We start from the raw sequence: 56,587 nt of genomic DNA on the forward strand, positions 1-56,587 counted from the left end.
ACCTCGACCGGCTCCAGCGGCTCACCCTCGCCGCCCCCGACGACTTCCTGTTCTTCAACGGGGCCGCCACCGCGGAGATCCAGGCCCGCGCCTACGCCGCCGTCGGCGTCCCCGCCTACTCGTCGGCCGTGCACGCCTTCGCCCCCGAGATCGCCGGCGCCTGCTTCGCCGCCCTGCGCGCGGGCGACGACGGCACGGTGAACAAGCTGCTGCGCGACTTCTACGTCCCCTTCGTCTCCCTGCGCGACCGGGTGCCCGGCTACGCGGTCTCCCTCGTCAAGGCCGCGGCCCGGCTGCGCGGTCTGCCGGTCGGCCCGGTCCGCGCGCCGCTCACCGATCCGGGGCCCGCCGACCTCGCCGGCCTGGAGCGCGTCCTCGACACCGGGCTGGCCCTGGTCGGCGCGGAACGCCGGCCCGCTTGACCGGCCTCACCCGCCTGACCCGCCTCACCCGCCTCTCCCGCCGCAGAGCCCGGTAGGAATCCCCGGCGTCTGGTGGACGCCGTCGGCCGCCCGGGGCACCGGCCGCGATCACCCTCGTACCCAAGGACTTTGATGAGCAGTCAGCAGCCGACCGTGGCCGAGTTCTCCGTCTATCCCGTCGCGGGGCGGGACTGCATGGAGCTGAATCTCTCGGGTGCCCACGGCCCCTACTTCACCCGCAACGTCCTCGTCCTCAAGGACTCCGAGGGGCGGACCGGGCTCGGCGAGGTGCCCGGCGGAGAGCGGATCACCCGGACGCTGCGCGAGGCCGCGCCCCTCGTGCTCGGCGTGAAGGTGGGCGACTTCCAGCGGGTGCTGCGCGCGATCGGGGACCGGTTCGGTGACCGGGACGCCGGTGGACGCGGCGCCCAGACCTTCGACCTGCGGACGACCGTGCACGCCGTCACCGCCGTCGAGTCGGCGCTGCTCGACCTGCTCGGACAGCATCTGGACGTACCGGTCGCGGCCCTGCTCGGCGACGGACAACAGCGCTCCTCCGTAAGGGTGTTGGGGTATCTGTTCTATGTCGGCGACGTCGGCCGCACGGATCTGGAATACGTGCGGGAAGCCGACTCCGACGTGGACTGGTACCGCCTGCGGCACGAGGAGGCGCTCACCCCGGAGGCGATCGTGCGGCGGGCCGAGGCGGCCCACGAGCTGTACGGCTTCCGGGACTTCAAGCTCAAGGGCGGTGTCCTGGAGGGTGCCGAGGAGGTGCGGGCCGTCCGCGCGCTCAAGGACCGTTTCCCCGAGGCCCGCATCACCCTCGACCCGAACGGCGCCTGGTCGCTGCGCGAGGCGGTCGAGCTGTGCGCGCCCCTGGTCGGCACGCTCGCCTACGCGGAGGACCCCTGCGGCGCCGAGAACGGCTACTCGGGGCGGGAGGTGCTGGCCGAGTTCCGCCGGGCCACCGGGCTGCCCACGGCGACGAACATGATCGCCACGGACTGGCGGCAGCTCACCCACGCCCTGGCACTCCAGTCGGTGTCCATCCCGCTGGCCGACCCGCACTTCTGGACGATGCGGGGCTCGGTCCGCGTGGCACAGCTCTGCCAGGCGATGGGTCTGACCTGGGGCTGCCACTCCAACAACCACTTCGACATCTCGCTGGCCATGGTCACCCACTGCGGCGCCGCGGCCCCCGGGCCGTACAACGCGCTCGACACGCACTGGATCTGGCAGGAGGGCCTGGAGCGGCTCACGGTCGCCCCGCCCCGGATCGTCGGCGGTGAGATCGCCGTTCCCGACGCGCCCGGGCTCGGCGTCCAGGTGGACATGGACCGGCTGCTGGAGGCGCACGAGCTGTACCGGGCCAAGGCGCTCGGCGCCCGCGACGACGCCGTGGGCATGCGGTGTCTGGTGCCCGGCTGGGAGTTCGACCCGAAGCGCCCCAGCCTGGTGCGCTGACCGGCGGCCGCCCCTCCCCACCCACTCCCGCTCCGGCCCCCACTCCCACTCCCACTCCGGCTCCGGCTCCGGCTCCGGCTCCGGCAAAAACCGCCGACGCACCCCTTGCACGCGGGCGGCACACCTGAATTACTGATCCGGAACAGCACGACCGAATGATCGGTCGTCCGGAATCGCACGGTTGTGAGGGAGCAGGGCGATGGCGGACTCCACGGACCCGAAGGGCTTGCTCGACGCGGGCGAGCGGCTCGACGCGGAAGGACTGCGGGGGCTCCAGCTGGAGCGGCTGCGCGCGTCCCTGCGCCACGCCTACGAGAACGTGCCCTTCTACCGGGAGTCCTTCGACAAGGCGGGCCTGCGCCCGGACGACTGCCGCTCGCTGGCCGACCTGTCCCGCTTCCCGTTCACGGTGAAGGCGGACCTGCGCGCGAACTATCCCCACGGGATGTTCGCCGTGCCGCAGGACCGGATCCGCCGGCTGCACGCGTCGAGCGGCACGACGGGACGGCCCACCGTGGTCGGCTACACGGAGAACGACCTGTCCATGTGGGCGGACATGGTGGCCCGTTCGATCCGCGCGGCCGGTGGACGCCCCGGCGACACCGTCCACATCGCCTACGGCTACGGCCTGTTCACCGGCGGACTCGGCGCGCACTACGGCGCCGAACGGCTCGGCTGTACGGTCATCCCCGCGTCCGGCGGCATGACGGCCCGTCAGGTCCAGCTCATCCAGGACCTGAAGCCCGGGATCATCATGGTGACGCCCACCTACATGCTGACCCTGCTGGACGAGTTCGAGCGGCAGGGCGTGGACCCGCGCGCCACCTCGCTGCGCGTGGGGATCTTCGGGGCCGAGCCGTGGACCGAGGAGATGCGGCGGGAGATCGAGGAGCGGTTCGCGATCGACGCGGTGGACATCTACGGCCTGTCCGAGGTGATCGGCCCGGGTGTGGCCCAGGAGTGCGTGGAGACCAAGGACGGCCTGCACATCTGGGAGGACCACTTCTACCCGGAGGTGGTCGACCCGGTCACCGGCGAGGTGCTTCCGGACGGCGCGGAGGGCGAGTTGGTGTTCACTTCGCTCACCAAGGAGGCCATGCCGGTGATCCGTTACCGGACGCGGGACCTGACCCGGCTGCTGCCGGGCACGGCGCGGGTGTTCCGCCGGATGGAGAAGATCACCGGCCGCAGTGACGACATGGTGATCCTGCGCGGGGTCAACCTCTTCCCGACGCAGGTCGAGGAGATCGTGCTGCGCACGCCGGGGGTCGCTCCGCACTTCCAGCTCCGGCTGACGCGCGAGGGCCGGATGGACGCGCTCACCGTGCGCGCGGAGGCCCGCTCCGGCGCGACTCCCGAACAGCGCGAGGCCGCCGCCCGGACGATCGCCCAGGGCGTCAAGGACGGCATCGGGGTCTCGGCGCGGGTGGAGATCGTCGAACCGGAGTCGCTGGAGCGGTCGTTGGGCAAACTGAAACGAATCGTGGACCTGCGCCCGCGCCCTTGACGGGGACGGCAAGAGGGGCGGGCGGGGGGGCTCCGTCCGGCGGGCGAGGCCATTCCGTGACCGGCGCTCACCAAGGAGAGCACCGCTCCGTCGTCCTCGGCCTCGACCGTCGCCGTCGGGATCCAGTCCTGGGCGGACCACCGGTCGCGGGTGTGGGAGCCGCAGTTCCCGGCCCAGTCGACCAGCGGCAGCGAGCGCGGGGCGCGGTGGCCCGCCGCGTGCACCAGGGCGTACGGCTCCTCCAGGAGCCCTCGCGCCACCAGCCCCGGCGGCAGGGGCGTGGAACCGCCCAGGGTGGCGATGGCCAGGTCGGCCTTCCCGCCGGCGACCTCACCGGCGGTACCGCGCCCCACCTCGCGGACGATCCGCACCCGTGGCTCGATCCCGGGGTGCCGGGCGCGCAGCCGTCGGGCCTCAGCGGAAGGTGTCGCAGCGGGCGACGCTGCCGGAGGTGTAGCCGGTGGAGAACCACTTCTGCCGTTGGGCGGCGGAGCCGTGGGTCCAGGTGTCGGGGGTGACCTTGCCCTGGTAGCGCTGCTGGATACGGTCGTCACCGACGGCGGCGGCCGCGTCGAGGCCGCGGTTGATGTCGTCCTGGGTCAGCTCGGTGATCAGCGGCTTCCCGCTCTTGGGGTCGGGTGTGGTGGTGGCGTGGTGGGCCCAGACCCCGGCATAGCAGTCGGCCTGGAGTTCCAGTTTCACCGAGCCGCTGTTCTCGCCCTTGCCGCTGCCCCGGGAGATCGTGCCGCTGAGGTCCTGGATGTGGTGCCCGTATTCGTGCGCGATGACGTAGGCCTCCGCGAAGGGTCCGCCCTTCGCGCCGAACTTGCCGCTCAGCTCGTCGAAGAAGCCGAGGTCGAGGTAGACCTTGTCGTCGGCGGAGCAGTAGAACGGGCCGACGTCCGAAGTGGCGCTTCCGCAGCCGGTGTTGACGCTGCCGGTGAACAGGTAGGTGGGGGCCTGCTCGTAGGACTTGCCTGCGTCCGTCTCGGTCTTCTTCCAGAAGGCCTGGACGCTGTCGACCACGGCGACGATCCGGCACTCGTCCTTACTGTTGGCGTCCGCCCCGGTCCGGCAGTCGGCCGCCAGGTCGGCGGCGGAGGCGCCCGATCCGCTGCCGGTGTCCGGCGAGGTGGTGCTGTCCGAGCCGAACAGGCCGGGGTCGACGCCGAAGATCACGGAGGCGACCAGCACCAGCAGCCCGACCACTCCCCCGCCCACGGTCTTCCCGCCGCCCGGGATTCCGCCGAGCGCTCCACCTCGGTTGTCCTGCACCTCGGACGTGTCCAGCGCAGCGTTGTCGTCGAATTGCATTCGCTGTCTTTCCCTCAGGCAGCGCGTCGGTCCGCCCCGCGTCGTGACGCTCGCGTACCCCGTGCGCGGGGGTTCACATCCTCACCGGTGTCGTGGATCGGCGAGGGGCGTGCGGTGGGTCAGGACGTCCAGCGGTCGCGCAGTTCGCGCTTGAGGATCTTCCCGCTGGCGTTGCGGGGCAGTTCGTCCACGAACAGGACCCGCTTGGGCGCCTTGAAGTGCGGGAGCTTCTCGCGGGCGTGGGCGATGAGTTCGGCCTCGGTGATCTCGCCGCGCGGCACGACGACCGCGGTGACGGCCTCGATCCAGCGCTCGTCGGGCAGGCCCACCACCGCGACCTCGGCGACCCCCTCGTGGGTGTAGAGGGCGTCCTCGACCTGGCGTGAGGCGACCAGCACGCCACCGGAGTTGATGACGTCCTTCACGCGGTCCACGACGGTGAAGTAGCCGTCGGCGTCGCGCACCGCGAGGTCGCCGGAGTGGAACCAGCCGTCGCGGAAGGCCTCGGCCGTCTCCTCGGGCTTGTCCCAGTAGCCCTCGCACAACTGCGGTGAGCGGTAGACGACTTCGCCGGGTGTCCCGTCCGGTACGTCCTTGCCGTTCTCGTCGACCACCCGCGCGTCCACGAAGAGGACCGGGCGCCCGCAGGAGTCCATCCGGCCGGTGTGCTCGTCGGGGCCGAGGACGGTGGCGAGCGGGCCGATCTCGCTCTGTCCGAAGCAGTTGTAGAAGGCCAGCTTGGGCAGCCGCTCGCGGAGCCGCTCCAGCACGGGCACCGGCATGATCGAGGCCCCGTAGTAGGCCTTGCGCAGCCCGCTCAGGTCGCGGTCGGCGAAGTCGGGGCGGTTGGACAGGGCGATCCACACGGTGGGCGGGGCGAACAGGCTGTCCGCGCGGCCCGCCTCGATCAGGTCGAAGACCCGCCCGGCGTCCGGCGCGTCGAGGATGGTGTTCGACGCGCCGATCGCGAGGTACGGCAGCAGGAACACGTGCATCTGCGCCGAGTGGTAGAGCGGCAGCGAGTGGACCGGCAGGTCCCCGGCGCTCAGGTCGAGGGCGGTGATGGCGCTGAGGTATTCGTGGACGAGGGCGCGGTGCGTCATCATCGCGCCCTTGGGCAGCGCGGTGGTGCCCGAGGTGTAGAGGAGCTGCACGAGGGTGTCGCCGCGCGGCTCGTCCCCGTCGTGCGGGAGGGCGGCCTCCAGCCGGGCGAGGAGCGAGTCGTCGGCGTCGCGCAGCGGCAGGGTCCGTACGCCCTCGGGGAGCCGTCCGGCGAGGTCGGGGTCGGTCAGCACGAGGGCGCTGCCCGACTGCCGGACGATGTAGGCGAGGTCGTCGCCGGTCAGGTTCTGGTTCACCGGCACGTGCACGAGTCCCGCGCGGGCGCAGGCGAGGAAGCCGATCAGGTAGGCGTCCGAGTTGTGGCCGTAGGCGCCGACGCGGTCGCCCGGTGAGAGCCCTTCGCCGAGCAGGACGGTGGCGGCGCGGGAGACGGCCTCGTCGAGTTCCGCGTAGGTCCAGGAGCGTTCGCGGTAGTCGACCGCGCGCCGCGCGGGGGTCCGCCGGGCACTGCGGCGCAGCACCCCGTCAACCGTACTGCCGTGTCCAGGCGTCATGACAGGTGATCCTCGATCCACCCAACGGGCAGGTCAAGTACCCCGGCGGCACCACGTGAACGCACGCCCTCCACGCCCGGCCGGCCGGCGCTCCCTCCCTCGCCGCCCGCGACTGGCCGCCCGTATCCGACTCGGCCTTGCCCCGTTCGCCCTCCCGCTCCCGCTCACACCGTCCGGGTCCGGCCCTCCCAGTACGGGTCCCGCAGGCGTCGTTTGTAGAGCTTTCCGTTGGGGTCGCGGGGCATGGCCGGGACGAAGTCGACGCTCTTGGGGCGCTTGTAGCCGGCCAGCAGGGCGGCGCAGTGGGTGAGGATCGCCTCCGCGAGGGCGGGGCCGGGTTCGTGGCCGGGGGCGGGTTCGACCACGGCCTTGACCTCCTCGCCCCACTCGTCGTGCGGGATGCCGAAGGCGGCGGCGTCGGCGACGGCGGGGTGGGTGAGCAGCGCGGACTCGATCTCGGCCGGGTAGATGTTGACGCCACCCGAGATGATCATGTCGATCTTGCGGTCGCGCAGGAAGAGATAGCCGTCCTCGTCGAGGTAGCCCAGGTCGCCGACGGTGAAGAAGTCCCCGATCCGGTTCTTGCGCGTCTTGGTCTCGTCCTTGTGGTACGAGAACCCGCCGGTGCTCATCTTCAGGTAGACGGTGCCGAGTTCACCGGGCGGCAGCCGGTTCCCGTCGTCGTCGAAGACGGCGAGTTCGCTGATGGGCCAGGCCTTGCCGACGGTGCCGGGCTTCTTCAGCCAGTCCTCGGCGGTCGCGAAGGCGCCGCCGCCCTCGCTGGCCGCGTAGTACTCCTCGACGCTGGGCCCCCACCACTCGATCATCGCCCGCTTCACATGGTCCGGGCAGGGGGCGGCGCCGTGGATGGCGTGCCGCATGGACGACACGTCGTACCGGGCCCGGACGTCCTCGGGGAGGGCCAGCAGCCGGTGGAACTGGGTCGGCACCATGTGGGTGTGGGTGCACCGGTGGGCGTCGATGAGCCGGAGCATCTCCCGCGGCGTCCACTTGTCCATCAGGACGAGCCGGTGGCCGATGTGCAGGGACGCGCCCGCGAACTGGAGCACGGCGGTGTGGTAGAGCGGCGAGCAGACGAGGTGCACGTTGTCGTCGAAGGGCCGGATGCCGAAGATGGCGAGGAACCCGCCGAGGTACGACTCCTCGGGGAGCTTGCCGGACAGCGGGCGCCGGATGCCGCGCGGCCGGCCGGTGGTGCCCGAGGTGTAGTTCATGACCCAGCCGAGGGTGCGGTCCTCGGGCGCCGACTCGGGCTGTCCGTCGAGGAGTTCGGCATACGGGCGAAAGCCGTCGATCGCGCCGACGGCGTAGCGCCCGCGTGCGGGAAGCCCGGCCTCGTCGGCGGCGTGCCGGGCCGTGTCGGCGAACCGTTCGTGGGCGATGAGGACCTTGGCGCCGGAGTCGGAGACGATCCAGGCGATCTCCGGGCCGACGAGATGGTGGTTGACGGGGACGAGGTAGAAGCCGGCCTGCGAGGCGGCGAGGTAGGCGACGAAGAACTCGACGCCGTTCGGGAGCACGACCGCGAAGGCGTCGCCCCGGGTGAGGCCCGCGGCGCGCAGTCCGTGGACGAGCTGGTTGGCGGCGCCGTGCAGGCGTCCGGCGGTCCATTCGTCGCCGGTGGGGGTGACGAGGACGACGCGGCCGGGGTCGGCGGCGGCCTGGGCCCAGAAGCCGTTCGGGGCGGTGCTCATGCGGGGTCCTTCCGGCCGGCGATGCGGTTGATGCGGTCCACGGCCCGTTCGAAGCCGCGGGTCAGGTCGTCGAAGACCTCCTGGACCGGGCGTTCGCTGTTCATCCGGCCGACGATCTGGCCGACCGGGGTGCCGAGCAGCGGCTCCACCTCGTACGTCTGGATGCGGGAGACGGCGTCGGCGACGAGCAGGCCCTGGAGCGGCATGGGCAGGGTGCCGGGGCCGTCGGGGTCGTCCCAGGCGTCGGTCCACTCGGTGCGGAGCTGTCGTGCGGGCTTGCCGGTGAGGGCGCGGGAGCGGACGGTGTCACCGGAACCGGCGGCGAGGAGCTTGCGGGTGACGGCGGGCGCGTGCAGGTCCGCTTCCGTGACCGTCAGCCAGACCGAGCCGAGCCATACGCCCTGGGCGCCGAGGCTGAACGCGGCGGCCACCTGCTGGCCGCTGCCGATGCCGCCGGCGGCGAGGACGGGCAACGGGGCGACGGCGTCCACGACTTCGGGCGTGAGGACCATCGAGGCGATCTCGCCGGTGTGGCCGCCCGCCTCGTAGCCCTGGGCGACGACGATGTCGATGCCCGCCTCGGCGTGTTTGCGGGCGTGCCGGGCACTCCCGGCGAGCGCCGCGACCAGCATCCCCTGGGCGTGGGCGCGCTCGATCACGTCGGCGGGCGGCGAGCCGAGGGCGTTGGCGAGCAGCTTGACCGGATGTTCGAAGGCGACGTCGAGCTGGCCCCGGGCGACCTCTTCCATCCAGCCGGTGATGCGCCACCCGGACACCTCGCCCTCGGGGAGTTCGGGCACTCCGTACTTGGCGAGGGTGTCCTTGACGTACTGGCGGTGAGCCTCAGGGATCATGGCCTCGACGTCGGCCTCGGTGACCCCTTCGACCTTCTTGGCGGGCATGACGACGTCGAGTCCGTAGGGTCGGCCGTCGAGGTGCGCCTCGATCCAGTCGAGGTCGCGTTCGAGGTCGTCGGGGGCGGTGTAGCGGACCGCCCCGAGCACACCGAGTCCGCCGGCCCTGCTGATGGCCGCGGCGACGGCGGGGAACGGCGTGAAGCCGAAGACGGCGTGCTCGACTCCCAGTCTGTTGCTCAGCTCCGTCTGCATGGGCGCAGGATGCCGCAGACCTCCGGACGAGGGAAGGCCTTTTCTGATGCTCCGTCAGTTTCCTTGCCGACGGCGGCTACTCCTCGGCGCCGAGGTCTTCCAGTACGGCCTGCGCGGCGTTGTGGCCCGGCACTCCGCTCACCCCGCCGCCGCGCACGGCGCCCGCCCCGCACAGCATCACGTTGGCGTGCCGGGTCTCGACGCCCCAGCGGCCGGTGCCCTCCTGGGCGTAGGGGAAGGCGAGGTCGCGGTGGAAGATGTTGCCGCCCGGCAGCCGCAGGTCGCGCTCCAGGTCCAGCGGGGTCCTCGCCTCGACGCACGGCCTGCCGTCGGCGTCGGTGGCCAGGCAGTCCGCGAGCGGCTCGGCGAGGTGCGCCTCCAACTGGGCCAGGGTCGACTTCAGCAGTTCCTCCCGTACGCCGTCGTTGTCCCGTGCGAAGAGCCGGGCGGGCGTGTGGAGTCCGAAGAGCGTGAGGGTCTGGTAGCCCTGGCCGGCGAGGTCCGGGCCGAGGATGCTCGGGTCGGTGAGCGAGTGGCAGTAGATCTCCGAGGGCGGGGCGGCGGGCAGGTCCCCGGCGGCGGCCTGGGCGTGCGCGGCGGCCAGCTGCTCGTACCCCTCGGCGATGTGGAAGGTGCCGGCGAACGCCTCGCGCGGGTCGACGGAGGTGTCGCGCAGCCGCGGCAGCCGTTTGAGGAGCATGTTCACCTTGAGCTGCGCGCCCTCTGCGGGGGCGGGCGGCTCGTCCCCGGTGAGCCGGGCGAGTTCCTGTGGCGAGGCGTTCACCAGGACGTGCCGGGCGGCGACGGTTCCCTCGCCGTCGGCCGTGCGGTAGCCGACCTCGGCGGAGGTGCCGTCGGTGTCGACGCGCAGCACCTCGTGTCCGGTGGCGATCACCGCGCCGGCGCTCCGGGCGGCGCCGGCGATCGCGTCGGTGAGGGCGCCCATGCCGCCGACGGGCACGTCCCAGGCACCGGTGCCGCCGCCGATGACGTGGTAGAGGAAGCAGCGGTTCTGGCGCAGGGACGGGTCGTGGGCGTCGGCGAAGGTGCCGATCAGCGCGTCGGTCAGGACGACGCCGCGGACGAGGTCGTCGGTGAAGTACTCCTCGACGGCCGCGCCGACGGGTTCCTCGAACAGTATCCGCCAGGCCTCCGCGTCGTCGACGCGGGCCCGCAGCTCCGCCCGGGTGGGCAGGGGTTCGGTGAGGGTGGGGAACACGTTCTTGGCGACGCGTCCGGTGAGCGCGTAGAACCGCTGCCAGGCCTCGTACTCGCGGTCCGATCCGGTCAGCCGCGCGAACGCCTCACGGGTCCGGCGCTCGCCGCCGCCGACGAGCAGCCCGGTGGGCCGGCCGTCCCGCTCGACGGGGGTGTACGAGGAGATGGTGCGACCGCGGACGCGGAAGTCGAGGCCGAGATCCCGCACGATCTTGCGGGGCAGCAGGCTCACCAGGTACGAGTAGCGCGACAGCCGTGCGTCGACCCCGGCGAACGGCCGGGTGGACACGGCGGCGCCGCCGGTGTTCCCAAGCCGCTCCAGCACCAGCACGGACCGTCCGGCCCGGGCCAGATAGGCGGCGGCGACGAGTCCGTTGTGACCCCCGCCGACGATCACCACGTCGTATCCCTCGTGTGCGGCCATGGTTCTTGGTAGCACGGGGTGATCTACGTCGGCCAGGGGGCGGGGCAGGCGGCGGGCGGCCGGATGGGCTGGGGGTCCAGATGAGGGGGCTGGATGGGCGGGGCCCAGATGGGCGAGGGTCCGCTGTTCGGCGGGGCGGGGATCCGCTGTTCGGCGGGGCGGGGGTCCGCTGTTCGGCGGGGCGGGGGTCCGCTGTTCGGCGGGACTGCGGGACCGGCGCCCGCTAGCGTCCCCCGGCCGCCCGCTGCTGTCTGAGCACCGCCACCCTCCGGTACAGGTCCACCGCCTCCTGGTGGCGCCCCAGCTGCTCCAGGCAGTGCGCCTCGTCGTTGCGGCTGGCCAGCGTGTCGGGATGGTCGGCGCCCAGCACGCGTTCGCGGGCGGTCGCGACGCGCCGGTACTCGGTGAGGGCGTCGGTCCAGCGGCCGAGCCAGCCGAGGCCGACGGCGACCTCGCGCCGGCTGACCAGGGTGTCGGGATGCTCCGCGCCGAGGACCCGCTCGCGCAGCGCGCACACCTCGCGGGACTCGGCCAGCGCCTCCTCCCAGCGGGCCATGCGGCCGAGGTTGACGCCGAGGCCGTGGCGGGCGCGCAGGGTCTCGGGGTGGTCGGGGCCGTGGACGCGGGTGCGGTCGTCGAGGAGGGCGCGGTACAGGTCGAGGGCCTGGGCGCTGCGGCCGAGCCGGCCGAGGCTGATGCCCACCTCGTAGCGGGCGGCGAGGGTGTCGGGGTGGTCGGGCCCGAGCGTCCGGGCGCGGCTGTCGGCGACCTCCTGGTAGGTCTGGAGCGCCTCGATCCAGCGGCCCAACTGGCCGAGCGCGTAGGCGACTTCGAAGCGGGTGACGAGGGTGTCGGGGTGGGCGGGGCCGAGCACCCGGGCGCGGGCGGCGGCGACCTCGTTCGCCATGCGGTACGAGTCCTCCGGGCGGCCGAGCCGGCTGAGGTTGAAGGCGAGGTTGTGGCGGCAGCGCAGGGTGTCGGGATGGTCGGCGCCCATCACGCGTTCCCGGACGGCGAGGACCGCTGTGTAGGCCTGGTGGGCCTCGAAGTGGCGGCCCAACCGGCCCATGACGTAGGCCATTTCCTGTCGTGCGGCGAGGGTGTCCGGGTGGTCGGCGCCGAGCACCCGTTCCCGGACTCGGGCGACCTGGGTGTACTCCTTCAGTGCCTCGGCGGGGTGTCCGGTGCGGCTGAGGGTGAAGCCGACCTCGTAGCGGCTGGCGAGGGTGTCGGGGTGGTCTGGCCCGAGGAGGTGTTCGCGTTCGGCGGCGACGGAACGGTGCGCCTCGCCCGCCTCGGCCCACCGGCCGAGCCGCCCGAGGTTCAGTGCCAAGTCGTGGCGGCCCGCGAGCGCGGAGACCAACTCCTTCGACGGAAGCGGCCGTTCGGGGTGCGACGGCTGCGACCGTACGGCGGTGGCGGGGCGGGCGGTCCATTCGCCGGTGAGACCGGCCGAGGGGTCCGGCGGGGTGGCCCGCGGTCCGGCGCCGGTTGCCTTGTGACCGGTCGTCATGCCCTCGGTCCAGGACGGCAGCCGGGAGGCGCGGGAGGCCGGTACCGGCCCGGACGACGGGGGCGCGGGCGTCAACGACCCCTGGGAGGAGCCGGGTTGGACCAGGGCGGGGGTGATCACCGTGGGCACGTACAGGGGCGTGACCCGTCCGGCGTCGATACGGAGGGCGACCTCCCGCGCGTCCTGGGGCCGCCGCTCGGGCTCCTTGGCGAGCAGGTCGAGGATGATCCGCTCCAGGTACTCGGGCAGTTCCGCGCGGTGCCGGCGGGGCGGTTCGGGCACGGTGTCGCGGTGGCCGACGAGGATGGACCAGGCGTCCTCCAGGTCGAACGGCGGCGCCCCGGTGGCTATCTCGTAGAGCACGCAGCCGAACGAGTAGAGGTCGCTGCGCTGGTCGACCTCCGTGCCGCCGATCTGCTCCGGTGACATGTAGTGCGGGGTGCCCATCGCGATGCCGGTGCCCGTGAGCCGTGAGGTGAACCCGATGTCGTGGCCGAGGCGGGCGATGCCGAAGTCGCAGATCTTCACGGTGCCGTCGGTCAGCCGCATGATGTTGGCGGGCTTCAGGTCGCGGTGCACGATGCCCTGCCGGTGGGTGTAGTCGAGGGCGGCGGTCACCTGCCCGGCGATGTCGATCACCTGGTCCACGGCGAGGGGGCGGCGGTCGTTCTCCTCCAGGGCCTGGCCGAGGTTGTGTCCCTCCAGCAGTTCCATCACGAGGTACAGCAGGCCGTCGGACTCGCCGAAGTCGTGGACGACGGTCACCCCGCGGTGTTGCAGGGCCGCCGCCACCCGCGCCTCGCGCCGGAACCGCTCCCGCAGGACGCCGCCGAACGACTGGTCCTGCTGCGGCCCGAGCGGTTTGAGGCACTTGACGGCGACGTGCCGCCCCAGCGACTCGTCCCGCGCCCGCCACACCTCGCCCATGCCGCCGCGCCCGATGAGATCCAGCAGCCGGTACCGGCCCTGGATCAGCCTGCTCTCCGCCATCGCGTGTGCTCGCCCCCGCCACTGCTCAGCCCCGAGCCCCCCGGCCCTGCCCCAGTATGGCGAGCCCTCCGCCGCCTGGGTACGCCGCGGGGCGCAAGCCGGGGCGGAGCCGTGACACGGCCGGGGGATGGCGCCGGGACGGAGGGTGCCGGGGCGGTGTCCCGGGGTGGCGGCGCCGCGTGGGGCCTGTGGGTCTCGGACGGGGTGCCGGCTAGCTGTCCCCGGCGCCCAGTTGGCGCAGCAGGGCGCGGTTGTCGGTGCGTACCCACTCCTCCACGAGGCGTCCTCGGTCGTCGAAGCGGAAGATGTTGAGCAGGTCGAAGACGACGTGCCCGCCGTTGGGGGGCAGCGGCCCGGCCGGTGCGTGGGTGAACTCGCGGACGAAGGTGCCCTCGATCCAGGTCTGGCAGGCCACGTGGTCGCCCTCGGCCACCACGATGCCGCGCCGGATCGACCGGTCGGCGAAGGCCTCGCGTACGGACGCGAAGTAGTCGGTGAGTCCGGCGAAGTCGGACTCGAAACCGTCCGGACCGTGGAAACGGAACTTCTCCGTGTCGAAGTACGTCGCCGCCTCGGCCGGGTCCTCGCCGGACACCTCCAGCTCACCGGCCCGTACCAGGCGCGCCACGAGTTCGTCCCGAGTGAATCGCTGTGTCATACCGCCAGCCTGCCCCCGGCCCGGCCATGCGGTCCAACGATGGTTTCGCATGAATTCCATGCTCTGCGCGCATGCTAGGTTCCGGGCCATGGCCGAGTTCACCCTCGCGGGTCTTCGCGTGATTCACCAGGTCGCCGCCTCGGGATCGTTCACCCGGGCCGCCGAGACGCTCGGCTACACGCAGTCGGCCGTGTCCCGTCAGGTCGCCGCCATGGAGGCGGCGGCCGGAGGGCCCGTCTTCGAGCGCGGGCACCGGGGGGTGGCGCTCACCCCGGCGGGCCAGGTGCTGGTCCGGCGCGCGACGGAGATTCTCGCCGACCTCGCGGCGACCGAGCTGGAACTCGCCGGCCTGCGCGACCGGCTCGCGGGGCGCCTGGCGGTCGGCTCGTACCCCACCGCCGCCATGGCGTTGGTCCCCCGGGCGATGGCACAGGTGACCTCGGGCCATCCGGGTCTCGCCGTCGTCCTGGAGGAGGCTTCGACGCCCGCCCTGCTGCGGCGGCTCCGGACGGGCCGGCTGGACGTGGCGGTCATCGGGGTCGGCCACGGCCTGCCGGACTACGACCTGGGCGAGCTGCGGCAGGCCGCTCTCCTCCGGGGCGAGCTTCTGGTGGTCGTCCCGGACACCCACCGGTTCGCGGACCAGGACCGTGTCACCGTCGCGGACCTGGCCCACGAACAGTGGATCGTCGGGGACGGCGCGGCGGGCGAGCCGCAGTTCGGAGCCTGGCCGACCCTCACGGACCCGCGTATCGCCCACACCGCGCGCGGCTGGCCGACCCGCCTCGGCCTGGTCGCGGCCGGTCTGGGCCTCACCGTCCTGCCCGACCTGGCCCTGCCGGCCCTTCCGGCGGGTGTACGGGCGGTGGCGGTCACCGACGGCCACTGGCCGGGCCGCGCGACCGTCGTCGTGACCCGGCCGCGCCCCTCCGCCCAGGCCGAGGCGATGGTGACGGCCCTGCGGGAACAGGCCGCCTCGCTCCGCACCGCCTGACTCGGGGTTGGTCACAGGCGCAGGTCGACACCGTCCCAGGCCTTCCGCCCCGCGCTGTCCGGGTCGTCCACCACGCCGGTGGTCTCGTTGAACACCATGGTCGGGCGGCCGACCGCCGTGTACAGGGGCCAGTCGGGTACGTGGCCGGTGGCGGAGGGATCACCGCTGGCGGCGAAGGAGGTCCAGGCTCCGTGCATGGCGGCGCTGACGTGGTGCGGGGTGTGCTCTCCGATGAGGGCCCGGGTGATGGGCAGGGCGAAGTCGTCGAAGACGAAGGGACCTTCGATGCCGTGACAGGCACCGACGCGTCCGCCGAAGGCGGGGCTGCGCCAGGCGAACTGGTAGACACGGGTCGATCCGCCGGCGCGCCGGTGCGCTTCCGCGATGCGCAGGGAGGGGATGCGGAAGGCCCGGTCGGAGGCCATCGAGATCTCCGGCGGGATCGGGGAGCCCTGTTCGTGCCCGCGTTCGTAGGTGCCGAGGATCCACTCCTGGAGTGCCGGGGCGGCGTCCCAGGCGCCCGGGGACATGCCCGTCTCCGCGGCGCCCATCTCCTCCAACAGCCCGTACAGGGTGCACTCGTCGCGGTTGGTGCCGATGATCAGCTCGACGTCGGCGCCCACCCCGTCGGCGATGGCGTCGAAGGGCGGGCGGGGCAGCAGGTCGCCGCTGGTCAGCGGGACGAAGGGGATGGTCATCCGGCCGCATTCGGGGTGTTCACCGCGCTGCACCTCGGACATGATCTCGCGCTGGGCTTCGAGGATGCGGTCCGGGGCGAGGGCGGGCAGCTCCGACGCGGGCACGCCGAGCTTGGCGAGCATGACGTCGGCGATCGTCTCGGCCGCCTTCGCGGGGTAGCCGAACAGGGGGGCGCCGGCGGCGCTCTGGGAGACCGCGCGCCGGAACAGGCCCTGGGCGGCGGGGCAGCCGAGCAGGGAGTCGACGAAGGTGGCGCCCGCGGAGCCGCCGAAGACGGTGATGTTGCCGGGGTCGCCGCCGAACCGGGCGATGTTGTCCCGCGTCCAGCGCAGCGCGGCGATCTGGTCGGCCAGACCATAGGCGCCGGAGGCGGTGGCGTAGGCGTCGTCGAGGTGTCCGGCGTGCAGGAAGCCGAACGCGCCGAGGCGGTAGTTGCAGCTGACGAGGATCACGCCGTCGCGGGCGAAGGAGGAGCCGTCCGTTCCCGGGTCGGCGTTGGAGCCCATCAGGAAGCCGCCGCCGTGGATCCAGAACAGGACCGGCAGCCCGGACGCTCCCTGCGGCGCCCAGACGTTGACCGTCAGACAGTCCTCGCCCGTCGCCCGGTCGGTGAACAGGCCCGAGGACGGCTGCGGGCAGCGCGGGCCGTAGTCGGCGCAGTCCCGTACGCCTTCCCAGGCACCGCGCGGGACGGGCGGCCGGAAGAGGTTTTGGCCGAAGGGCGCCTCGGCGTAGGGGATGCCCTTGAACGCGGCGACGCGACCGGTGAGCGTGCCCCGGACCGTTCCGGCCGTCGTCTTGACGTCGATGGTGTCCATGGTGGTGGTGTCGTGCTCCTGTGATCAGCCCGCGGGGCAGGCGGTGAAACCCGCGGTGTGCGTGGGGGGTGGTCAGGCGTCCGCGTCGGTCTCGGCGGCACTCGCCTGCTGGGGCTCGATCTGGGCGAGGCGCTTGCGCAGCGCGGCGGTGGCCCCCTGGTAGCAGTCGCTGCCCAGCACCAGCCGCAGCGGGGCGGGTTCCCGCGACGCGCTGTCGATGATCTTGGCGGCGACCTTGACCGGATCGCCGGGCACCGGGACGGCGATGTCCTTGAAGACGCGCACGGCAGCGGCCGGGGTGTTGTCGTAGGCGGCCAGCGGTTCGCTCAGCCGCAGGCTGCTGCCGGTGAACGAGGTGCGCGCACCACCGGGCTCGACCAGGGTCACCTCGATGCCGAACGGGGCGACCTCGTCGGCGAGCGCCTCCATGAACCCTTCGACGCCCCACTTGCCCGCGTGGTAGAGCGAGGCGCCGGGGTGGGCGGCGAGGCCCGCGACGGAGGACAGCTGGATGATCCGGCCGCGGCCCTGGGCGCGCAGGTGCGGCAGCACGGCTCGCGCGGTCTGGATCGAGCCGAGCAGGTTGGTGGTGATCTGGTGGACCACCTGCTCGTCGGTGAACTCCTCGGCGGCGCCGAAGAGGCCGTATCCCGCGTTGATCACGACGACGTCGATATGGCCCAGGTCGGCGAAGGCCGCGTCGACGACCTCCCGTACGCGGGCCAGGTCGGTGACGTCGAGGTGCCCGAGCCAGAACCGCTCCCCGTACGCGGCCCGCAGGTCGTCGACCGAACCTTCCCTGCGTACGGTCCCGGCCACGCGGTCGCCGCGCGCGAGCAGTTGCTCGGCCAGTTCCCGGCCGAACCCGCTGTTGACCCCCGTGATGAACCATGTCCGTGTCGTCATACCGTCACCTTCACCGGTGCGAAGGAGGGGTTCCAGTTCCCGCTGTTCCTGGTAGTGACAGGGACACCCGCTCCTGATTGCGGCCGCATATGCTGAAGGACGTGGACAACGCTCTCGGAGATTTTCTGCGAGCCCGGCGCGAACTCATCACCCCGGCCGAGGCGGGCCTGCCGGCCGGTCACGGGATACGCCGGGTGCCGGGGCTGCGCCGTGAGGAAGTGGCCATGCTGGCGGGCATCAGCGTCGAGTACTACCTGCGTCTGGAGCAGGGCCGCGACCGCAACCCCTCCGCCCAGGTCGTCCACGCGCTGGCCGGTGTGCTCCAGCTCGACGCCGAGGGCACGGCTTATCTGATGTCGCTGACCGGCCGCCGGACGCGCGGCCGGCCGGACCCCGGGGACGAGCGCGTCCCCGCGAACCTCCTCCTGCTGCTGGACACGCTGAACGTGCCCGCCCTGGTGTTCAACAAGTACAGCGACGTGCTGGCCGCCAACCGTCTGGCCCGCGCGCTGTCGCCGGAGCTGAAGCCCGGGACGAATCGCCTGCGGGTGCTCTTCACCGAGCGGGCGGCGCGCGAGTACCGCGACGACTGGCAGCGGTACACGGCCACCGCCGTGGCCCACCTCCGCGCCCAGATCGGCACCGAGACCGACGACGAGCGCCTGCACGCCCTGATCGGCGAACTCTCCCTCAAGAGCGAACGGTTCCGCCGTCTGTGGGCCCGCCACGACGTCCGCACCGCGCAGGAGACCACCTTCCGCATACGGCATCCACGGGTCGGCCCGCTGGAACTGCTGGTCGAGAAGTTCCAGGTGGCCGGCCCCCAGCAGTTCGAGGCCCTGCTGCTCCACGCGGCCCCGGACTCCCCGACGGCCGAGGCGCTGTCCCTGCTGGCGACGCTGGCGGCTTCGGACTGACGACGGGTACACCTGGTGCCCCCCGCTGACGGGGCGGTCGTCTCGGTGCCCCGCCCCCGGCGCGGTCAGGGCTGGATGTTTTCCAGGTCCGCAAGGAGGCTGGGATGGGTCGGCTGCCACCCGAGGGCAGCACGGGTGTGCTCGCTGGAGGCGGGCTGATCCATGGCGAAGATCGGGCCGAACGGGCCGAAGTTCTCCTCTGGCACCGCCTCGACCGGCAGGTTCAGTCGCCGGCCGATGACGGCCGCGATGTCCCGCATCGCGTCCCCCTCGTCGGCGACTGCCTGCCAGGCCGTCCCGGCCGGCGCGGACTCGAGGGCCAGGCGGAACAGGACCGCCGCGTCGCGCGCGTGCACGGCCGGCCAGCGCTGGGTTCCGTCACCGGGGTAACCGGCCACGCCGGTGCGGCGCACCTGCTCGGTCAGCAGGCCGGCGAATCCGCCCTGGCCGTTGTTGTGGACCGTGCGCGGCATGCGGACGGCCGTGCTGCGCGGCCCCTGCGACGCGAGATCAAGCAGCGCCGTGACCGAACGGCCCCGACCGCCCACCGGTCCGTCGGTCGGTACCGGGTCGGCCTCGGTGGAGGTGCGCTCCGGCACCCAGGGGTCCCGGAGACGACCCTCGCGGACCGAGCCCGTCCCGGCGGCCCCGACACCCGCCTCACGGCGGCATCCGCAGGAGTGAACGCCGGGGCCAAACCGGTGCCGCATCCGGTGCCGCATCGGCCAAGCAGAGTAAACGGACTATACCCCGTATCGCTCGATGGCTGTTAGGATCACCGCCATGAACGGGATATCGGTCAGCTGGGGACCACCTCGGCCGGAACGGGCGGACGCCGCGCGAAACCGCGCGCATCTCCTGGCAACCGCTCGTCTCATGCTGGACGAGTCCGGTCCCGATCAGCTCACGATGGACGCGCTGGCCGAGCGGTCGGGCCTGGGCAAAGGCACCGTGTTCCGGCGCTTCGGCACCCGGGCGGGAATCTTCCGTGCGCTGCTCGACGAGATCGAGCGGGATCTACAGGAGCGGGTGCTGTCCGGCCCGCCGCCACTCGGCCCCGGCGCGCCGCCGGTCGACCGCCTGATCGCCTACGGCCGGGCCCGGGTGCGCCTGCTGATCGAGAACACGGAGATCGCGAGATTCGCGCTCGACGGCCGGCAGCCCATCCCCAGCAGCGCTCAGACGCCCGGGTCCCAGATGCATATCCGGATGCTCCTGCGGCAGTTGAACCTCGACGGCGCGGACCTCGACCTGCTCGCGACCCAGCTCACCGCCGCGCTCGACGGGCCCCTTCTGCTGTACCTGTCCGCCGACACGCTGACCAATGCGGGCCCGCAGATCGAACAGAGCCTGGGCTCGGCCTGGCAGTTCCTGGTCGAACGGGTCTGCAGGCCCTGACCACCCACCACAGGCAGCACTTTCCTCAGCGGGCCGCGGGGCTTACCGCTGCCGCCGCCTGTGTCAACTCCCTTCCCGCCAGCGCCGTGCCGAGCCGCTCGATCGCCGTCGCCAGCGTTTCCGGGGATGCGGCGAACGACAGACGAACGTGTTGGCCGACAGTGGGACCGAAGGCGCTGCCCGGTGTGACCAGTACACCGGCGTGTTCCAGTAGCCAGGCACCGCACTCCCGCGCCGAGCCGAAGCCGAGCCGGGAGATGTCCGGCAGGACGTAGAAGGCTCCCTCCGGGTCGGCACATGCGATGCCGGACATCTTGTTGAGCGCGTCGACCACGTACCGTCGCCGGCCGTCGTAGCTCGCCACCATTTCCCGCACAGCGACCTGGGACTCGTCGGTGAAAGCGGCGAGCGCGCCCCGCTGGACGAAGGAGGCGGCGCAGCCGACGGTGTGTTCCTGCACTTTCACCACCTCACGCATGACGGCGGCCGGCCCCGCCACATAGCCGAGCCGCCAGCCCGTCATAGCGTGGCTCTTGGAGAAGCCGTTGACGGTGATGGTCCGGCCGGTACCGCCGGGCCATGCCGCCAGGCTGACGTGACTCCGGCCGCCGTATCGGATGTGCTCGTAGATCTCGTCCGCGAGGATGGACAGGTCGTACGCGCGGGCAACGCGGGTGACGGCGTCGGCCTCGGCGGGGCTGAGCATCCGGCCCGTCGGGTTGTTCGGCGAGTTGACCAGGATCGCCCTGGTGCGCGGGGTGACCGCGGCGGTGAGTTGTTCCTCGGTGATCGTGAATTGATCACTCGGGTCGAGCGGGACGTCGACCGGACGCCCTCCGAGCAGGGTGATCATCGGGGCGTAGCTGACCCATGCGGGAGAGGGGACCAGGACCTCGTCCCCGGGTGCGATGACCCCGGCGAGGGCGATGAACATCCCGTGCTTGGCTGAGGGGGTGACGACGATGTCCGTTTCCGGGTCCGCGGTGATGCCGTTCTCCGCGAGCAGCTTGGCCGCGATGGCATCGCGTAGTTCCGGCAGTCCTCGGCTCGGCGTGTAGTGCGTGAAGCCGGCCTCCAGCGCTTCGACGGCCGGTCGCACAATGTGAGCGGGAGTGGGGAAGTCGGGCTCACCCCCGCTCAGATTGAACACCTGGACACCGCGGGCCTTCTGCCGTTGGGCCTCGTCGAGCAGGGCGACGGTCGGTGACCGCCCGAGGGACGTCGCGATCGGAGCGGGCCGAGGCTTCATGCCGCGTCCGGGAGGGAGGGCGGAAGTGACGCGTCGACGCTGCTGATCACCGCGGTGCGGGCCAGCAGGAGCAGTGCGGCGTCCTGCAGTGCGGAATCGCTCGTCGCTGTCGCCTCTTCCAGGATCTCCACCGCGAAGCCCAGGTCATGGGCTTCCCTCGAGGCCATGAGCACGACCAGGTCGGTGGCGACGCCCGCCAGGAGTAGCGTGTCGGTCTTCCTCGCGCGCAGCAGGAGTTCGAGGTTCGTTCCGTGGAACGGGCTCACCCGCTGTTTGACGACGACGTCCTCGCCGGGCTTGGGGGCCAGCCGCTCGTGTACCTGTGTGCCCCAGGAGCCGAGGGTGAACCGCCGCTCGGGGTCGGGCGGCCCGAAGAGGATGGACCGCGAAGGCCAGTCCTCGTAGTGGCCGCTGTAGCCGAGCACGACATATATGACGGGAATGTCCAGAGAGCGGGCGCGGGCGATGGCGGTCGCCGTGTGGTCGATCACGCGGCGCCGGGCAACCTGGTCGCGGCAGACGTGCGCGTAATGCCCGTCGGGATGGACGAGTTCGTTGATCATGTCGAGGACAAGCAGTGCCGGACGGGGCATGGTCAGGTTCCGATCGTCAGGGGTTGACGCTTGGGCTGTTCAGCGGGCCTCAGCATGTGACGGGCCACGTCGTCCGCGTCACGCATGAATTCGCTCCATCCGGTGGGACCGGTGGCGACGACCTGGGTGAAGTAGCGCGAGTGCTCGGCAGGGATGCCCAGCACGTACAGGCCGCGTTCTGGCTGTCCGTTCACGCCTACGGGGTGGAACGGAGAGCGGGTCACCTCGATGCCGCCGGTGTGGAACGTTCCGCCGTTGACGAACTCACGCCAGAGCCCGCGGCGCAGCAGCATCCGGGACAGCGGGGAGGTGTCGGCGGTGATCTCCGGAGGAGGGATCCGGGCGTCGATGATGGTGTCGACCGTCTCGGACGCGCCCGGCACGTGTGGAGAGGAAACGCGGAACGTCCCGGTGGCCGCGTCGGCCGTGTACCGCGTCCGGGGGCCGACCACGCGGAGGATGCCCGCCCTGATCAGGGCTGTTGTCTGACGCAGTCGGATCAGCGGCGGTCCGGCGGCCAGGAAGGCACTGCGCGGTGCGTACCAGCCGACGAGACCCGACCGGTGCGATTCCGGTTCCAGGCCGCCGAAGTCGGTGAGCTCCCGGATGACCCCGCGCAGGCTTCGCAGTACATCGAGGGCGGCCTTGACCGGGGAGTCCACGTTGCCGCGTTCAGCCTCGGACAGGTCGGCGTCCAGGGCGGACACGAGTTCTCTTTCGAAGGCGGCCTGGCTGGTGAACGCCCGATGGGCGAATGGGAGGGCGAGGGCGTCGAAGTCGAGGCCGGCCCGATCGGTCAGGCCGAATTCGGCCGCGCACTCCGTCAGTACGGAAAGACGCGTGCCGTCCGCCGCCCGGATCCGAGCGGTGAACTCGTCTGCGCGAGCGGGTCCGAAGCGTTCGCGCAGGATGGCGGCGAGGTGGACGAAGTCGACCTCCGCCATCAGCCGGGGCAGCAGGTGCCGGTGGAAGTCGAGTTGGCCGGTGCCCGCGTCACGGCGGACAAGTGCCTCCGTGAAGAAGACGGGCTGGTACTGGAAGGCCGCCGGCTTCTGGTTGCGGCCGCGGCTCGGTTGGGGGAATCCGCTGCGCGAGCCGGCGTAGAGCAGTGGTTCTCTCCCACTGGCGGAGTAGCGCAGGTTCCGCGGTGCTCCGTGGAACGTCCCTCCGCGTCCGACAGTGAGTGCGGCCACGACGTCGTAGAAGGTCAGGCCCATTCCGATGACGCCGACCTTGCCGCGAGGGGCGATGTCGGACAGCGGCATGTCCGCGGCCGAGTCGCCGGGAATGAACAGCAGATCAGCGTGCGTGTCTGCGAAGCGCTGTAACTCCAGCAGAGGCCCGGCAAGGCGCGGATGACCGTGGCCGGTGACGATGGCCGCCTGGTCGACGTGGATCTCCGCCCCGTCATGCAGGGTGAGGCGGTACCCGCCGTCCGCTTCCTTGTGGAGGTCGTCCACCCGCGCGGTGAGGCCGTGCAGCAAGGCCGACGGCGGCAGCGCCTCTTCGATGCGGGCGAGGAGGAAAAGCAGGTAGCGACCGTAGAGGCTGCGCGGGGCGTAGTCGTTGGCGTGTGTTCGGCCCGGGTCGGCCAGGTCCCACCATTGCGCGAACGAGGGGCCGGCTCCGGGCCGGGGCGGGCCGGAGTCCGGTGGTCCGGAGAAGGCGGTGATCTCGCCTGCCACCGTGTTCATGAGGAACCAGTCAGGCTGATCCGTACGCCACACTCGCCCGCAGCCGACCTGCACGGAGTCGATGAGGTAGATCTCGACCGGCTCGATTGTGGCCGTCATCCGGGCGGCGAGCCGCTCCAGAACGCTCATCGCCCGTGGGCCACCGCCTATGATCCCGATCCTGGTCATCTCGCCGGCCTCCGGCCCGTCATCGCGCACGCCGGGGAGAGGCGGGGACGTTCCGCGAGGCTCTTCGGGGAATTCATCGTGCGGTCCTTCTCGACTCGAATGCTTCTATGGCGGCGACGTGGACGAGCGTCTCGGTGATCTGGTCGCCCGGTTCGATCAGACGGCGGAGCAACGGCTCGTCGATGCGGAACTGGCGTTCCGAGGCTCCGAAGGCGAGGCGCCGTGCGGCCAAATCGACCCTGACGGGAAGCCATGGATCCGCCTCGACCTCGCCCCACAGATGTTCGATGACGTCCTGGTCGACCTCGATCGTCCAGAGCCCGCGGGTCGTGGCGTTGGCCCGGAAGATGTCGCCGAAGCCGCCGGCGATGACCACATCGAAGTTGGCGCTCCGCAGGGCCCAGACGGCGGACTCTCGCGACGACCCGGTTCCGAAATCGCGGCCTGCGACGAGAACCGTCGCCCCTTGGTATTCAGGCCGGTTGAGTACGAACTCGGGATCTGTGCGCCAGTCCGCGAACAGCATGTTCGCGTAGCCGTGCGGCCGGAAGTAGGGCACGAACCGTGCCGGGGAGAGCTGGTCGGTGTCGATGTTGTCGCGCCGCAGAGGAACGGCGGTCCCGATGTGGACGGGCGTCTCGGTCATAGTTCGTCCGGTGCGGTGATGCGGCCGGTGACGGCGGTGGCGGCGGCGACCTGCGGGGAGACGAGGTGGGTTCGCGACTGCTTGCCCTGGCGTCCCTCGAAGTTGCGGTTGCTGGTGGATGCGGCTCGTTCGCCGGGCGCGAGGCGGTCTTCGTTGAGCCCACAGCACATCGAACAGCCGGCCCCCGTGCGGAAGTCGGCACCAGCGGCACCGAACACCTGGTCCAGGCCCTCTGCCACGGCCTGGCGCCGGACTGCCGCGGAACCCGGGACGATCAGCATGCGGACGCCTTCGGCGACCTTGCGGCCGGCCAGGACGGATGCGGCTTCGCGGAGGTCCTCGATCCGTCCGTTGGTGCACGAGCCGACGAAGACCGTGTTCACTTCGATGTCACGCATCGACTGGCCCGGCCGCAGATCCATATATTCCAGGGCTCGTTGGGCCGACGCCCACTCCTGCTCCGTGGCGAAGTCCGCTTTGGCGGGAACGCGGGCGTCGAGCGGGAGATTTTGCGCGGGGTTGGTTCCCCACGAGACCCGGGAGCGGACCCTTGACGCGTCGAGGGAGACGATGTCGTCGAACCGCGCGTCCTCGTCACTTCTCATCTCGCGCCACCGGGGATCGGCGTCCGCCAGGTGTGCGTCGGCCCCCGAAGCCTGCGCCCGCGCGCGGAGGTAGTCGACGGTGATGTCGTCCACGCCGATCAGTCCCGCCCGCGAGCCGGCCTCGATACTCATGTTGCAGAGCGTCATCCTCGCTTCCATGGACAAGCCACGGACGGCTTCACCTCGATACTCGATGACGGCGCCCTGGCCGCCACCCGTGCCGATCTGAGCGATCAGCGTGAGCGCCAGGTCCTTGGCAGTCGCGCCGTCCGGCAGCGCACCGGAAACCTCGACGGCCAGATCCCTCGGCCGGTGGAGGGGAAGGGTCTGCGTGGCGAGGACATGCTCGACGTGGCCCGTGCCGATTCCGAAGGCCAGCACGCCGAGGGCGCCCAGGGTCGACGTGTGTGAATCGCAGCAGACGATCGTCATACCCGGCCGGGCCAGGCCGAGTTCGGGCACGATGACATGCACGATTCCCTGGTCGGCATCGCCCAGACGATGCAACTGGATGCCGAATTCGGCGCAGTTGGCGCGGATGAGCCGGCGCTGCCGCATGCCCGCCAGGTCCTCCAGCGCGTCGTCTCTGGTGGGTGTGTTGTGGTCCTCCACGGCCAGGGTGAGATCCGGGCGGCGGACGGTCCGTCCCGAGGCCCGGAGGTCGTCGAAGGCGCGAGGGGTGTTGACCTCGTGCAGCACGTGCAGGTCGATATAGAGCAGATCGTCGCCGTGTTCGAGAGGGCGCACCACATGGTCCGACCAGATCTTCTCGGCGAGGGTCCGCGCTGACGCCACCGGGCCTGTGCGGCTCGTTGACTGCGACACGTAGTGCCTCCCTTTTCGTTGCACGGCGCCCAACGACCGGGCGGCCTGCAGGGCGGGCGAACGGCCCGGTACCCGGCAGGCCACTCCATGGCCATCAGCGCGTGCGGTGGTCGTCGGTTCGCTCAGTGGGAAATCAGGTCGGCTTCCAGGCGCCGGCGGAGCACCGAGAGGTCCTCGCAGTCGCTCTCGACACGTTCCGCGATGTACACGCGGTAGATCTCGTCCACCGTGTCCGTGTCGACCGGCAGGCCCAGTTCGGCGAGCAGGTGCCGGAGCACCGCCCGGCCGGAGTGCCTGCTGATCAGCAGGGTGCGTTCCCTGCCGAAGCGAGCGGGTTCGACATATTCGTACGTTGCCGGGTTGCGTAGCATGCCCGCCTGGTGAATGCCCGCCGCCGTACCGAAGGCGTACTTGCCGAAGATGGCCTTGTTGCGGGGTTCTTCCAAGCGGATGATTTCACGGAGACGGTTGTAAACGGCGAAGATGGCGGTGACATCGACGTCGGTGAACAGGCCCAGTTGGTCGCTCTTGTAGGCGAGGAGTGCGCAGATCTCCTCCAGTGCGGTGTTACCGGCTCGCTCGCCGATTCCTCCTACGGTGACCTGGACGTCGTCGGCCCCCGCCTGCAGTCCGGCGATGGCGTTCGCGGTCGCGAGGCCGAAGTCGTTGTGGCAGTGGAGGCCGATGCGCACCGGGGCAGGCGCCCACGTGCGGATCTTGGCGATCAGCTCGCCGAACTCCTCAGGGGTCGCGCACCCGGACGTATCGGCGACCGGGATGTAGCGGGCTCCGGCCTCTGCCACCCGTTCGGTGAGTTGTCGGAGGTAGTCGACGTCTCCGCGGGTGGCGTCCTCGATCCCCACCGACACGGTCTCCACTCCGAGCGAGGTGGCGAACTTGGCGGCGTCCACCGCGTCGTCGATGGCCTGCTGCCGGGTAATGCCGAGTTTGTGCCGAAGGTGGACGTCACTGCCGGTGCCCAGGATCTGCAGGACGTGACGTCGGCTTCCCGCGGCTTGGACCGCGGTTTCGACGTCGTCCCTGCGTGCCCGTGCCAGGGTCGACACCTGCGCCCGGGTGAGCGCGTCCGAGACCATCCGGGTCGCTTCGAAGTCGCTGGGCGAGGAGGCGGGAAATCCCGCCTCGATGACATCCACGTTGACGGCTTCGAGGCGTAGCGCCAGTTCCAGCTTGTCAGCGGCGGACATGGCGTTTCCGGGAGCCTGTTCGCCGTCGCGCAGCGTCGTGTCGAAGATGCCGATACGGCGCGGGGTCCGATTGCTGCTCATTGAGTACTCCATCGGTGGAGGAAGAAGGGTGCGGCGAAGCAAGGGGTGGGCGACACTCCCCCACGAAAGTCCGCCGGAGGTACGGGAGTTCGCCGGCGTCATGGGATTCCGCGGGACTCGTCGCGGAGTGGCGTCGCGAGCGGTACTTCGCCGAGCGGGGTGCGTGGTGGCCGCCGAAAGGGGATGGCCGTCAGTCGCCGACTCTGCCGGGGACCCCGTCGATCCACGCGTCGCGGTGGGCGTCGGCCGAAGCCTGGTCGGCGAACGCGTAGGTCTTGAGCAGCCACCGGCCGAGTGCCTTCTGGGCGTCGCTGATCTCGATCTGCTCGCGGTTGTGGAGGCCGTTCTGGTTGGCGAACGTGAGCACGTCGCCCTCTTTCATCCGGTGCCGTTCCTTGGGAACCCGGGTGAGCGCGTTCTTCAGCGCCAGCAGGGCGTCCTTGGCCTCGACCGGCGCGTCCGCCGCGGTCGTGGTGTGCGTGTCGAGGTAGCGCAATGCTGACCGGCCGCTGAGGATCGGGTGCGCGGACACGCTGTCGAGAGCGGCGTTCACGTCTTTGGAGACGACGTCGAACGGCGTGACGTAGTAGGGCTTTCGCAGCACCTGTCGCGTCTGCGGCGACAGTTCGGCGACCAGTCGACGCCCGGAGACGAAGCCGGTGTAGACCAGGTCGTGGTCCGGGCACCGCATTCCCAGGAGCGTGATGTAGTCGGCGCGGACGGGATGAGCCGTGCGGTCGTTATGGAAGACCACCTCGCCGCCGTTGTATCCGGTCTGCATTCCCAGGTACTTGTTGATCGCGATGACGTCGATGAAGAAGTCGCCACCGAACCGGTTCGCGTAGGACAACAGGGGCGTCCTGGTGATCTGGCCCAGGAGTTCCAGGAAGCCCTCTCCCACGAACGTGGTTTTTCTCTTCTTCTTCTCCGCGGAGGGGTCGTCGTTGCCGACATCCGGAAGGTCTTCATCAACAGGGCAGTTGCTCAGGACGTGTGCCTCCGCGACGCCTCCGGATCGGTCGCTTCGGATCTTCTCAGCGGCCCGCATCAGCCGGGCGGGGACACCGCCGTCGGCTATCAGCCCGGAAACGAGATTTCTGAAGGACGGGTAATCGTCGTAAGGGCTGGCATCGATGTTCTTCAGCTTCTCGGCCAGTTGGGATCTTTCCGAATCCGTCAGGGCAAGTAAGGCGTCCAACTTCCGATCCTCATTCCTTCGGTGGGAAGGCGCCGGCGAACCGTGCGCGATGGCTCGACCTCGGCGAAACCTTCGGGGCGGACGCCGATTCAGGCGGCGGGACGGACACCGACACCGGTGTACATCGGCCATGAGTAGGCCCACACGTTCGGGTCCCGCGTCGCCTTGCGCAAGGTCTCGAGCGCGGCGAGGTCCACACCCCGCGCGAGCAGCCCGTCTTCGAGCTGGCGGCTGATACACGCGTACAGCAGCATGGCCGCCTCGCCACCGGCCCAGAGCCGGTTGAACACCTGCGTGGTGATGTCGCCGAGTCCGGCGGCGCGCATCGCCGCGGGGATGCGCCGCGCCCAGACGGGATCCATTCCGGTGCTCACGCCGATGCCGGTCAGCGCACCCTGGAAGGCGACGAATGCCTCGGAGACACCTGGCGGAGCCGCCGTGAGCATTTCGTCGTAGTGGCTGGCGTCGCAGTCGGAAACAACCAGCGTGCCACCGGGCTTGAGAGCGGCCGCGGCCCTCATCATCACTTCTTCGCGCTGCGGCAGGTGCATGAACAGCAGCCGGGCGTGGATCAGGTCGAATCGCTCCCGACCGAAGTCGGTCGCGGCGATGTCCCCGGTGACCACCGTGATGCGTTCGTGCGGCCTCACGTGCTGAGGCTTCTCGTCGATGACGGTGACGTGACCGGCCGGTCCGAGCTGATCGGCCAGGAAGGCGGAGATGGTTCCGGCCCCAGGGCCGAGGTCGAGGCACTGCCAGTCGTCGGCCACGCCCAGGTTCTCCAGAACCGCGGTGGTGTGACCGTCGAACGCCTCGGCCAGCAGCCGGACCTGCTCGGCCGCCTCGACCGTGTCGTTGTCGAACAAGTAGGCGCCCGTACCGCTGACTTCGGGCGTTATGGATGCGTCGGTGCTGACGCCTAAGCGGGTGCGCTCGGCGGGTGTGATGCCGGCCATGAGGACTCCTAAGGGGGTCAGTGATAACAGGAACAACGAGCCTGCGGGGTACGGGCAGGGGAGCGACCAGCCCGTCGGACAGAGCGCCCGACGGGGACACGGCAACGCCCGATCCCTATACGGACTTTACCCCGCTTCGTAAGTGAGACTATACCCCGCTTATGTGTGTCGGCAAGGTGCCATCTGTCCGCAATGGGCAGGAGTGGGCAGGGTGAACTGGCCACACTGCGCGACTGATTGGGCGGGAGACGGACAACGCCCCACGGCACACACCTTGCGGCAGGACGGCTCCGAAACGACGCTGTGTGCGACGTGGGCCGGCTACGACACGGCCACACCGCTCTTCGAGTACCACGGTTGGGCTCTGCTCTTCGGCGCCTTCAACCAACTCGACTGTCGACGCGTGGGGTTGGCGCGTCGACAGGAAGGAGAAGCCTCGATTCCCCGTTCCGCACGATCTCCGTGCGGAACGTCAACGAGCCCGGAAACCTAGGGACTCCCCCGTAACGGCTGACCACAAGTGAAATGATCTCGATGTGACTGGTGCGATTACGGCATTGGAGCCGTCTTGGACAGGCCCGTTCACCGGCTTGAGCTTGCGCTGTTTCCGAACGTTGGTCACCGCGCGCGCCGCGAAGGAGCTGATGCCGTGCCTCGGGGCCGGCCGGGGAGCCTGTCGCTGAAAGACCGGGTGCTACTGGTCACGACTTACTGGCACACGAACTTGACGATGCGCCAACTGGCTCCGCTGTTCGGGATCTCGAAGTCCGGGGTTGACCGGCTCATCGATCAGGTTGACCTCCCTTCTCACGCTGACTTGCCCCGACTTCGCTTCGGGCCAAGGACACCCTGCTCATCGTGGACGGCACCCTGGTTCCCACCCGCGACCACGCGGCGGCCGAACAGTCCGAGAGCTACCGGTACTCCACCAACCACCAGGTCGCCATTGATGGCGACACCCGCCTCGTCGTCCCAGTCGGCCGACCCCTGCCGGGCAACCGCAATAACTGCAAGACATTGGGGAGAATCCGGTGTGAAGGCGGGCCGTCGGCAAGACCATCACCGAAGGCGGGTATCCCGGCACTGGTGTCGTCATATCTTCGTCCGCCTTGGTATGGGTGGCTCGGATCCTCCAGCGACCGGCGGGCAGTGCAACCGGGCCGCCGCCCTCAGCTCGTCCTCGCAGTCAGCCGCAAGCCCCCGCAGGAAGGCCCGATACTCGGGCAGAAGACAGCTGGTCGCCGGATCGTCGCCAATACCAGTGCCTGCGCACCGCCCTGGTCAACGGTGATCAGACCGGCCAGATCGTCCACCGAGCGGACAAGGTCGTAGTCGTCCGGCGCGGTGGCGACTGGCACTAGGGAAAGCAGCCAAAGTCTGCGGCACCTGTAGCTACGGGACAGCGCTTGAAGCGTGTTGCAGAAGGTCGTGTCTCGGCAGGGCGGGGCCGGTTCCGGGCTGGCCTGGTCACGCTGCCGGGGCGAGGTTGTGCATGTGGGCGACGGCCTGGACCGCGTGATGGAGGCCGGTGCCGCGTTGCCGGCAGTCACGCAGGATCTTGTAGTGCTTCATGCGAGCGAAGGCGTGTTCGATGCGGGCCCGGATCTTGCGGTGTTCGGCGGTGTCCCTTTCCTTGCCCTCCGGCAGGGTTCTGCCGGGGCGTTTGCGGTGCGGGACGACGAGCGCGGTGTTGATGTAGGCGCCGTCAGCCAGTACTGACACGCCCTCGCAAACGGCGACCAGGCCCGAACCCCGCCAGGCCTTGGCGTTAGCGGTGTTGCCCGGCATCGGCCGGGCCCCCGCGATCACCAGCTTGGTTTCAGCGTCGATGATGACCTGAACGTCCGCCGAGAATCGGTGATTGCGTGAGGACGCTCCGCTCTTGCGTCGCGGACCGGGATCAAGGTTCCGTCCACGATCCCACAACCGGTCCATCGCCTCGGCCGGACGTGCCGCCGGCTCGATCGCGAGCAGCGAGCGCAGCCGCTGGATGACCCGGCTCACCGGCGCCGGTGAGCAGCCGAACAGCGGCGCGAGCTGCCCCATGCCGCATCCGCAGACCCGTGAACGTCTCCACCCACAACAGCTCAGCCCTCAACACCCCACCCCTGCAGGGAAAAGGCCCGGATCGGAGCCCTCTGCAACACCCTTTAGCCTGAAACGGCCGCCGGCTAGCGCCGCACCCGGGGCATTCCCAGGCCGATCCAGGCGATGATCTCCCGCTGGATCTCGTTGTTGCCGCCGCCGAAGGTGAAGATCACCGCGGATCGGTAGCCGCGTTCGAGTTCGCCGTGCAGGACGGCGCCCGCGGAGCCTTCCTTGAGGACGCCGGGCGCGGCGACGATCTCCATGAGCGCGGCGTAGGCGTCCCGGCGGGCCTCGGAGCCGTAGACCTTGACGGCGGAGGCGTCCTGCGGGGTGAGGGTGCCTTCCTGGACGGCGTTCACCATCCGCCAGTTCATCAGTTTCATGGCGTCGAGGCGGGTGTGCGTGCGGGCGAGGCTCCGGCGGACCCAGGGGAGGTCGACGACGCGGCGGCCGTCGTCGAGTTTGGTCTCCATGGCCCAGCGCTGGACGTCGTGCAGGGCGCGGATGGCCATGGTGCCGTGGGCGGCGAGGGTGACGCGTTCGTGGTTGAGCTGGTTGGTGATCAGCCGCCAGCCCTTGTTCTCCCGGCCGACCCGGTGGGTGGCGGGGACGCGGATGTTCTCGTAGTAGCTCGCGGTGGTGTCGTGCGAGGCGAGCGTGTTGATGAGGGTGCAGGAGTAGCCGGGGTCGCTGGTCGGGACGAGGAGCATGGTGATGCCCTTGTGGGGCGGGGCGTCGGGGTCGGTGCGGACCGCGAGCCACACCCAGTCGGCGGTGTCGCCGTTGGTGGTCCAGATCTTCTGGCCGTTCACGGTGTAGTGGCCGGTCTCCTCGTCGCCCTCCCGGACCGCCTTGGTCTTCAGGGCGGCGAGGTCGGTTCCGGCGTCCGGTTCGCTGTAGCCGATGGCGAAGTCGATCTCTCCGGAGAGGATCTTCGGCAGGAAGTGGGCCTTCTGCTCGTCGGTGCCGAACTGCATGATCGTGGGGCCGACGGTGTTGAGGGCCATCAGCGGCAGCGGTACGCCCGCCTGAGCGGCCTCGTCGAAGAAGATGAACTGTTCCATCGGGCTCAGGCCGCGACCGCCGTACTCCTCGGGCCAGCCGACGCCGAGCCAGCCGTCGGTGCCGAGCCGTCGGACGGTCGCGCGGTAGAAGCGCTTCTGGGCCGCCGGGTCGCCGTAGCGCGCGTAGGCGTTGTCCGGCACCAACTCGGCGAAGTAGTCCCGCAGTTCGGTCCGCAACCGCTGCTGCTCCGGCGTGTATTCGAGATGCACGGCGCCTCCCTTGCCTTCCCGACAGGATCTGGCCCGACCTGACGGCGCACACCGTAGAACGTGTTCCAGAAATTGGGAATGGCGATGACGCGGGGAGGTGGTTCGGGACGCGCCGGGAGGGTGCGTGACGGGGTTGGGGCCGGGGGACTTAGGGTGACGCGACGGGGGCGGCCGGGCCGGCTGGCGGTCGGTGAACGGTGGTCGGTGGACGGTGGTCGACGCTTGGCCGACTGGCCGACGGTGGTCAGTGCTCGGCGCCTGGCCGACTGACGGACGGTGGTCGGCGGCCGGCGCGGTAACGCCCCTGCCGGACAGGGGCCCTTGTGATCGCGGGCCACGACGACACATGAGAGTGATGGCATGACGAGCCGAGTGACGCTGGTCTCAGCGGCGGTCAGTGAGGCGCTGCGCGAGGCCCGCTTCGACGACGGGAGTCCGGTGGACGCCTCCGGTCTGCGGGCCGTCCGGGCCGCCGCCGACGCGGGCGCGGTGCCGCGCGGCGACCGGGTGTGGCTCTCCCCCACCGTGCGCTGCCGGCAGACCGCGCAGGGGCTCGGCCTGGACGGCGCCACGGAGGTGCCGGAGCTGGCCGGTCTGCAGGTGGGCCGCTGGCGCGGGTCCACGCTGGGCGAGGTGAGCGCGGCGGAGCCGGAGGCGGTCGCGCGCTGGCTCGCCGACCCGCTGTCCGCGCCGCACGGCGGAGACTCGGTGCGGGAGTTCTGCGACCGGGTCGCCGGCTGCCTGGACTCGGCCGCCGAACTCGGCGGCAGACTCGTCGCGGTGGTGGAACCCGAGGTCGTACGGGCCCTGGTGGTACGGGCGTTGGGGGCGCCGGAGTCGGCGTTCTGGCGGCTCGACGTCCCTCCGCTCACCGCCACGGAGTTCAGCGGACGCGCGGGACGCTGGAACGTGCGCGCGGGACGGCCGTTGGAGGGGCGGGCCTGAGCGGACGCGGGCCGGAGTTCATCGGACGCGGGCCGGCGTTCCGCGCGAGGCTACGAGCAAGCCGGCACCGACCGGCACCGACCGGCACCGACCGGCACCGAGTGGGCGCTCCCCGGGTTCAGCGGAGCGTGGCCAGGAAGTCGGCGCAGGCCTGGGCGCACTCACGGCAGGTCTTGGCCGAGCCCTCCGCGCCGGGGAAGGTGTCGAAGACGTCCGCGCACTCCAGGCAGACGGCCCGGCACCACTCCAACTGGGCCCGCATCTCGCTCTCGTCCGGTCCGCTCTGCCGGGACAGCAGGTGGCAGGTCGCCTCGCAGACCTCCGCGCACAGCACGCCCTTGCGGCGTACCAGGTCCTGTTCCTCGGGCCCGTCGGGATTCATGAGGCTCGCGCGCAGCGCGCAGGCCCGGGCGCATTCGCTGCACGCCTGGGCGCAGGCGAAGCGGTCCTCCAGGAAGCGGAAGAGTTCCTGCTGGGATGTCGTAGAAGTCACAACAACCAGGTAGCCGCGCGGAGTCGGTTCAAACGGCGCCAGAGCCGGGGCTCACGCGCCCGCCGCCTCCCGGGAGATCTGCTCGAACTCCGCGCCCATCGCCGCGGCGAGCGCCTGCGCCGCCGACAACGGGCGGACCATGACGGTGAGTTCGTCGATCAGGCCGTCCTCGTCGAAGTGCAGGAAGTCGCAGCCGTTGATCTCCTTGTCGCCCACCTTGGCGGTGAACACGAGCGCGTGGTCGCGGCCGTCGGCTCCGGCGATCTCACGGAGGTAGCGGAAGTCGCTGAAGACGCGCCAGACACCCCGGAGGATGGCCGCGGTGATCGGCTTGCCCGGGTAGGGCTTGAAGGCGACGGGGCTGGTGAACACGACATCGTCGGCGAGGAGTTCCTCGACCGCGGTGAGATCCCCGGCCTCCACGGCCTTGCGGAACGCGTTCATCGCGCCCACCTCCATACTCAACTAATTGATTAGGTGCGGATCAGATTAGTCGCGCCTGTGCGTGCCGTCTAGCCTGGGGGGATGGCATTGCGACACGCGGTTCTGGCCGCGCTCCTGGAGGGCGAGGCGTCGGGGTACGACCTGGCCAAGGGTTTCGACGCGTCGGTGGCCAACTTCTGGATGGCGACCCCGCAGCAGCTCTACCGGGAGCTGGACCGCATGGAGTCCGAGGGGCTCATCGAAGCCCGGCTGGTGCGCCAGGAACGCCGGCCCAACAAACGGGTGTTCTCCCTGACGGCGGCGGGGCTCGACACCCTGGCCGCGTTCACCGCCGCCCCCGCCCGCCCGACGGCCCTGCGCGACGAGCTGATGGTGAAGGTGTACGCGCTCGACGAGGGTGACGCCGACGCCGTGCGCGCGGCGATCGCCGAGCGGCTGGAGGGGGCGCGGGCCAAGCTGGCGCACTACGACCGGATCGGCGCACGCCTGCTCGACGGGCGGACCGAGGAGGAGTACCTCGCCACCGCCGGGCGCGTCGGCCCGTATCTCACCCTGCTGGGCGGACGCGCCTTCGAGCAGGCGAACATCGCCTGGGCGGAGCGGGCGCTGCTCGTACTGGAGCGTCGGGCGGCCGTACCGCGCTAGCGCGTCGGCCCGCACAGGCATCACCTCGCGTCCGGCGGCACAGGCAGCACCTCGCGTCCGGCGGCACGGGCAGCATCCCGTGTCCGGGGCCGCGGGCAGCCCCTCAGGCGCCCCTCACGCCCTCTCCCCCGCTCCCCGCCGGCCTCCCGCTCCCGAGCCCCCGTCGACCCCCGGCTTCCCGGGCCCCACCGTTGGTCTCCCGCCTCCCGCGCGCCTACGGTCGAGAGGGCAACCGCTTCGGACGGCCCGGCGATCCGTGTGCGGATCACCTGGATGGGCACCCGTAGCCCCGCGTGGACCCCGACCGCGAGGACCGCGAGGACCGCGAAGACCCCGGGGCCACCTGATCCGCACGCCTGGAAGGACGCACCATGTCGACAATCCTTTTCGTGATGACCGGCGCCGACCACTGGACACTCGCCGACGGCACCCGCCACCCCACCGGGTTCTGGGCCGAGGAGGCGGCGGCCCCCTACGAGGCGTTCAAGGCGGCCGGACACGACGTGGTCGTGGCCACGCCGGACGGTGTCGAGCCGCCGATGGACCAGGGGAGCCTGGCGCCGGAGTTCAACGGCGGTCAGGAGGGCGCCGACCGGGTCGCGCGCACCGTCGCGTCCATGGCCGAGCTGAAGAAGCCGGTCAAGCTGTCGGGCGTGGACCTCGCCGGCTACGACGCCGTGTTCTACCCGGGCGGCCACGGCCCGATGGAGGACCTGTCGGTCGACACCGACTCGGGCAGGCTGCTCACCGCGGCGCTGGAGTCGGGCAAGCCGCTCGGTGTCGTCTGCCACGCCCCGGCGGCCCTGCTGGCGGCGACCCGGGAGGACGGTTCCAACGCGTTCGCGGGTTACCGGGTCACGGCCTTCACCAACGCCGAGGAGACGCAGGCCGGGCTCGCGGACAAGGCGACGTGGCTGCTCCAGGACCGCCTGGTCGAAGCGGGCGTCGACTTCCAGGAGGGCGAGGCGTGGGCCCCGAAGGTCGTCGTCGACCGCAACCTCGTGACCGGCCAGAACCCGGCCTCCGCCGCCCCGCTCGCCACGGAACTGCTGAAGAAGCTGGGCTGAGCGCTGGGGGCTGGGGCCCGGTGGACCGATTGGCCGGTTGGCCGGTTGGCCGCTTGGCCGGTTGGCCGGTTGGCCGGTTGGCCGGTTGGCCGGTCACTTGGAATCGCTCTCGCGGGCGTGCCCGTCAGGGGCTCTGGGGGGCGGTGTAGAGGGGCAGGCGCGGGTCGACGGGCTGTTCGGGCCAGGTGGAGCGGATCCAGGCGTGGTCGGGGTGGTCGCGGATCAGCCAGGCGCGGTCCGGACCCGGGCCCGCCATGACGTTGAGGTAGTACATGTGGTGGCCCGGCGCGGCCATCGAGGGGCCGTGCCAGCCGTCCGGGATGAGGACGACGTCGCCGTCACGGACCTCGGCGAGGACGTCGGTGCCGGTGCCCTGGCCGGAGGGCGAGACACGCTGGTAGCCGAGGCCGGGGGTGTCCCCGTGGGCGGCGAACTCGAAGTAGTAGATCTCCTCCAGCTCGGATTCCTCGCCGGGCCGGTGCTCGTCGTGCTTGTGCGGCGGGTACGAGGACCAGTTGCCGCCGGGGGTGATCACCTCGACGGCGATGAGCCGGTCGCAGTCGAAGACGTCCGCCGCGCCGAAGTTGTTGACCTGCCGCGAACAGGAACCCGTCCCGCGCAGCTCGACCGGAACGGCGGTGGCGGGAACGTACCGGGCGGGCAGCCGGCGGGCACAACGGGCGCCGGCGAGCGCGAACCGGCCGCCGTCGCGTGAGGAGATCGCGACCTCGGCGTCTCGGGGGGCGTACGCGAAGTCGGTCACGCCCTCGAACACGCCGGTCCGTCCGGTCAGCGGGAAGGTCTCGCCGTCGACGGTGACGGCGCAGCCGCCCGCGAGCGGCAGCACGATCCACTCGCTGTCGCCGGTCCCGAACGCGTGCCTGCCGCCGGGCGGCAGCTCCAGCACCCGCAGGGCCGAGTGCTCCCAGCCGGCCGAGGCGGGCGAGACGTCGACGGCGTAGGCGCCGGTGCGGGACTTCCCGGCGGGCAGATGGTACGTGATGGTCATCCAGGGGCTCCTGTACGAATGCACGAAGGGGTGGGGCGACGCCGTACGGGGGGCGACGCCGGTGCGGAGGTGATGCCGGTGCGGGGGCGACGCCACGTGGGACGCGACGCCGGTGCGGGTGTGGCGCCAGGGATACCCGTACCCGTTTTCGCGAGAGGGCACGAGGGCAGCACCCATCCTTGTACGGACATCCGGACCTGTGCCTGAAATGATGTCTTAACAAAGTCTTGACATCCGGGTGTGACAGGGACTTGTATCCCGTGCCAGGCCAGCGCCCGGGCGGTCGGCGTCCCGGTCACCTTCACCAAGATCACGCTGTTCATGGCGGTCGGCTTCGGCGCCTGGTTCGTCGGCATGCACCAGTTGTTCTCCTTCAACACCGTGCAGTCCGGCGAGGGCGTGGGCCAGGAGCTGATCTACATCGCGGCGGCGGTGATCGGCGGCTGTCTGCTCACCGGCGGTTACGGTTCCGCGATCGGCCCGGTCTTCGGCGCCTTCATGTTCGGCATGGTCAACCAGGGCATCGTGTACGCGGGTTGGAACCCCGACTGGTTCAAGGCCTTCCTCGGCGTGATGCTGCTCGGCGCCACGCTCGTCAATCTGCTGGTGCGCCGCACGGCGGCCCGGAGGTGAAGCGCGCCATGTCAGCAGACGGACCCGCGACCGCGGACGCTCCCCTCACCGACGCCTCTCCCGCGAAGGACACCGGCCCGATCGTCGAACTGCGCGGCGCCGGAAAGTCGTACGGCAACATCCGTGCGCTGCACGGGGTTTCGCTGACCGTCCACCCCGGCCGGGTGGCGTGCGTCCTCGGGGACAACGGCGCCGGCAAGTCCACCCTCATAAAGATCGTCTCGGGGCTGCACCAGCACAGCGAGGGCGAGTTCCTCGTGGACGGCGAGGCGGTGCGCTTCAACACCCCGCGCGACGCGCTGGCGAAGGGCATCGCCACCGTCTACCAGGACCTGGCGACGGTGCCGTTGATGCCGGTGTGGCGGAACTTCTTCCTCGGCTCGGAACTGACGAAGGGACCCTGGCCCGTTCGCCGGCTCGACATCGCGCGGATGAAGCGGACCGCGGACGAGGAGCTGCGCGGCATGGGCATCGCCCTGGACGATCTCGACCAGCCGGTCGGCACGCTCTCCGGCGGCCAGCGCCAGTCCGTGGCGATCGCGCGGGCGGTGCACTTCGGCGCGCGCGTCCTCATCCTGGACGAACCGACCGCCGCGCTCGGTGTCAAACAGTCCGGCGTCGTCCTGAAGCACATCGCCGCCGCCCGGGACCGGGGCCTCGGCGTCATCTTCATCACCCACAACCCGCACCACGCCTATATGGTCGGCGACCACTTCAGCGTGCTCCGGCTCGGCACCCTCGAACTCGGCGCCGACCGCGACGACGTGACCCTGGAGGAACTCACCACGCACATGGCGGGTGGAGACTAACTCGCCGCGCTCAAAAACGAGTTGGCGCAGGTGCGGGGAGTCGACGTGCAAGGGCTCCCCGAGCCGGACACCCTCGGCCCGCCGGACCCCGCATCCGCCCCCGCGCCGGGCGACGCACCGGCGTCCGCCGAGGGCCCGCCCTGAGGGGCAGCCCTGAGGGGCAGCCCGCCTCTCGACGCGGGCGATACGCGGACCACGCCCGGCCTCCCTCCGCACCCCTCCCGGGGCGACGGTCGCCGCCGCGGAGGAGCGGTTACGCTGAGATCATGCCGTCCACTCGCCGCACAGCGCGCCAGACCGACCTGCTCGAACGGCTTGTCGCGCTGCTGGTGGCGGAGGGGTTCGCGGCCTTCACGCTGGACGAGCTGACCGAGCGGCTGCGCTGCTCGAAGACCACGCTGTACCAGCTAGCGGGCAGCAAGCAGGAGTTGGTGCGCGAGGCGGTGAAGCACTACTTCCGTGAGGCCGCGCAGTCCGTCGAGAAGCAGGTCGCCGACACCTCCGCCCCCTCCGAGCGCGTGGTCGTCTACCTGAACGCGGTCGCACAGCAGCTCAGGCCGCTGTCCCGGCGGTTCCTGGACGACATGGCCGGATTCGAACCGGCCCGTGAGGTGTACGAGGCCAATACGCGTCTCGCCGCGGCCAGGATCAGGCAGCTCATCGCGGACGGCGTCACCGCGGGTGCCTTCCGTGACGTCCACGCCGCGTTCGTCGGCGAGGTCGTCGCGGCCACCATGCAGGAGATCCAGCGCGGCGAGGTGGCCGCGCGCACGGGGCTGAGCGACGCCGAGGCGTACGCCGAACTGGCGTCCCTCATCGTGCACGCCGTCTCCCCCTGAATCCCCTCCCCCTGAAAACCCCCGCGTCCCCCTGAGAACCCCCGCGCCCACCCCCCTGCCTCCCTCCCTTACCTCCGGGACTCGGCACCCGGCACGGAGGTGGCGTCGACCCGTGGCCGAGCGGTACCAAAAACGATACTCTTGTATCGCCTGGCGTATCAAAATCCCGCAGCGCGGGACCGCACCCCCGAGGACGCCCCATGCCCGCGACCCGCACGCTCCCCGCACCGGAAGCCGTCGACCTGATCGCCCTGACGCGTGAGCTGGCCGAGAAGGAGCTGGCACCGCGCGTCGCCGAGGCGGAGGCCGAGGGCCGCTTCCCCCGCGATGTCTTCCGCACTCTCGGACGGGCCGGGCTGCTCAGCCTGCCGTACCCCGAGGAGTACGGCGGCGGCGACCAGCCCTACGAGGTCTACCTCCAGGTCCTTGAGGAGATCGCCGCCGTGTGGGCGAGCGTCGCGGTCGGCGTCTCCGTGCACGCGCTGTCCTGCTACGCGCTGGCCGAGTTCGGCACCGAGGAGCAGAAGAAGGAGTGGCTGCCGGACATGCTCGGCGGCGAGCTGCTCGGCGCGTACTGCCTGTCCGAGGCGCACGCCGGTTCCGACCCGGCTGCGATGCGTACCCGGGCCGTCCGCGACGGTGACGACTACGTCCTCAACGGCGCCAAGGCCTGGACCACGCACGGCGGCCACGCCGACTTCTACACGGTCATGGCGCGCACCTCGGACGCCGGTTCGCACGCCATCTCCTGCTTCCTGGTACCGGCCGACACACCGGGTCTGGTGGCCGACCCGCCGGAGCAGAAGATGGGCCTGACCGGGTCCGCGACCGCCACCGTCCGTTTCGAGAACGCCCGTGTGCCCGTCGCCCGCCGGCTCGGCGAGGAGGGCGAGGGCCTGCGGATCGCCTTCGCCGGCCTCGACTGCGGGCGGCTCGGCATCGCCGCCGTGGCCACCGGCCTGTCCCAGGGCGCGCTGGACCACGCCCTGCGCTACTCACGCGAGCGGGAGACCTTCGGCCGGCCCATCATCGAGCACCAGGGCCTCGCCTTCGTCCTCGCCGACATGGCCGCCGCCGTCCAGGCCTCCCGGGCGACCACGCTGGCCGCCGGCCGCCTGAAGGACGAGGGCCTGCCCTTCCAGTCCGAGGCGTCGATCGCCAAGCTCATCGCGACGGACAACGCCATGAAGGTCACCACCGACGCGGTCCAGGTGCTGGGCGGCGCGGGCTACACGCGGGACTTCCCGGTCGAGCGCTACATGCGCGAGGCCAAGGTCATGCAGATCTTCGAAGGAACCAACCAGATCCAGCGCCTGATCATCGGCCGCGGCCTGCGCGAGAGCGAGCGCGGCACCCTCCAGGTGCGGAACGCGACCAAGTAGCCGGGCGCGTAACGGATCGGTGGCGCACGGGACCGGAGGCGCACTGGACCGGAGGCATGCAGGACCCGGCGTACAGGACCGGTGGCATACGAGACCGGTGGCGTACGGAATCGGCGTGGGTGGACGACGGGGGGAAACCCGTGCGCCCGAGGTCGTCCGCGCACGTGACCGTCGCCGTCCGAGCGCCGATACTGCCGGGGGTGAGCTCCTCGCACCGCCCTTCCGCGCGCCGGCGTCGCGGTCGCCGACCGACGGAACCGCCCACAACGTGGGCATTATGGGACAAGGAGCCCAGCGACTCTTCTCACCAGGAGGTTCCCATGAAGATGCTCATCAACGTGGCGGAGACGGTGGTCGCGGACGCGCTGCGGGGCATGGCCGCCGCCCATCCCGAGCTGACGGTGGACGTCGAGAACCGCGTGATCGTACGCCGGGACGCCCCGGTCGCGGGAAAGGTGGGCCTGGTCTCCGGCGGCGGGTCGGGGCACGAGCCGCTGCACGGGGGATTCGTGGGACCCGGCATGCTGTCCGCGGCCTGTCCCGGCGAGGTCTTCACCTCACCGGTGCCGGACCAGATGCTGCGGGCGGCGGCGGCCGTGAACAGCGGCGCCGGCGTGCTGTTCATCGTGAAGAACTACACCGGTGACGTGCTGAACTTCGACATGGCGGCCGAGCTGGCCGAGGACGAGGGCATCCAGATCGCCAAGGTCCTCGTCAACGACGACGTGGCCGTCACGGACAGCCTGTACACGGCGGGCCGGCGCGGTACGGGCGCGACCCTGTTCGTCGAGAAGATCGCGGGCGCCGCCGCCGACGAGGGCGCGCCCCTCGACCGCGTCCAGGCGCTGGCCACCCAGGTCAACGAGAACTCCCGTAGTTTCGGCGTCGCCCTGAGCGCGTGCAGCACTCCGGCCAAGGGCAGCCCGACCTTCGATCTGCCGCCCGGGGAACTGGAGCTGGGGGTCGGCATCCACGGCGAGCCGGGACGGGAGCGGCGCGCGATGATGACCTCGCGCGAGATCGCCGACTTCTCCGTGCAGGCGATCCTGGACGACCTCACACCGCGCAACCCCGTCCTGGTCCTGGTGAACGGCATGGGCGCCACTCCCCTGCTGGAGCTGTACGGCTTCAACGCGGAGGTCCAGCGCGCCCTGACCGAACGCGGGGTCGCGGTGGCCCGCACGCTGGTCGGCAACTACGTCACCTCGCTGGACATGGCCGGCGCCTCGGTGACCCTGTGCCAGGTGGACGAGGAACTGCTGCGGCTGTGGGACGCGCCGGTGAAGACGCCGGGGCTGCGCTGGGGCGTGTGAACCCGGTCAACAGGAAGCCGGCCGCGGCAGCGGGTCAACCGGCCGACTTCAGGTCAACTTCCGTACCACGCAAGGAGATTCCGTGCTCGACGCCGATTTCTTCCGCCGTTGGATGACGGCGACCGCAGCGTCCGTGGACCGCGAGGCAGCGCGGCTCACCGACCTGGACTCGCCGATCGGTGACGCCGACCACGGCAGCAATCTGCAGCGCGGGTTCGTCGCCGTGACGGCCGCGCTGGAGAAGGAGTCCCCGGACACCCCGGGCGGTGTGCTCACGCTGGCCGGGCGGCAGTTGATCTCGACCGTCGGCGGCGCGTCCGGTCCGCTGTACGGGACCTTGCTGCGCCGCACCGGGAAGGCTCTCGGAGACGCCGTCGAGGTGAGTCAGGAGCAGCTCGCGGACGCGCTGCGCGCGGGCGTCGACGCGGTCATGGCGCTCGGCGGAGCCGCGCCCGGCGACAAGACCATGATCGACGCCCTGGTACCGGCGGTCGACGCGCTCGGCGAGTCCTTCGAGGCCGCGAAGACGGCCGCCGAGGAGGGCGCGGCGGCGACGACGCCCCTCCAGGCCCGCAAGGGCCGGGCGAGCTACCTGGGCGAGCGCAGCATCGGCCATCAGGACCCCGGCGCCACATCCGCGTCGCTGCTGATCGGAGCACTCGTGGAGGCGTCCGGTGAGTGACACCACGAACACCCCGGAGACGGCGGCGACGGCGGCGACGGCGGGGACAGCCGGGCCGGCTAAGACACCGGAGACGGCTGCCGGACTCGTCGGCATCGTGCTGGTCTCCCACAGTGCCGCCGTCGCCGCGTCCGTCGCCGAACTGGCGACCGGCCTCGCCGGTGGCCGCACGACGGCTCCGGTGGCCGCGGCGGGCGGTACGACGGACGGCGGTCTCGGCACCAGTTCGGAACTCATCGCCGCCGCGGCGGCCTCGGTGGACGGCGGCGCGGGTGTCGCGGTGCTCACCGACCTCGGCAGCGCCGTACTGACGGTCAAGGCGCTGCTCGCCGAGGGCGACGAACTCCCGGCCGACACCCGCCTGGTGGACGCCCCGTTCGTGGAGGGCGCGGTGGCCGCGGTGGTGACCGCCTCGGCGGGCGGCGACCTCAGCGCGGTGGAGGCGGCGGCGACAGAGGCGTACAGCTACCGCAAGGAGTGAGGACGCGGCTGCCCGTGCGGGGAGTCGACGACGCCTCGACGGCTACGCGGGCCCGCGTCGCGACCTCGACAGCCACGCCGGGCCGGCGCGGCTGTGGCCGTGCGGGGCCCGGGCCCGGCCCGAGGGAGGGGCTCTCCCCGTCCCGCCCGTGAAGCGGGGCACGGCCGGGGCGCGTGGGCAGCCCGGGCGCTGGGTCCTCCGAGAAGCGGATGCGGCCCCGGGGCGGTGCAGCGGAGACACGGCCCAGGCCGGGCGTGGGGTCCCCGAGGCCCGGGCGCAGCCCAGGCACGGGAGCCACCGAGACGCGAGGCCACCCGCGCGCGGCGTGTGGCGGCGGCCCAGGGGCAGTCCGGGCGCGGCGCGCGGCCCGGGCGTGGGGGCAGCCATGTCGCGGGGTCTCTAGGAGATCCCCCTGGCCGCAACCCCCAGCGCCGACCGCACCGTCGCGGTCACCTCCGCGCGGGCCTTCTCCGGGGTGGATTCCGTCTCTTCCGTACGCCACGCGTAGTGCTCGACCGCCACGCGGAGGGCGGCGTTGAGCATGGCCGCCTGGATGTGTGAGCGCAGGTCGACGGTGGCGAGGCCGGCGCGGTCGGCGAGGGCTCGGGCGAAGACCGGTTCGGCCTCGTCGTGGGCCTGGAGCCAGACGGCCCGTAGCCCCGGTTCGGTGCGGGTGAGCCGGAGCAGGGCCCGGACCCGCGGCATCTGCGGCAGCGGCGTCAGACCCTCGCCGCTCGTGGGTCCCTCCAGCGCGTCCTCCAGCGAACCGTCCTCCGGCCAGGCGCGCAGCGCTGCCCCGATCGCGTCGATGCCGGCCGCGAAGAGCGGGCTGACGCAGCTCTCCTTGTTCGGGAAGTAGCGCCACAGGGTCCGCGAGGAGACGCCGACGGCCCGCGCGATCTGCTCGCCGGTGGTGGCGGCGACGCCCTGGGCGACGAAGAGTTCCACCGCGGCGCGGGCGATCTCCTGGCGGAACGCGGCCCTGCGCTCGTCCGTCAGCGGAGGCCGCCCGGTCCGGCCGCGCCCGCGTCCCGCGTGATCGCCGATCGAACCGTCCGACACCGCTGACTCCTCGGATGTGCCCGCGTCCGCCGCCCGGGGTCGGGGGCGGGGCCGAGTCTAGCGATCTCCTCACACCCGCCGAGACTTTCTGTCATTCAGCGACATTAAGTCGTACTGTTACCGAGCGGCATATGCCTGTCGCACACTTCGCACCTCGTACGCACCTCTGGGAGAACGTCATGACCACCACTGGACTGGCCGGCCGCAGCGTCATCGTCACCGGCGCGGGCTCGGGCATCGGCCGGGCCACCGCCCTGGCGTTCGCGGCCGAGGGCGCGCGCGTGGTCGTGGCCGACCTGAACCCCGAGGGTGCCGCCGCGGTCGTGGCCGAGATCGAGGCGGCGGGCGGCACCGCCGTGTCCGTGACGGGCGACCTGAGCGAGCAGTCGGTCGTGGACCGGGTCGCGGCGACTGCGGTGGAGCGGTTCGGCGGGGTCGACGTGCTGGTGAACAACGCCGGGATCATGGACCGTATGTCGGCGGTGGCCGAGGTGAGCGACGCGGAGTGGGAGCGGGTCATCCGGGTCAACCTGACCGCCCCGTTCCTGCTGGCCCGCGCCGTGCTGCCGCACATGCTCGCGGCCGGCCGGGGCGCCATCGTGAACACCGCCTCCGAGGCGAGTCTGCGCGGCAGCGCAGCCGGGGCCGCGTACACCGCGTCGAAGCACGGGGTCGCGGGGCTCACCAAGTCGCTGGCCGTGATGTACCGGGACCAGGGCATCCGCACCAACGCCATCGCGCCGGGCGGCACGAAGACCGCGATCACCGTGGACGCGGAGGCGGGCGCGCACGGTCCCGCCACGCTCGGCGCCTACATGGGCAACGTGGGCCGGCCCGCCGAGGCGGCGGAGCAGGCCGCGGCGATCGTGTTCCTCGCCTCGGACGCCGCGAGCAACATCAACGGCGTGATCCTGCCCGTGGACAACGGCTGGGCCGCGGTCTGACCGCCCTCAGTCGCCGGCGGGGCGGCTCGGCACCGGGTTTCGGCCCTCGGCGGCGAACTCCCGGGCCAGCCGCTCCCCCGCCCGGACCGTCGCGGCACGGTCCTCGATGGGTGAGACGCGGGAGTTCCTGAACACGATGTAGGTGACCCCGGACGGGGTGCCGCCGCCGCGCGGGTCGGGGCGGATGCCGAGCGCCTTGGCCGTCGCGTACGAGGCCTCGCCGATGATGTCTCTCGGGCCGGTGTCGCCGACGACGGCGTACTGGACGCGGTTCCGGTAGATCACGGCGGCCACCGAACCGGTGGCGATGCCGTGCTCCCGGTGGTCCCAGATGTCACTGGGGGCCGGGACGACGATGTAGGGCAGGGTCTCGGCGCTCAGATAGCGGCCGTCGGACTGCTGGACGGCGGTGGTGTCGGAGAAGAGCGGGTCGGTGCGGCCGTTGCACAGGCGGCCCGGCCTGCCGTCGCAGTCGATGTCCATGTCGGCCTTCCAGAAGACGGCGCCCTTGGTGCCGCAGACCGGGATCTCGGCGGAGGTGCCGTCGTCGGTCCGGTAGCGCCCCTGAGAGACGGGGTCGCAGCTGCGCGCCTTCGCCAGCAGTTCGGCGGCTCCGACTGCGCTCTCCCGGACGGCCGGGGGGCGACTTCCCGGATGGCCGGCCACGGGAGACGCCGGAGTCGCGGGCGGCGCGGGCGCGGCGGGCGGCGGCGCCGGGGCCAGCAGGGCGACGGCGGCCACGGCCAGCGTCAGCGACTGGACACGCACGATGGGAGACCCTCTCCTGGGGGACACAAAGTCACCTGCCCCAATGTGGTGGGCCTCTGACGGTGCGTCCACCGGAAGGGGGCCGGACGATGCACACGCGCCCGTGCGGCCGAGGCGGCGGGCCAGGGAGGCGGGGCGCGGCGGTGTCCGGCGGGCGCCGTACGGCCGAGGGCCCGAGCCGCAGTCGGCTCCGGCCACTCGACCGCACGCGCCGGCGCGGGTTCAGCGACGACAGCGTTCCGCGCCGTGGGCAGGAACTCCCCTGGGATCGGGGCGAGTTCACACCGCGTCGGGGATCAGCATACGTACCGTCGACATGTTCCGGCCAACACCCGCCCCGCTCTTCGACACGCGTCCCCCCTCTTGATGTGGCCGCGTCAGCCGTGTCTTATAGGTACAGACCAATCCCGTCGAGGGAAGGCGGACCCGTGCGAGGCGTTCCCCCCACCGTCCTGCGCGCGCTGGTGTGCGGCGCGCTGCTGGTGCTCCCGTCCTGCGGCTGGGGCGCGCCGTCGGCCGGGCAGGGCGAGCGGCTGCCCGGGGCGCCGCTGGGCGTGACGGCCGCCGCGGGCAGCGCGACCAGCGTCCATGTGATGTGGAACCTGGCCGAGGAGGACCCGCCGGTCACCCACTACGAGGTGTACCGGGGGAACACCAAGGTCGCGGAGGTGCCCGGCGCGGAGCACATGGTGGACGTCACCCGGCTGAAGCCGTCGACCGGCTACGTCTTCACGGTCCGGGCGCGGAACTCCGCCGGGGCCTCGGGACCGCCGAGCAAACGGGTCCGGGCCACCACTCCGGCCGCGGTCACGGCCGACCGCACACCGCCCACCCGCCCCGGCAGCCCACGCGGCAAGGCGGTCGGCAGCCGGGCGGCGCAGTTGTCGTGGACCCGCTCGACGGACAAGGGCGGTGTGGCCTCGTACGACGTCTACCAGGGCGGGTCGAAGATCCACAGTGTGGGCGGCGCGCAGACGGCGACCGTGGTCACGGGGCTGCGGCCCGGCACGGCCTACGCCTTCACCGTGCGGGCCCGCGACACGTCGGACAACACCTCGCCGCCGAGCGAGACCGTCCGCCTCACCACCGCGCCGGGCTCCGACGACGGCCGGGGCACGGCGCCGACGGCCTTCCGGGCGACGACGCACCGCGCGGACGGGGCGTACTACATCGACCTGTCCTGGGTCGCGCCGCCGGTCGACGGGGTGATCAGCGAGTACCAGATCCACCTGGACGGGCGCGCCGCGACCTCGCTCGTCTGGGGCGGCAACCCGCCGCACGGCACCGCCACCTACAGCTTCTACGTCGGCCGGACGGCGGACGAGACCCACCGGGTGCGGATCCGGGCGAAGCTGCCCGACGGCACCTGGGGCGGGTTCTCGGCGCAGCGCTCGGTGACGACCGGAGGCTGACACCGGCCGGCGGCCCGCCCCCTCCCCACCGCGCCGACCTCACCGCGGCGCTGCCCTCACCGTCGCGCTGCCCCTCACAGCCGCGCGGCCCCGCCCTGCCGCACACCGCGCCAGAACGCCAGCGGTGATCGGCCGGACGACGGAATCCGTCACCTGCCCGGTCCCCGTCCGGATGCGGGCCGGGCCCGGGGCGCTTTTGCTCTCCCTGAGGCAGCACGGGCCTTCCGATCCTCGGCGGCGCATGGGAAGTACCGCCAACCGTGCCGCTGGAGGGCAGTTCCTATGCGTACCACTCAGACACTTCTCCGCTCGGGCCTGACCGTGGCCGCCGCCGCTGCGCTTCCGCTCACCCTGGCCGCCCCGTCGGCCGTCGCTTGGGGTTCCGGGATCTCGGTGAGCACCAGCGGCACGTCGGTCTCGGTCACCACCAGCGCCTGCCCGAGCAACGGAAGCAGCTTCGGCAACGCCTCGCTGCTCTCCAGCGGGCAGGCGAACTTCGCCCAGGGACGGCAGATGCCGCTCACGGGCACCAGCAACAGTCAGGCGGCGTCCTGGACGGGCGTCGGCCCCGGCACGTACACGGTCATCGTGGTGTGCGGGGACGGGTCGACGGCGGGCACCCAGTCCATCATCGTCTCGGCCCCCGCGACGCCGACGACCTCCTCGACCGCCACGGCCTCGCCCTCGCGCGGTGTCATGGGCGGTGTCGGCGGAGCCGTGAAGGACTACGGCACGGCCACCGTCGCCGGCGGAGCGGCCCTGGTCGTGACCGGCACGGTCGCGGCGGCCTGGTTCCTGCGCCGCCGCTTCAAGCCCCACCGCCTCTGATCCGGGCCCAGAGGCACCGGCCACCGGGCACCCGGCGACCGCTCAGCCGACTCCCGTCGCGGGCGGTCGCCGAGGCATGCCCGGCCCTCCGGCCGGCGCGGGACTGCGGGGCATCGCGGAGCCTGACGGCGGCACTGAGCCTGCCGGCGGCACGCAGCCTGCCGGCGGCACGGAGCCTGCCGGCGGCGCGGACTCCGTCTAGTCGCCCGCCGCGTCCAGCTCCGCGAACTCCTCGATCGCGTGGGTCAGCCACTGGGTCCAGAAAGTCTCCAGGTCGATGCCCGCGCGCAGCACGAGGTGGCGCAGCCGGTCCTCGGGGGTGTCCTTGCCCGGCGGGAAGTCCCGCTCCTGGATCTCCTGATACTCCGTCAACTGTGCCTGGTGCAGGGCGAGATGACGCCGCAGATCGGCTTCGACGCCGGCGGTGCCGACGACGGCGGCGGCACGCAGCCGCAGCAGCATCGTGTCCCGCAGCGGCTTGGGGTCCTGTGAGAGGGCCGTCCAGCGGGCGAGTTCGGCGCGGCCGGCGGGCAGGACCTCGTAGCTCTTCTTCTGGCCCCGGGCGGGCTGTTCGGAGGGCAGTTCCCGGATGTAGCCCTCGGCCTCCAGTTTTCCCAGCTCGCGATAGATCTGCTGGTGCGTCGCCGACCAGAAGTAGCCGATCGACTTGTCGAACCGCCGGGTGAGTCCGAGCCCCGACGAGGGCTTCTCGAGCAGGGCGGTGAGGATCGCGTGCGGGAGTGACATGAGGTCATCCTAGGGAGGGCCGCCGCTGCCGGACGGTGCGGCGGCCCCGCCGGTCAGAGAGCCGCCGCGAGTTCGGTGCCCTGCTTGATGGCGCGCTTGGCGTCCAGTTCGGCGGCCACGTCGGCCCCGCCGATGAGGTGGACGCCCCGGCCGGTGGCGCGCAGCTCCTCGTAGAGGTCGCGGCGCGGGTCCTGGCCGGCGCACAGCACGATGGTGTCGACCTCCAGGACCTGGCGGTGTCCGTCGACGGTGACGTGCAGTCCGGCGTCGTCGATCAGGTCGTAGGTGACGCCCGGGACCATGGTGACGCCGCGGTGCTTCAGCTCGGTGCGGTGGATCCAGCCGGTGGTCTTGCCGAGGCCCGCGCCGACCTTGGTGGCCTTGCGCTGGAGGAGGTGGACGGTGCGCGGCGGGGCGGGCCGCTCGGGGGCGGTGAGACCGCCGGGCGCCTGGTAGTCCATGTCGACGCCCCAGCTCCGGAAGTACGTCGCCGGGTCCTCGCTCGCCTTGTCGCCGCTGTCGGTGAGGTACTCGGCGACGTCGAAGCCGATGCCTCCGGCGCCGAGGATGGCGACGCGGTCGCCGACGGGGACGCCGTCGCGCAGCACGTCGAGGTAGCCGACGACGCTCGGGTGGTCGACGCCCGGGATCTCGGGGACGCGCGGGCTGACGCCGGTCGCGACGACGACCTCCTCGTAGGGCTCCAGAGTGTCCGCGGTGGCGCGGGTGTTCAACCGGACGTCGACGCCGTGCAGTTCGAGCTGGGTGCGGAAGTAGCGGATCGTCTCGTCGAACTCCTGCTTGCCGGGGACCTTGCGGGCCACGTTGAGCTGGCCGCCGATCTCGGCCGCCGCGTCGAACAGCGTGACGTCGTGGCCGCGTTCGGCGGCGCTGACGGCGCAGGCGAGTCCGGCGGGTCCGGCGCCGACGACGGCGACGCGCTTGCGCAGCCGGGTCGGGGCGAGCACGAGTTCCGTCTCGTGGCAGGCCCGAGGGTTGACCAGGCAGGAGGTGATCTTGCCGCTGAAGGTGTGGTCGAGGCAGGCCTGGTTGCAGCCGATGCAGGTGTTGATGGCCTCCGGGCGCCCGGCCCGCGCCTTGGCGACGAAGTCGGGGTCGGCGAGCATCGGGCGGGCCAGCGAGACCATGTCGGCGTAGCCGTCGGCGAGCAACTGCTCGGCGATCTCGGGGGTGTTGATGCGGTTGGTGGTGACGAGGGGGATCGAGACGGAGCCCATGACCTTCTTGGTCACCCAGGCGTACGCGCCGCGCGGCACCGAGGTCGCGATCGTGGGGATGCGGGCCTCGTGCCAGCCGACGCCGGTGTTGATGATCGTCGCGCCGGCGGCTTCGACGGCCCGGGCGAGGGTGACGACCTCGTCGAGCGAGGAGCCTCCGGGCACCAGGTCGAGCATCGAGAGGCGGTAGATGATGACGAAGTCCTCGCCGACGGCCTCGCGGACGCGGCGGACGATCTCGACCGGGAAGCGCGTGCGGTTCTCGTAGGAGCCGCCCCAGCGGTCCTCGCGCCGGTTGGTCTGGAGGGCGATGAACTCGTTGACGAGGTAGCCCTCGGAGCCCATGATCTCGACGCCGTCGTACCCGGCGCGGCGCGCGAGCCGGGCGGCGCGGGCGTAGTCCTCGATGGTTTGCTCGATCTCGGCGTCGGTGAGTTCATGCGGCGGGAACGGGCTGATCGGCGCCTGGAGCGGGCTCGGTGCGACGAGGTCCTGGTGGTAGGCGTACCGGCCGAAGTGCAGGATCTGCATCGCGATCTTGCCGCCCTCGCGGTGCACCGCGGCGGTGACCTGGGCGTGCCGGTCGGCCTCGGCCTCGGTGGTCAGCTTGGCGCCGCCCTCGTAGGGCCGGCCCGCGTCGTTGGGGGCGATGCCGCCGGTGACGATCAGGCCGACACCGCCGCGCGCGCGGGCGGCGTAGAACTCGGCCATGCGCTCGAAGCCGCGCTCGGCCTCCTCCAGGCCCACGTGCATGGAGCCCATGAGCACGCGGTTGGGCAGGGTGGTGAAGCCCAGGTCCAGCGGTTCGAGCAGGTGCGGGTAACGGCTCATCGGGCCCTCCGTGCGGGGTGTCGTACGTCTGTTGTAGACGACACGCCGGGCATTGTGCAACTAGTTGCACAATGAGGAGCGTCACTCGGGCGCCGCGCGTTGCGAGGCCCGGTCAGCGCAGCACGGTCGACAGCAGGTCCGTGCCGAGGGTCGTCATGGCGGGCACGTCGAGGGTGTAGTGGACGTAACGGCCGCGCCGTCGGGCGGTGAGCAGCCCGGCGCGGCGCAGCACGGCGAGGTGCCGGGAGACCTCGGGGGGCGAGAGTTCCCAGGCGTGGGCCAGCTCGCCGGTGGTGTGCGGGCCGCGGGCCAGGGTGCGCAGCAGCCGCAGCCGTACGGGGTGGGCGAGTGCCTCCAGCCGCAGCGTGACCGTCTCCAGCGGCACCGGCTCCACGGGGCTCGCCTCGGCCACCGGGTACTGCACCACCGGCTGCCACCCGGGCGCGTAGACGACCACCAGGTGCGGACGGCCGAAGACGGTGGGGAGGAAGGTGACCCCGGTGCCCCGCGCGGAGGTCGAGATGTCCTGGAGCTTGTCCACGACGATGCGGTTGCCGTCCGGCGCCAAGGCGACCGCGCCCGAGACCGACGCGAGAGCGGCGCCGGCGCCCTGGCGCTTCAGCAGGTCGTTCTTCACCCGCAGGTCGCCGGCGAGCCGCACGGCGACACCGGCCCAGGCGGCGTCGAAGAACGCCTCGGCGCACTGTTCGAGGGTGTCGCGCACCCGCGCCCGTACGGCGGCCGGGTCCGCGAGCAGCCGTTCCGCGAAGGCCTCCTGGAGCGCGCCGCGGGCCTGGGCGAGGTCCAGGGCCCGTTCGCGCGCCGCCGCGTCGGCGAGCGGTGACGGCGTGGCGAAGCGGACCCGGTTGCTGCCGCAGGTGGTGATGAGCGCGGCGGTCACATAGGTCTCGTCGTCGATGCGGTCCACCTCGTCCAGTTCCTCGGCGAGGGTGGGCCGGGGGCGGGCGGGGACCAGGAAGTCGGCTCGTGAGGAACGCCAGAGGAACTCCGATTCCCTGAGCCGCTCGGCCAGCTCCGGGGGCAGCCCGGCCCAGACGTCCCCGGCCCAGCCGGCGAGCTGCGGGTGGTGCGCGGGTTCGGCCAGCACGTGCAGCATCGCGGTCAGCTCGGCCAGCGGGGAGGCGGCGAACCGCAGCCGTCCGGGCGGCAGGCCGGTGATGTCTATCCTCAACGTCATCTGCTCAGCATGGCCGGTAGGACGGCCGGTCCCCGCGTCGATTGACGGTGTCCGTCAACCCAGGTGGCCGGCCCTGGGGGCGGACCGCACGGTGGGCGACATGCCAAACACTGTCAAGATCCAGCCGCGCGCCCTCGTCCGGGCCTCCGGAGGCCCCCGCTATGCCGTCGCCCTGGCCGTGGACGCGCTCGGCACCGGTCTGCTGCGGCCCTTTCTGCTGCTCTACGGAGTGCTGGTGCTGAGGCTGTCCGCGCCGGTCACCGGCGTGACCATGACGGCCGGCGCCGTCGCCGGTCTGGTGTGCATGCCGGCGGTCGGCCGATGGCTGGACCGGGGCGCGCGCAGCACGGTCGTGGCGGCGTCGATGCTGGTGCGGGTGCTGGGCGTGGCGCTGCTGCTTGCCGCCCCGGCGGGACACGTCGGGCTGTTCGCGGCGGCGGCGCTCTTCCTCGGCATCGGCAACCAGGCGTGGCCGGCCGCCCACGCCGCCCTGGTGTCCACGGTCGCCCACGGCCGGGAGCGCGACGCCGCTCTCGCGGGAGGCCGCGCCCTGCGCAACGCCGGACTGGGCGTGGGCGCCCTGCTCGCCACCCTGTCTCTGGCGGGCGGCAGCACGGCGCTCCGGGCACTGGCGGCCGTCACCGGGCTCGCCTATCTCGCGGCGGCGGCCCTGGCGTGGTCGGTGCGCCTGCGCGCACGTCCGGCCGCCGCCGAGGCAGGGGCCGGGGCCGGGACCGAGGGGCCCGCCCCGCGGATGCGTGCGCTGCTGGCGGGCAACGTGGTCTACGTCTTCTGCCTCAGCGTCCCCGAAGTCGCGCTCCCCCTGGTCCTGGTGACACATCTGCACGCCTCCCCGGTGTGGTCCTCGGCCATCTTCGTGGCGAACACCGTGCTGGTGGTCACCTTGCAGGTTCCGGTCACCGTCCTGATGTCCCGCTTCTCCCGGCGGACCGTGCTGGCTCTCGCCGGCGGGGTGCTCGCCGCGTCCTACCTCGGCTTCCTCGCGGCGACCTCGCTGGGGCACGGCTGGGGCGCCCCGGCCGTCGCCGCGGTGTCGGTGGTCTGCACCGTCGGGGAGATCCTCTACGCGGGCAGCGCCACCGCGCTGGTCACCGCCCTCGCCCCGGCCCATGTCCTCGGTCGCGCCCTCGCCCGCTTCCAGCTTTCCACGGGCTTCGGGCTCGCCGTCTCCCCGGCGGTCGTCACCGCCCTCGCCTCGCACGGTGAGGCCGCCCTGTGGGGCAGCCTCACCGCCGCGACGCTGGTGTCCGCCTCCGCCGTCGCCGCCGAGAAGGATCAGGGAGCGCGGCCCCGCGGTCAGCGCCGCCGGGTGCGAGCGGTCATGCCGGCGGGCTCCGGTGCTCCGTGAACCCGGCGGCCGTACCGTCAGGCCTCACGCCCACCACGACGTGGGCCCAGCCCTCCTCGGAGACGGTGAGCCGGGCGATCAGGCCGGCGCTCGCGAAGGTCTCGACGGCGGTTGCGGCCTGGTGTTCGCTGGTCTCCACGAGCAGGCAGCCCCCGGGGGCGAGCCAGCGCGGCGCCTCCCGGGCGACCCGGCGCACGAGGTCGAGCCCGTCTGCGCCGCCGTCGAGCGCGGCCAGGGGTTCGTGGTCGCGGGCCTCGGGCGGCAGTAGTCCGACCTCGTCGGTGGGGACGTACGGCACGTTCGCCGCCAGGATGTCGACCCGGCCGCGCAGGGTGCCGGGCAGGGCGGCGAAGAGGTCGCCCTCGTGGACGTGGCCGGCGTACGGGGCGACGTTGCGGCGGGCGCAGCGGACCGCGGCCGGGTCGATGTCGGAGGCGTGCAGCTCGGGACCGTCGAGACAGGCGGCCAGTGCGGCGCCGACCGCGCCCGAGCCACAGCACAGGTCCACGACGAGGGAGGCGCCGGGCGCGAGCGACACGGCCTGGTCGACCAGGAACTCGGTGCGCCGGCGGGGCACGAACACGCCGGGTTCGAGTCCGATCCGCAGACCGTGGAACTGCGCCCAGCCGAGGACGTGTTCCAGGGGGAGCCCGGCGACGCGCCGGTCCACCATGGCGGCGACCTCGTCCGGGGTGCGGGCGGTGGCGAGGATCAGTTCCGCCTCGTCCTCGGCGAAGACACAGCCGGCGGAGCGGAGGGCGGCGATCACGGCGTCCATGGCGGTGCCGGGAAGCGCGGAACCGGAACCGTCAGAAGAGAGAAGAGGCATGAAGCCGAGGGCCTTTCGAAGAACCGAAGGGCGCTCTCACGGTCACCTGGAGGCGGTGGCCGTGTCGTTCGCGGAGGAGAGCACCCGACCTGACACAGCGGTAATGGGTCTCACCTCCTCGGCGGTCCGTCCGGCGGCGACGCTCGGCGGCCGGGACGGCCACCCTACAGGACCGCCCGGCACGTCAACGGTCAGACCCCGACCGACTCCTCCAACTCCTCCTCCAGTTCCTCTTCGTCCGCTTGCCGACGCTCCTCCCGGCGCACTTCTCGCCGGTCTTCTCGCAGTTCCTCGGCGCTCTCGGTCGCGCGGGGTGCCGACGATCCGGGCTGCTCAGCCACGGCGGCGGGCCGCACGGCGTGCCGGCCACGCGTCCGCTCGACGGCACCGGCGACCGCCGTCACCAGCAGGCCGGCCAGCAGCCAGCCGACGAGGGTGACCACGTTGCCGGCCAGGCCGTCGCCGTCGAAGTAGAGGAGGCTGCGGACGCCCTCCACGAAGCCCGCGCCGTTCCAGAAGGAGTGCAGGGCGCCGAAGAAGCCGTTCTGAAGCTCGGGCCGGAACAACCCGCCGGAGCTGGTGAAGTTGAGCATCACGAAGAGCACCATCATCGCGAGCGTGGTCCACCGCTTGAGGAAGGTGTGGAGGCCGACGCCGACGAAGAGGATGCCGGCCGAGTAGAGCCAGCTCATCGCCCAGACGGTGGCGAGGTCGTGGTGCGCGAGGTGGAAGACCGGGCCGGCGAGCGCGGCGCCGATGCCGCTCACCACGGCGGAGACCCCGACGGCCAGCAACGCCCTTACGCGCAGGGCCAGTCCGGAGCCCGCGGCGCCGAGGGCGGCGACGGAGGCGTAGGAGCCGATGCTCAGCGCGATCAGCAGGAAGAACAGGCCCTGCCCGGTGGGGTCGTCGTCCACGGGCGCGGCGACGTCGGTGACCTTCAGGGGCAGGCCCTGCCGCGCGGCGACCGGGGTGAAGACCCGCTCGACGGCGGTGGCGCCCATGTCGGAGGCGGCGGTGGCGACGACGAGTTCGGGCGCCTTGGCGCTCGGCACATAGGCGCCGGTGATGTCACGGGAGGTGAGCAGACGCACCGCCTCCGCGCGGTCGGCGACGGTACGGACGTCAAGCTCGTCCCCCGCCCGGTCCTTGACCGTCTGCGCGAAGGCCTTGGTCTCGGGGCCCGTGCCGACGACGGCGACGGGAAGGTGGTGGGGCTCCGGCGTCACGAACGCGCCCATGTAGGCCAGCCCCATGCCGAGACACATCAGCAGCGGGGTGACCAGGTGCGTGAGCACATGGCGCAGGGCGGGTGAGCGCAGGCCGGTGAGCACGCGGTCTCCTTTGGTTGGCATATACAACTCTCTATCCAGTTGTACTATACAACCAGGACTGGGAAGGGAGGTCCCGTGATGGCAGCCGAAGCCTCCGATGAGACCGTTGTCACCACCGGGATGCCGTCCGATACGCAGGGCGGAGCGCCGGGGAACGCGGCGCGCGACGGCGGGGCGCCGGGCGGGACGAGGGCCGGGCAGGTGCGGGACACCGGAGCACCCGACGGCCCGACCGCCGAGGCGACTTGGGACACCGAGGCGTCCGAGGGACCGACCGCCGACGCGACTTGGGACCCCGGGGCGCCCCACGGACCGACCGCCGACGCGACTCGGCACAGCACGGCACCCGGCGCGATGACCGCCGACGCGGCCGTGGAGACGATCCAGCGCGAGATGACGGCGTTCGCTCGGCGGGCGCGCGCCTCGGCGGGCCGGATGCACCCCGAGCTGTCCCTGGTCTCGTACACCCTGCTCGGGCATCTGGAGGAGGTCGGCGGCTGCCGGGCCACCGACCTCGCCGCGCACTACGCGCTGGACAAGTCGACGGTGAGCCGGCAGGTGGCGGCGCTGGAGCGGGCCGGGCTGATCGAGCGGCGGACGGACCCCGAGGACCACCGGGTTCAGGTGCTGCATCTGACCGGCACGGGCACCGAGATCCTGGCCCAGGTGACCCGCAGCCGGCGGGTGGCGTTCCAGGAGCGGCTGACGGGCTGGCCCGAGGAGGACCTAGCCCGTTTCGCCACGTATCTGCTGCGCTACAACGCCGCGAGCGCGGACCCGGCGGAGCCGGAAGGCTGAGCCGGAAGGCTGAGCCGGAAGGCTGAGCCGGAAGGCTGAGCCGGGCGAGGTCAGCCCACGCCCACGGCACGCCCGTCGTCCAGGTGTTCCGGGACGCGCGCGGCCAGGAAGCGGGTCGTGCGGCGGAGCCGGAACCCGAGGGACTCGTAAAGCCGGATGGCGTTGGTGTTGCCCGCGCCGGTGTGCAGGAAGGGCGTCTCGCCGCGTTCGCGGATGC

48 protein-coding genes and 6 pseudogenes (2 of these 54 only partly in view) are annotated in these 56,587 nt (G+C 71.7%); 22 read left to right on the forward strand and 32 right to left on the reverse strand.

The genetic code is table 11. From position 1 onward, the window contains the following. The 3 genes from AB0912_RS17320 to paaK all read left to right on the forward strand — a co-directional run. Positions 1-422, forward strand: the 3' portion of a protein-coding gene (locus AB0912_RS17320) for a 5-dehydro-4-deoxyglucarate dehydratase (RefSeq protein ID WP_366700445.1). The gene continues 538 nt to the left of window position 1, outside the view; only the last 422 of its 960 coding nucleotides appear in the window; its start codon lies off the left edge, out of view; its stop codon occupies positions 420-422. Positions 423-554: 132 nt separating this feature from the next. Beyond that, a complete protein-coding gene (locus tag AB0912_RS17325; protein WP_366700447.1) occupies positions 555-1,889 on the forward strand; it encodes an enolase C-terminal domain-like protein in 1,335 nt (444 codons plus the stop codon). 199 nt (positions 1,890-2,088) lie between these two features. Continuing rightward, positions 2,089-3,396 carry a phenylacetate--CoA ligase PaaK gene (gene paaK, locus AB0912_RS17330; RefSeq protein ID WP_366700449.1) on the forward strand — a complete coding sequence of 436 codons (1,308 nt, stop codon included), beginning with the start codon at positions 2,089-2,091 and terminating at the stop codon, positions 3,394-3,396. 47 nt (positions 3,397-3,443) lie between these two features. Here paaK and AB0912_RS17335 read toward each other — a convergent pair. The 8 genes and pseudogenes from AB0912_RS17335 to AB0912_RS17370 form a co-directional block, all read right to left on the reverse strand. Beyond that, positions 3,444-3,806 (reverse strand): annotated as a pseudogene (locus AB0912_RS17335) (LysR family transcriptional regulator substrate-binding protein); the annotation flags it as partial. 4 nt (positions 3,807-3,810) lie between these two features. After that, positions 3,811-4,710, reverse strand: a complete 900-nt coding sequence (locus tag AB0912_RS17340) for a neutral zinc metallopeptidase (protein ID WP_366700451.1) — start codon at positions 4,708-4,710, stop codon at positions 3,811-3,813. A 119-nt stretch (positions 4,711-4,829) separates the two neighbouring features. Beyond that, entirely contained in the window at positions 4,830-6,326 is a 1,497-nt protein-coding gene (locus AB0912_RS17345; protein WP_366700453.1) for an acyl-CoA synthetase, read from the reverse strand. 164 nt (positions 6,327-6,490) lie between these two features. Beyond that, the gene (locus AB0912_RS17350) at positions 6,491-8,041 is read right to left on the reverse strand and encodes an acyl-CoA synthetase (protein ID WP_366700455.1); all 1,551 of its coding nucleotides are present in this window, start codon (positions 8,039-8,041) and stop codon (positions 6,491-6,493) included. Next, positions 8,038-9,150, reverse strand: coding sequence for a nitronate monooxygenase family protein (locus AB0912_RS17355; RefSeq protein ID WP_366700457.1), 1,113 nt, complete (start codon positions 9,148-9,150; stop codon positions 8,038-8,040). The genes AB0912_RS17350 and AB0912_RS17355 overlap by 4 nt, the downstream gene beginning before the upstream one ends. Positions 9,151-9,226: 76 nt before the next feature. Further along, positions 9,227-10,792: an NAD(P)/FAD-dependent oxidoreductase gene (locus tag AB0912_RS17360; RefSeq protein ID WP_366700460.1), complete on the reverse strand. Its 1,566-nt coding sequence runs from the start codon at positions 10,790-10,792 to the stop codon at positions 9,227-9,229. Positions 10,793-11,015: 223 nt separating this feature from the next. Further along, positions 11,016-13,295, reverse strand: a complete 2,280-nt coding sequence (locus tag AB0912_RS17365) for a serine/threonine-protein kinase (protein WP_366700462.1) — start codon at positions 13,293-13,295, stop codon at positions 11,016-11,018. A 211-nt stretch (positions 13,296-13,506) separates the two neighbouring features. Next, entirely contained in the window at positions 13,507-13,953 is a 447-nt protein-coding gene (locus AB0912_RS17370; RefSeq protein ID WP_366700464.1) for an ester cyclase, read from the reverse strand. Positions 13,954-14,041: 88 nt separating this feature from the next. Between AB0912_RS17370 and AB0912_RS17375 the strand changes: the two genes are divergently transcribed. Next, on the forward strand, positions 14,042-14,947 hold the full coding sequence (locus AB0912_RS17375) for a LysR family transcriptional regulator (protein WP_366700466.1): 906 nt from the start codon (positions 14,042-14,044) through the stop codon (positions 14,945-14,947). An 11-nt stretch (positions 14,948-14,958) separates the two neighbouring features. Here the strand turns inward: AB0912_RS17375 and AB0912_RS17380 are convergent, their stop codons facing one another. Both AB0912_RS17380 and AB0912_RS17385 read right to left on the reverse strand, forming a co-directional pair. Further along, positions 14,959-16,464, reverse strand: coding sequence for a carboxylesterase family protein (locus tag AB0912_RS17380; protein WP_366700468.1), 1,506 nt, complete (start codon positions 16,462-16,464; stop codon positions 14,959-14,961). A 72-nt stretch (positions 16,465-16,536) separates the two neighbouring features. Continuing rightward, the gene (locus AB0912_RS17385) at positions 16,537-17,370 is read right to left on the reverse strand and encodes an SDR family oxidoreductase (protein WP_366700470.1); all 834 of its coding nucleotides are present in this window, start codon (positions 17,368-17,370) and stop codon (positions 16,537-16,539) included. Positions 17,371-17,471: 101 nt separating this feature from the next. Here AB0912_RS17385 and AB0912_RS17390 point away from each other — a divergent pair, with 101 nt between their 5' ends. Further along, positions 17,472-18,287 carry a helix-turn-helix transcriptional regulator gene (locus AB0912_RS17390; protein WP_366700472.1) on the forward strand — a complete coding sequence of 272 codons (816 nt, stop codon included), beginning with the start codon at positions 17,472-17,474 and terminating at the stop codon, positions 18,285-18,287. Between the two features lie 65 nt (positions 18,288-18,352). Here AB0912_RS17390 and AB0912_RS17395 read toward each other — a convergent pair. Next, positions 18,353-18,903: pseudogene (locus AB0912_RS17395) on the reverse strand (3-beta hydroxysteroid dehydrogenase); the annotation flags it as partial. 167 nt (positions 18,904-19,070) lie between these two features. Between AB0912_RS17395 and AB0912_RS17400 the strand changes: the two are divergent. After that, positions 19,071-19,685, forward strand: a complete 615-nt coding sequence (locus tag AB0912_RS17400) for a TetR/AcrR family transcriptional regulator (protein WP_366700474.1) — start codon at positions 19,071-19,073, stop codon at positions 19,683-19,685. A 25-nt stretch (positions 19,686-19,710) separates the two neighbouring features. On the opposite strand, the gene AB0912_RS17405 is transcribed toward AB0912_RS17400, so the two are convergent. The 8 genes from AB0912_RS17405 to AB0912_RS17440 all read right to left on the reverse strand — a co-directional run bounded on the left by AB0912_RS17405 (position 19,711) and on the right by AB0912_RS17440 (position 28,908). After that, positions 19,711-20,934, reverse strand: a complete 1,224-nt coding sequence (locus tag AB0912_RS17405; protein WP_366700476.1) for a pyridoxal phosphate-dependent aminotransferase — start codon at positions 20,932-20,934, stop codon at positions 19,711-19,713. Next, positions 20,931-21,527 (reverse strand): isochorismatase family cysteine hydrolase, encoded by a 597-nt coding sequence (locus AB0912_RS17410; RefSeq protein ID WP_366700478.1) that lies wholly within the window; start codon positions 21,525-21,527, stop codon positions 20,931-20,933. Before AB0912_RS17410 ends, AB0912_RS17405 begins: the two co-directional genes overlap by 4 nt. A 2-nt stretch (positions 21,528-21,529) precedes the next feature. After that, positions 21,530-23,389 carry an FAD/NAD(P)-binding protein gene (locus AB0912_RS17415; RefSeq protein WP_366700480.1) on the reverse strand — a complete coding sequence of 620 codons (1,860 nt, stop codon included), beginning with the start codon at positions 23,387-23,389 and terminating at the stop codon, positions 21,530-21,532. 73 nt (positions 23,390-23,462) lie between these two features. Next, positions 23,463-24,035, reverse strand: a complete 573-nt coding sequence (gene leuD / locus AB0912_RS17420; protein WP_366700482.1) for a 3-isopropylmalate dehydratase small subunit — start codon at positions 24,033-24,035, stop codon at positions 23,463-23,465. Next, positions 24,032-25,435, reverse strand: coding sequence for a 3-isopropylmalate dehydratase large subunit (gene leuC, locus AB0912_RS17425; RefSeq protein ID WP_366700484.1), 1,404 nt, complete (start codon positions 25,433-25,435; stop codon positions 24,032-24,034). The genes leuD and leuC overlap by 4 nt, the downstream gene beginning before the upstream one ends. Positions 25,436-25,587: 152 nt before the next feature. Further along, entirely contained in the window at positions 25,588-26,754 is a 1,167-nt protein-coding gene (locus AB0912_RS17430) for a pyruvate carboxyltransferase (RefSeq protein ID WP_366700486.1), read from the reverse strand. A gap of 190 nt (positions 26,755-26,944) precedes the next feature. Further along, positions 26,945-27,952 (reverse strand): TauD/TfdA family dioxygenase, encoded by a 1,008-nt coding sequence (locus tag AB0912_RS17435; RefSeq protein WP_366700488.1) that lies wholly within the window; start codon positions 27,950-27,952, stop codon positions 26,945-26,947. An 89-nt stretch (positions 27,953-28,041) separates the two neighbouring features. Further along, a complete protein-coding gene (locus tag AB0912_RS17440) occupies positions 28,042-28,908 on the reverse strand; it encodes a methyltransferase domain-containing protein (protein WP_366700490.1) in 867 nt (288 codons plus the stop codon). 536 nt (positions 28,909-29,444) lie between these two features. Between AB0912_RS17440 and AB0912_RS17445 the strand changes: the two are divergent. Beyond that, positions 29,445-30,005, forward strand: a pseudogene (locus tag AB0912_RS17445) (transposase family protein); the annotation flags it as partial. A 370-nt stretch (positions 30,006-30,375) separates the two neighbouring features. On the opposite strand, the pseudogene AB0912_RS17450 reads toward AB0912_RS17445, so the two are convergent. Beyond that, a pseudogene (locus AB0912_RS17450) lies at positions 30,376-30,961 on the reverse strand (transposase family protein). Positions 30,962-31,079: 118 nt separating this feature from the next. After that, positions 31,080-32,270 carry an acyl-CoA dehydrogenase family protein gene (locus tag AB0912_RS17455; protein ID WP_366700492.1) on the reverse strand — a complete coding sequence of 397 codons (1,191 nt, stop codon included), beginning with the start codon at positions 32,268-32,270 and terminating at the stop codon, positions 31,080-31,082. A gap of 360 nt (positions 32,271-32,630) precedes the next feature. Here AB0912_RS17455 and AB0912_RS17460 point away from each other — a divergent pair, with 360 nt between their 5' ends. Further along, positions 32,631-33,215, forward strand: a complete 585-nt coding sequence (locus AB0912_RS17460) for a histidine phosphatase family protein (RefSeq protein WP_366700495.1) — start codon at positions 32,631-32,633, stop codon at positions 33,213-33,215. Between the two features lie 118 nt (positions 33,216-33,333). On the opposite strand, the gene AB0912_RS17465 is transcribed toward AB0912_RS17460, so the two are convergent. Together AB0912_RS17465 and AB0912_RS17470 are read right to left on the reverse strand one after the other, a co-directional pair. Then, positions 33,334-33,708, reverse strand: a complete 375-nt coding sequence (locus tag AB0912_RS17465; protein WP_366700497.1) for a four-helix bundle copper-binding protein — start codon at positions 33,706-33,708, stop codon at positions 33,334-33,336. Positions 33,709-33,759: 51 nt separating this feature from the next. Further along, the gene (locus AB0912_RS17470; protein ID WP_366700499.1) at positions 33,760-34,152 is read right to left on the reverse strand and encodes a nuclear transport factor 2 family protein; all 393 of its coding nucleotides are present in this window, start codon (positions 34,150-34,152) and stop codon (positions 33,760-33,762) included. 81 nt (positions 34,153-34,233) lie between these two features. Here AB0912_RS17470 and AB0912_RS17475 point away from each other — a divergent pair, with 81 nt between their 5' ends. Both AB0912_RS17475 and AB0912_RS17480 read left to right on the forward strand, forming a co-directional pair. Next, positions 34,234-34,797 (forward strand): PadR family transcriptional regulator, encoded by a 564-nt coding sequence (locus AB0912_RS17475; protein WP_366700501.1) that lies wholly within the window; start codon positions 34,234-34,236, stop codon positions 34,795-34,797. A gap of 371 nt (positions 34,798-35,168) precedes the next feature. Further along, positions 35,169-35,864, forward strand: coding sequence for a type 1 glutamine amidotransferase domain-containing protein (locus AB0912_RS17480; protein WP_366700503.1), 696 nt, complete (start codon positions 35,169-35,171; stop codon positions 35,862-35,864). A 124-nt stretch (positions 35,865-35,988) separates the two neighbouring features. Here AB0912_RS17480 and iolB read toward each other — a convergent pair whose 3' ends face one another. Then, the gene (gene iolB, locus AB0912_RS17485) at positions 35,989-36,867 is read right to left on the reverse strand and encodes a 5-deoxy-glucuronate isomerase (protein ID WP_366700573.1); all 879 of its coding nucleotides are present in this window, start codon (positions 36,865-36,867) and stop codon (positions 35,989-35,991) included. A gap of 276 nt (positions 36,868-37,143) precedes the next feature. Here iolB and AB0912_RS17490 point away from each other — a divergent pair. The 7 genes and pseudogenes from AB0912_RS17490 to AB0912_RS17520 form a co-directional block, all read left to right on the forward strand. Next, positions 37,144-37,506: pseudogene (locus AB0912_RS17490) on the forward strand (ABC transporter permease); the annotation flags it as partial. A gap of 8 nt (positions 37,507-37,514) precedes the next feature. Then, a pseudogene (locus AB0912_RS17495) lies at positions 37,515-38,459 on the forward strand (ATP-binding cassette domain-containing protein). Positions 38,460-38,581: 122 nt separating this feature from the next. Next, positions 38,582-39,154 (forward strand): TetR/AcrR family transcriptional regulator, encoded by a 573-nt coding sequence (locus tag AB0912_RS17500; protein WP_366700505.1) that lies wholly within the window; start codon positions 38,582-38,584, stop codon positions 39,152-39,154. Positions 39,155-39,354: 200 nt separating this feature from the next. Continuing rightward, entirely contained in the window at positions 39,355-40,536 is a 1,182-nt protein-coding gene (locus AB0912_RS17505; RefSeq protein WP_366700507.1) for an acyl-CoA dehydrogenase family protein, read from the forward strand. A gap of 320 nt (positions 40,537-40,856) precedes the next feature. Then, complete coding sequence (dhaK, locus tag AB0912_RS17510) at positions 40,857-41,849, forward strand: dihydroxyacetone kinase subunit DhaK (RefSeq protein ID WP_366700509.1); 993 nt, start codon at positions 40,857-40,859, stop codon at positions 41,847-41,849. 82 nt (positions 41,850-41,931) lie between these two features. Beyond that, on the forward strand, positions 41,932-42,531 hold the full coding sequence (dhaL, locus tag AB0912_RS17515; RefSeq protein ID WP_366700511.1) for a dihydroxyacetone kinase subunit DhaL: 600 nt from the start codon (positions 41,932-41,934) through the stop codon (positions 42,529-42,531). A gap of 94 nt (positions 42,532-42,625) precedes the next feature. Then, the gene (locus AB0912_RS17520; protein ID WP_366700575.1) at positions 42,626-43,012 is read left to right on the forward strand and encodes a PTS fructose transporter subunit IIA; all 387 of its coding nucleotides are present in this window, start codon (positions 42,626-42,628) and stop codon (positions 43,010-43,012) included. A 399-nt stretch (positions 43,013-43,411) separates the two neighbouring features. Here the strand turns inward: AB0912_RS17520 and AB0912_RS17525 are convergent, their stop codons facing one another. Further along, positions 43,412-44,074, reverse strand: coding sequence for a helix-turn-helix domain-containing protein (locus AB0912_RS17525; protein WP_366700513.1), 663 nt, complete (start codon positions 44,072-44,074; stop codon positions 43,412-43,414). Between the two features lie 179 nt (positions 44,075-44,253). Here AB0912_RS17525 and AB0912_RS17530 point away from each other — a divergent pair, with 179 nt between their 5' ends. Further along, on the forward strand, positions 44,254-45,018 hold the full coding sequence (locus tag AB0912_RS17530; protein ID WP_366700515.1) for an SDR family NAD(P)-dependent oxidoreductase: 765 nt from the start codon (positions 44,254-44,256) through the stop codon (positions 45,016-45,018). A 6-nt stretch (positions 45,019-45,024) separates the two neighbouring features. On the opposite strand, the gene AB0912_RS17535 is transcribed toward AB0912_RS17530, so the two are convergent. Further along, the gene (locus AB0912_RS17535) at positions 45,025-45,786 is read right to left on the reverse strand and encodes a glycoside hydrolase family 75 protein (RefSeq protein WP_366700517.1); all 762 of its coding nucleotides are present in this window, start codon (positions 45,784-45,786) and stop codon (positions 45,025-45,027) included. Positions 45,787-46,214: 428 nt separating this feature from the next. Between AB0912_RS17535 and AB0912_RS17540 the strand changes: the two genes are divergently transcribed. Further along, the gene (locus AB0912_RS17540; RefSeq protein WP_366700519.1) at positions 46,215-47,198 is read left to right on the forward strand and encodes a fibronectin type III domain-containing protein; all 984 of its coding nucleotides are present in this window, start codon (positions 46,215-46,217) and stop codon (positions 47,196-47,198) included. A 282-nt stretch (positions 47,199-47,480) separates the two neighbouring features. Further along, positions 47,481-48,026 (forward strand): hypothetical protein, encoded by a 546-nt coding sequence (locus AB0912_RS17545; protein WP_366700521.1) that lies wholly within the window; start codon positions 47,481-47,483, stop codon positions 48,024-48,026. 198 nt (positions 48,027-48,224) lie between these two features. On the opposite strand, the gene AB0912_RS17550 is transcribed toward AB0912_RS17545, so the two are convergent. The 3 genes from AB0912_RS17550 to AB0912_RS17560 all read right to left on the reverse strand — a co-directional run bounded on the left by AB0912_RS17550 (position 48,225) and on the right by AB0912_RS17560 (position 52,040). Continuing rightward, entirely contained in the window at positions 48,225-48,773 is a 549-nt protein-coding gene (locus AB0912_RS17550; protein ID WP_366700523.1) for a PadR family transcriptional regulator, read from the reverse strand. Positions 48,774-48,826: 53 nt separating this feature from the next. Continuing rightward, the gene (locus tag AB0912_RS17555; protein ID WP_366700525.1) at positions 48,827-50,842 is read right to left on the reverse strand and encodes an NADPH-dependent 2,4-dienoyl-CoA reductase; all 2,016 of its coding nucleotides are present in this window, start codon (positions 50,840-50,842) and stop codon (positions 48,827-48,829) included. 112 nt (positions 50,843-50,954) lie between these two features. Next, the gene (locus AB0912_RS17560; RefSeq protein ID WP_366700527.1) at positions 50,955-52,040 is read right to left on the reverse strand and encodes a helix-turn-helix domain-containing protein; all 1,086 of its coding nucleotides are present in this window, start codon (positions 52,038-52,040) and stop codon (positions 50,955-50,957) included. Positions 52,041-52,140: 100 nt separating this feature from the next. Here AB0912_RS17560 and AB0912_RS17565 point away from each other — a divergent pair, with 100 nt between their 5' ends. Continuing rightward, on the forward strand, positions 52,141-53,409 hold the full coding sequence (locus AB0912_RS17565) for an MFS transporter (protein WP_366700529.1): 1,269 nt from the start codon (positions 52,141-52,143) through the stop codon (positions 53,407-53,409). Here the strand turns inward: AB0912_RS17565 and AB0912_RS17570 are convergent. Together AB0912_RS17570 and AB0912_RS17575 are read right to left on the reverse strand one after the other, a co-directional pair. Continuing rightward, the gene (locus AB0912_RS17570; protein WP_366700531.1) at positions 53,381-54,238 is read right to left on the reverse strand and encodes a putative protein N(5)-glutamine methyltransferase; all 858 of its coding nucleotides are present in this window, start codon (positions 54,236-54,238) and stop codon (positions 53,381-53,383) included. The two genes, AB0912_RS17565 and AB0912_RS17570, sit on opposite strands and share 29 nt — an antisense overlap. 191 nt (positions 54,239-54,429) lie before the next feature. After that, the gene (locus AB0912_RS17575; RefSeq protein ID WP_366700533.1) at positions 54,430-55,593 is read right to left on the reverse strand and encodes a hypothetical protein; all 1,164 of its coding nucleotides are present in this window, start codon (positions 55,591-55,593) and stop codon (positions 54,430-54,432) included. A 333-nt stretch (positions 55,594-55,926) separates the two neighbouring features. Between AB0912_RS17575 and AB0912_RS17580 the strand changes: the two genes are divergently transcribed. Then, positions 55,927-56,370, forward strand: a complete 444-nt coding sequence (locus AB0912_RS17580) for a MarR family winged helix-turn-helix transcriptional regulator (RefSeq protein WP_366700577.1) — start codon at positions 55,927-55,929, stop codon at positions 56,368-56,370. A gap of 50 nt (positions 56,371-56,420) precedes the next feature. On the opposite strand, the gene AB0912_RS17585 is transcribed toward AB0912_RS17580, so the two are convergent. Next, positions 56,421-56,587, reverse strand: partial view of a GNAT family N-acetyltransferase gene (locus tag AB0912_RS17585; protein ID WP_366700535.1) — the final stretch only. The gene runs 547 nt beyond the window's last position; 167 of the gene's 714 nt are visible here — the last part of the coding sequence; the start codon falls outside the window, past its right edge; it ends in the stop codon at positions 56,421-56,423.

Origin of the sequence: Streptomyces sp. NPDC007084 (genome assembly GCF_040703595.1) — a bacterium.
Taxonomy (GTDB): domain Bacteria; phylum Actinomycetota; class Actinomycetes; order Streptomycetales; family Streptomycetaceae; genus Streptomyces.

Coding starts and splice junctions, on each gene's coding strand:
- AB0912_RS17325 (WP_366700447.1), top strand. CDS start 555: ATGAGCAGTCAGCAGCCGACCGTGGCCGAGTTCTCCGTCTATCCCGTC.
- paaK (WP_366700449.1), top strand. CDS start 2,089: ATGGCGGACTCCACGGACCCGAAGGGCTTGCTCGACGCGGGCGAGCGG.
- AB0912_RS17340 (WP_366700451.1), bottom strand. CDS start 4,710: ATGCAATTCGACGACAACGCTGCGCTGGACACGTCCGAGGTGCAGGAC.
- AB0912_RS17345 (WP_366700453.1), bottom strand. CDS start 6,326: ATGACGCCTGGACACGGCAGTACGGTTGACGGGGTGCTGCGCCGCAGT.
- AB0912_RS17350 (WP_366700455.1), bottom strand. CDS start 8,041: ATGAGCACCGCCCCGAACGGCTTCTGGGCCCAGGCCGCCGCCGACCCC.
- AB0912_RS17355 (WP_366700457.1), bottom strand. CDS start 9,150: ATGCAGACGGAGCTGAGCAACAGACTGGGAGTCGAGCACGCCGTCTTC.
- AB0912_RS17360 (WP_366700460.1), bottom strand. CDS start 10,792: ATGGCCGCACACGAGGGATACGACGTGGTGATCGTCGGCGGGGGTCAC.
- AB0912_RS17365 (WP_366700462.1), bottom strand. CDS start 13,295: ATGGCGGAGAGCAGGCTGATCCAGGGCCGGTACCGGCTGCTGGATCTC.
- AB0912_RS17370 (WP_366700464.1), bottom strand. CDS start 13,953: ATGACACAGCGATTCACTCGGGACGAACTCGTGGCGCGCCTGGTACGG.
- AB0912_RS17375 (WP_366700466.1), top strand. CDS start 14,042: ATGGCCGAGTTCACCCTCGCGGGTCTTCGCGTGATTCACCAGGTCGCC.
- AB0912_RS17380 (WP_366700468.1), bottom strand. CDS start 16,464: ATGGACACCATCGACGTCAAGACGACGGCCGGAACGGTCCGGGGCACG.
- AB0912_RS17385 (WP_366700470.1), bottom strand. CDS start 17,370: ATGACGACACGGACATGGTTCATCACGGGGGTCAACAGCGGGTTCGGC.
- AB0912_RS17400 (WP_366700474.1), top strand. CDS start 19,071: ATGAACGGGATATCGGTCAGCTGGGGACCACCTCGGCCGGAACGGGCG.
- AB0912_RS17405 (WP_366700476.1), bottom strand. CDS start 20,934: ATGAAGCCTCGGCCCGCTCCGATCGCGACGTCCCTCGGGCGGTCACCG.
- AB0912_RS17410 (WP_366700478.1), bottom strand. CDS start 21,527: ATGCCCCGTCCGGCACTGCTTGTCCTCGACATGATCAACGAACTCGTC.
- AB0912_RS17415 (WP_366700480.1), bottom strand. CDS start 23,389: ATGACCAGGATCGGGATCATAGGCGGTGGCCCACGGGCGATGAGCGTT.
- leuD (WP_366700482.1), bottom strand. CDS start 24,035: ATGACCGAGACGCCCGTCCACATCGGGACCGCCGTTCCTCTGCGGCGC.
- AB0912_RS17430 (WP_366700486.1), bottom strand. CDS start 26,754: ATGAGCAGCAATCGGACCCCGCGCCGTATCGGCATCTTCGACACGACG.
- AB0912_RS17440 (WP_366700490.1), bottom strand. CDS start 28,908: ATGGCCGGCATCACACCCGCCGAGCGCACCCGCTTAGGCGTCAGCACC.
- AB0912_RS17460 (WP_366700495.1), top strand. CDS start 32,631: ATGACGAGCCGAGTGACGCTGGTCTCAGCGGCGGTCAGTGAGGCGCTG.
- AB0912_RS17470 (WP_366700499.1), bottom strand. CDS start 34,152: ATGAACGCGTTCCGCAAGGCCGTGGAGGCCGGGGATCTCACCGCGGTC.
- AB0912_RS17475 (WP_366700501.1), top strand. CDS start 34,234: ATGGCATTGCGACACGCGGTTCTGGCCGCGCTCCTGGAGGGCGAGGCG.
- AB0912_RS17480 (WP_366700503.1), top strand. CDS start 35,169: ATGTCGACAATCCTTTTCGTGATGACCGGCGCCGACCACTGGACACTC.
- AB0912_RS17500 (WP_366700505.1), top strand. CDS start 38,582: ATGCCGTCCACTCGCCGCACAGCGCGCCAGACCGACCTGCTCGAACGG.
- AB0912_RS17505 (WP_366700507.1), top strand. CDS start 39,355: ATGCCCGCGACCCGCACGCTCCCCGCACCGGAAGCCGTCGACCTGATC.
- dhaK (WP_366700509.1), top strand. CDS start 40,857: ATGAAGATGCTCATCAACGTGGCGGAGACGGTGGTCGCGGACGCGCTG.
- AB0912_RS17530 (WP_366700515.1), top strand. CDS start 44,254: ATGACCACCACTGGACTGGCCGGCCGCAGCGTCATCGTCACCGGCGCG.
- AB0912_RS17545 (WP_366700521.1), top strand. CDS start 47,481: ATGCGTACCACTCAGACACTTCTCCGCTCGGGCCTGACCGTGGCCGCC.
- AB0912_RS17550 (WP_366700523.1), bottom strand. CDS start 48,773: ATGTCACTCCCGCACGCGATCCTCACCGCCCTGCTCGAGAAGCCCTCG.
- AB0912_RS17555 (WP_366700525.1), bottom strand. CDS start 50,842: ATGAGCCGTTACCCGCACCTGCTCGAACCGCTGGACCTGGGCTTCACC.
- AB0912_RS17560 (WP_366700527.1), bottom strand. CDS start 52,040: ATGACGTTGAGGATAGACATCACCGGCCTGCCGCCCGGACGGCTGCGG.
- AB0912_RS17565 (WP_366700529.1), top strand. CDS start 52,141: ATGCCAAACACTGTCAAGATCCAGCCGCGCGCCCTCGTCCGGGCCTCC.
- AB0912_RS17570 (WP_366700531.1), bottom strand. CDS start 54,238: ATGCCTCTTCTCTCTTCTGACGGTTCCGGTTCCGCGCTTCCCGGCACC.
- AB0912_RS17575 (WP_366700533.1), bottom strand. CDS start 55,593: ATGCCAACCAAAGGAGACCGCGTGCTCACCGGCCTGCGCTCACCCGCC.
- AB0912_RS17580 (WP_366700577.1), top strand. CDS start 55,927: ATGACCGCCGACGCGGCCGTGGAGACGATCCAGCGCGAGATGACGGCG.